The sequence below is a fragment of the Micromonospora sp. NPDC005087 genome (assembly GCF_042872965.1).
Taxonomy (GTDB): domain Bacteria; phylum Actinomycetota; class Actinomycetes; order Mycobacteriales; family Micromonosporaceae; genus Micromonospora.
Window position 1 is genome coordinate 58673 of record NZ_JBIALB010000012.1, and the last position, 57096, is coordinate 115768.

Sequence of the window (57096 nt, forward strand, 5' to 3'; positions counted from 1 at the left end):
GGGGGGGCAGGACGCGCGGCGCGCACTGTGCCGGCGCGGCCCCCCCCCCCCCCGGGCGGCCCCGCCCCCCCCCCCCCGCCGCCCGGGGGGGGGCCCCCCCCCCCGCCCCCCCACGACCCACACCACGGTCGTCAGCCGCACCAGCCAAAGGGCGACGAGTACGAGCTGAGCGTCCCGGTCTTGTTCGGCCCGCTGTACGCGACGCCGGAGTAGCGGACGCACTCGCCCGGGGCGTAGAGATAGACGGGCCCGGCGTAGTAGCGGTAGTTGCCCGGGTCCTGGGCGACGCGCCCACCCCTCGTCTCCACCTTGGCGTTCATCCAGGTCGCGACGCCGACATAGCTGGACTTCTCCGCGACGACGCAGTTCATCTTCGTCTGCGCGCTGTACATCAGGTAGATGTGCCCGAAGTACTGGCCACCGCTGGTGAGCAGCACCTTGTCGTCGATTTCCTGGTAGCTGGATCCGCACTGCTCCCCGTACCCGGCTGCGGCGCTGGCCGGTGCCGGGCCAACGGCCGGAGCTCCCGCCGCGACGATCCCAGCCACGAGACAGGCCACCAACGAGCGTCGCATCGTGGACATCAGCCGCACCATCCCGACCTGTTGTCGCCGGCGTTGGAGTCCGTCGGCGGGTAGTAGATGTTGCCGATGACCCAGATGCACTTTCCGCTGGCGTAGGCGCTCACCGGACCGGCGTAGTACCTGTACGTGCCGTGGTCCCGGTCGTTCGCCGCCAGCAGTCGGCAGTTGCTGGTGCCGGATGAACAGACCCACAGCTCGACCGACATGACCTTGCTGACGCCCCAGGTGTTCGCACTCGACACGGTCCGCGCGCAGTTGTATCCGCCGCTGTAGTAGATCTCGACATACCCGTACTTCGTCGAACCGTTGATGGCCACGTCTCCGTACAGGTCGAAGCCACCGACCTTGGAGCCCGAACAGGTCCCGGTCGCGGCCTGCGCTGGCGGGCCGGCGAGGATCGCACTCCCGGTTGTGCTCAGGACAAGCGCGGCGAGTATCGCCATGATCCGCGATCGCAAGGTCGTCAATGGTGCCTCCGTACTCTCGGTGCCCCGCCGGGAGGCGGTTCAGGACCGGCACAGTCAACGTTTGTCCGCAACCGCCGGCCAAATGATTCGAACTGGTTCGAATCCCCGCTGGTCAGCGGCCGCTCGGGAGCCCGCGCACAGGTTGTCCGATGCCAGCCGGACGGAAGCTGGTTGCGTCTGCTTAACCAGCCGCAGTTCGCGCCCGCCGACCCGCTGAGGCAGCCGCCCGGAAGGAACAGGAACGCCGCTGATCAGGCCGGACTTGCGAGCAAGGGCGCCATGGCGCTGTGGCATGATGTCCGCCATGTCTGCCACGCCTAGTCCTGACCAGTCGGGCATAGACCCGCCGACGGTGCTGTTGAGGCTAACCGGCGGACAGGCAGAAGCTGGCCGTGACAAGACGCGCTGGTTCATGTGGGCTGCCGTTGCTGGTGCGCTGGTCGCGGTCGTCCTTGCCACCGTCATGGTCGTGTTTTCCAATGGCGATACCGAGCCATCCCGTTCCCCAGCGGCGGCTCCCATGGCTACGGACGCTGCGGTACCAGAGGCAGCCGAATCCGAGGTGGCCGGTGCGCCGTCGGCGTCCCCTTCCTCCTCGGCCTCGGCGAAGCCGTCCCCTCGTCCTAGCCTGCGCCCGGTCGACCTCATCGCGGGACTGCACACCACGGTCCTCGGGCTCGTTCAGGACGGGGAGTTGAAGCCGGATGCTGGTGAGGAACTGACGAAGCGGCTGAGGGAAGCCGCGGAGAAGCTCGCGGATGGTAAGGCCGACAAGGCCCGGGACAAGCTTGCCGAGTTTGGCCAGAAGGTGGCCAAGCTACGGGAGGAGGACAAGCTCTCCAGCAGCGGCTACCAGTCTCTTGCCGCCGGACTGAGGCAACTCGTGGCGCTGCTGCCCACCCGCTGATTGGTTCGGCGGCTCCACCGCCTTCGCGCCGATCGCCAACAATGCGACAAATAGGTCACGGTTAGTCTCAACTCGGCTCACCACACCGATTTAACAAGGCCAACGCCATCCCGTCTGCCGCCGACCCGCCCTCCTGGGGAGCCGGCCACCGCCCGGCCTGCCACGTCAAGCGGACCTTGACGCACGTTCGGACGCTGGCGGGCCGGGCTGTGGTCTGCTCGGCTCGCCCGGGTCGTCGGCTGGCGGGATGGCGCTGCGCAACCACCCGCGGACCGCGACCCGCCGACGGACCCCTGGCCATCTCGGAGTCGTTGCGCCCCCGCCGGAGGCGCGGTAACCACGACCGGTAGGCCGCCGCAACCCGCCGCGCGGACCCGGCGTGCCCTTCCCTGCGCCGCGCCGCTCGGGCGCGGCCCGGCCGCCTGCCGGCCCACGAACCTCAACCACCCTCGGCGCTACCGTCTGCGGCGGCCCCCGGGCTTCCCGCTTTCCGCGCCAGCCGACGGTCGTTCTGCGTGGCCGGCGTGGAGCGACAGCGGAGCGTCGGACGCGCGCCCAGGCGGCGGCGCGTGCGGCCCGTCTCGGGCCGCCTTGAAGACGTACAGAAAGTTTGAACCAATTCGCCGGCAGCGCGTGTGTCCTCCGTCGACTGATGCGCGACACTCATCCGCCAACTGATCTGCGACACCTTCGCGCGCTGATCGCCAGATCCGCGCACCCGACTGATGCGGGATCACCTTGACGAGCCTCACCAGGGCGCATCATCACGGAGATCTCCGTCGAACTTAAGGGTACGGATCTACTGCGGACTAACGCGGCAGGACGGTCGCGCCGGCCCTCGCCACGATCTCCTGCAACGCGACGACATGCTGGTCGAACGCGGCCCGTCCGACGCTGGTGAGCCTGCCTGACGTGCGTGGGCGCTTCCCGACGAAGCCCTTGCGGATCTCGACGTAGCCGGCCTCTTCGAGCGTCGTCAACTGCTTCGAGAGGGCGGAGTCGGACAGGCCGATGCTGTCGCGGATGAACTTGAAGTCGGCCCATTCCGTGGCCGCGAGCAGTGACACGATCGAGAGCCGGGTGGGGGCGTGGATGAGTTCGTCGAATCGTGGCTTAATCATTTCGGGCCGCCGGCGCGATCGTCGAGCATGAGGCGACCCAGGTACCGCATCAGCAATGGCCCGCCGACGACCATGAATAGGCCGGCCAGGAGAATGCCCGCGGTCGCGGGATAGCGGACCCCGGCGGCCTTCAGCGCGAACGACGTCGGCAACGAGACGGCCAGGATGCCCGCGACGAAACCGAGAATAGCCAGGACGCCGGTCGGCCGGAGCAGGTCGTTGCGCGGCTGGGCGCGCCCGACGATGCCGAGCACGAGCCGGCCCGTCACGATGAGGGTGCCGAACACGAACGCGGCCGTTGCGATGCCGATCACCAGTGGCCGCCGGGTCTCGACGGCGACCGAGAAGCCAACCATGAGAACCGCGGTGGCCCACCAGAACCAGGTGGGGATGATCGTCAAGGTGACCACTTGCTCCCGGCGTCGGGCGATCTCCGTCAGCGCCCCGGCGGCCTCGTCGGGGCGTACCTCGTTGGCCATGACCCACCTCCATGCCTGTGCGGACAGTACTTTCTCACGTGGAACGTAGCATTCACTTTCCCGCCCGGCAAGTAGTTGCTCGATCCGCGCGCCGACCGCAGGCGTCTGCGGAGCAGAGCGCTGACCTGCGCCATGACGGAGCTTGCTCCGCTGCCTGATAGTCCCAAGGTCGGACAATCGTCGTCGCGCATAACGCCCGACCATCGGCAGATCCGCACGTCCCGAGGCGCACTGATGGGCCCCTAGCTTCATCGCGCGGTTGCGCATCACGTGGCGGAGATGTGTCGCGCATCAGTTGTCGGATCACACGCGGCAGCGCGTGTCCGACTCCGCTTGATGCGTTACACGGTGGCTTCACTTGATGGGTGACACTCCGCCGAGTGCTGGTGGAGTTGAGCGTGACGGAGCAGCGTTACCGGGCAGTACTGGAAGTCGAAGCTGGCTTGTCGGTGACGGAGGTCGCCGAACGGTTCGGCGTCTCGCGTCAGGCGGTGCATCGCTGGTTGGGCTGGTATCGCGATCACGGCTTGGACGGTCTGGCCGACGGATCGCACCGACCGCATGCGCACCCCGCCCAGACTCCTGATGAGGTGGAGGCGCTGATTTGCGAACTGCGACTCCACCATCCCCGCTGGGGCCAGCGGCGGTTGCACTACGAGCTGGGCCGCCGCGGTTGCCCGGGCCCGGTGCCATCGTTGAGCACCATCTACCGGTACTGATGCGACACGGCCTGATCGACCCGACACCTCGTCGGCGCCGGCGAGAGGACTACCGGCGGTGGGAACGCGGCAGGCCGATGGAGTTGTGGCAGCTCGACATTGTCGGCGGTATCCAGCTCGCTGACGGCGGCGAGGCAAAGGTCGTCACCGGCGTGGACGACCACTCCCGATTCTGCGTTATCGCCCAGGTGGTCCGTCGCGCCACCGGCCGGGCCGTCTGTCACGCCTTCGCCGGGGCCCTGCAACGGTTCGGGATTCCGGACGAGGTGCTGACCGACAACGGCAAGCAGTTCACTGCCCGCTTCGGCCGCGGTGGCGGCGAGGTGATGTTCGACCGGATCTGCCGAGAGAATGGCATCACCCACCGGCTGACCAAGCCCCGCTCACCCACCACCACTGGCAAGGTCGAGCGATTCCACCAGACCCTGCAACGGGAACTCCTCGACGATGTCGAGGTCTGGGCCAACCCGCAAGCAGCCCAGGCCGCCATCGACGCCTTCCGGCACGAATACAACACCGAACGGCCCCACCAGTCCCTCGCGATGGCGTTCCCGGCGGACCGGTTCGCCGCCCAGCCGACCGAGGAGCAGCTGCCGCTGCGACTACCTCCGTTGCTGTCCAGCACCATTCCCGCACCCCGCCGACCGCTGCCGACCCCAGCACCGACGCCTCCGCCATCCGTGGGGCACACCGTCGCTCCAGCAGTGCCAGTGGCTGTCGGCGACAGCGTCCGCCTAGCCGTGGAGGTCGCCCGCGTGATTCCCGCCTCGGGCAACCTCGCCGTCTGCGGGCAGCAGTTCTGGCTCGGCCCCGCCCATGCCGGGCGCACCATCACGCTCTGGGCCGACACCACCGTCATCCACCTGCTGCTGAACGGCGCCCGCCTCAAGTCCGTCCCGTCCCGGCTCACCCTCGACCACCTGCGGCAGCTACTCGCCGAGGACGGCCAGCCTGCCGGGCCCTCACCCATCGCCGCCGGCCCGGCCGAGTCTGGCGGCCCGATCGAGGTTGACCGGATCGTTACCGCCAACGGGCTCATCGCCCTTGCCGGCAGGCAACACCCGATCGGCTACCACCTCGCCGGGCGGCGGATCACCGCCCGCCTCGATTACGGCGTCCTGCAGATTCTCGACACCGGCCGGACCCTGCTGCGCAGCCTGCCCAACCCACTCACCAAGGCCGACCTGGCCCGCCTCCGCGATGCCCGTCCCGCCGGACCACCACCAGCCCCGGCCCGCGACGCTCAACGCGTCGAGCGGCGGGTCAGCAGCCGCGGCAGCCTCGTCATCGCCGGTCAACGCATTCACCCCGGCATCGCCCACGCCGGTCGCATCGTCACTGTCGAAGCCACCGACGCCACCTTCCGCGTCTACGACGGCGACCAGCTCCTCATCGAGGTCGCCTGCACCACCACCAAGCCCATCGCCCGGTTCAAAGCCCGTAAGCCGGAACCACCACGGCAGACGACGATCGGCAAGCGAGGCGGACAATGACCCTCTACCGTCTCGGCGACCGATGCCATACTCCTCGAATGCCAGACGGAGCCACAGCGACTCGACTGGTCACAGCGGTGGCACGCCAGCATCTGCAGCCGCTTGGACTGCATCGGCGAGGCGCATCACGCGTCTGGATCGATGACCGAGGCTGGTGGCTGATCGTCGTTGAGTTCCAGCCTTCCCGCTCGGAAGGCACCTATCTCAACGTTGGCGCGATGTGGCTGTGGCACGAGCGCGACCACTGGTCATTCGACGACGGCAGCCGCATCTACTGGCGCAACGACGCCGCCTTCGTCACACAGCCGCCGGTCGGCGAGGTCGGCTGGACGAGCTTTCTGAACTTCGTCAACGCCGAACAGTTCACCCGCGACATCACCACGGTCGCCGGTGTCGCCGCACAACGGGTCGACCAGCTGCGCAGCCAGTTCCCCGACCCCGCAGCCGCCGCTCGCCAGCTGGCCTCCCGCACGACCAGGCACGGCGAGTCGCCCTGGTGGCACGCCTACCACACCGGGGGCGCAGCAGCGCTAGCTGGCGACCCCGACACCGCACGACAAGCGTTCCACCGCATCACCGTCGGCAACCTAGACCCGGACTGGGCCCACGACCTCGCCCAGCGCGCAAAACAGCTAGCCGACCTCGCCGACGACCCACCTGCTTTGCAGCAGCGCGTCATCGAAGTCATCCACGCAACCCGCCAGCGACTCAAACTACCGCCGGCCACGCCCCATCCCATGCCCACACCGCCGGCGGCCTAGCCATCGAAGCGAGAACATCAGCGGTGGAGCAAGCTCGCGGACTACCCTGACCACGAAGATCGTCTAGCCGGACGTGTCACCCGTCATTCGACACCGATCCGTAACGCATCAAGTGGAGCCCGACATCGCCGACAGCCGGTTGTCGTGTCTCAGGACCTGGGTGACAGATCGGTATCAGGACCTGGGTAACACTCCGCCACTTGTGGCATTGGCCCGACGCCTGGCCAAGGTCGACGAGCTGATCAGAACTGGCGGCGACGGCTTGTAGGAACTGACGGCCTCTACCGTCGCCCCCACGGGCGAGGCCGTTCGACCCCTGGCCGCAGCAGCACATCCACATCCCCCAGCGCTGTCGGGTGGTACGACTGGTCAGAGCTGACAGAAGCGGCAGAAACGGGGCGAACCGATGACGAGTGGCGCAGCCCGGCTGATGCGGAGACCGGAGGAGCAGCGGACGACGTTCCTGGACCTGTTCCTCGACCTGGTGTTTGTCTTCGCGCTCTTCCGACTCTCGCTAGGGCTGCGACTGCATCTGGACTGGATCGACGCCTTCCAGACGCTGCTGCTGCTGCTCGCCATGTGGTGGGTGTGGGCCGCGACGGCGGGGGTGGTCTACAGGTTCGAGCCGCGACGGCCGGCGATACAGGTGCTGGTCATCGGGTGCATGTTCGGCAGCTTGGTGCTGTCGGCCGCAGTGCCTGAGGCGTTCGGCGGGCATGGCTTGGTCTTCGCCGGCGCGTACGTCGCCGTCCAGGTCGGTCGCAGCCTGTTTCTCGTGATCGTTACCCGTGGCGACAAGCGGCAGCGTCCCGAGATGCGGGTGCTGCTCTGGTTCGGCGTGTCGGCGGTGCCGTGGATCGCGGGCGCAATTGTGCAGGGTTGGCCGCGTGGGGTGCTGTGGGCGCTAGCGGTGGCCGTGGACTACACGGCGGCCAGTCTCGGCTGGCCCGCGCCGAGGCTGGGCCGCGGCAATGCGGCGGAGTTTGGGATCACGGGCGAGTTCCTGGCCGAGCGCTATCGGCAGTTCTTCATCATCGCGCTCGGCGAGTTGATTCTGGTGACGGGGCTGGGGCTCAGCGAGCACACCTTCGAGGCTGACCGCAGCGCGGCGGTCGTGGTGGCGTTCACGACCACGGTGCTGCTGTGGCGGATCTACATCCACCTCGCTGGGGAGGTGTTGGGCGGGGCCGTCGCCGCGGCCAATGATCCGCTCCGCGTTACCGTTTTGGCGACAAACGCTCACCTGGTCATGGTCGCCGGCATCGTCCCGATCTCTGTCGGCGTCGAGCTCATCATCGAGCACCCATCCGGGCACACACAGCCGACGTGGATCGCCGTGATCCTCGGCGGACCCGCACTGTTCCTCGCCGGACGGGCCATCTTCGAGTACGCGGTGTTCGGCCGGGTGTCCCGAAACCGCGTGGCCGGGGTCCTCATGCTCGCCGCCATCTCGCCGGCAACGATCTTCCTGCCGCCGGTGCTCGTCGCCGGCGCCGCTGCTCTCGTCCTGGCCGGCATCGCCGTATCCGACACAGCCCGTGCCCGAGGACGTCCACCCGAGCCGCCCTCACCACCCGGCTAGCCAGAAGTGTCACCCACGTCCCGAGACTGTTCTGTCACGGACGTCCTGAGACTCGACATCGCCGGCAGCCGGTCGGGCGGGCTCCCCCTCACCTGCGGTGCGTTGAACGTCTCACGCACGGTGGAGAATGGTGGTGCGACGACGGATGCGGGAAGGGACGCCGAGTGGTGGACGACCTCGGATGTCGCCGCCTACCTCGGAGTCCAGGTCTCGACGGTCACGAACTACCGAAAGCGTGGGCACGTGCCCGAACCTGACATGACTGTTGGCCGTACACACATGTGGCGGCCGGCCCGGATCAGATCATGGCAGCAGGGTCGTCCTCGGCCTGGCGTCGGTGGTCGACGGGCAGACCAGTCCGAGTCCAAGTCCGACTAGCTGCAAGTCCCTACGCCGCGAGGGTTCGAACTTCTTCCAGGTACGACGAGACTTCCGGCTGATCCGGATAGCGCTGGGCCAGGAGGCTAGTCAGCTCACGAGAGCACATCAGCAGGGACGGCGGCGACTTCCGGTCACCTTGCAGGGCTTGGCGGCCGTGCGCGATCGCTGACTCCACGTCGCCTGTGCGAGCAGCGGTCACGCCGAGCGTTACCCGAGCTTCCGCTATCCGCATTGGCTTACGTTCCTGCCCGTTCGGGTCGGTCGATGACTTCAGGACCTCTCGGGCGTACATCTCGGCAAGCCGATCCTCGCCCGCGATGCGGTAGCAATCCATGGCGTAGAAGTCGAACTTGGCGGGGTCGACCACGAATCGGTGATCGGTGTCCTCCGGGTAAGGCAGGGATTCCAACAATCGGTGTCCACGGTCGAGAGAAGTCTCTACCTGGCGACGGTCGCCGAGTCGCGCCCAAGCCTTCGCCTGCTGGGCGGCGAGCTGCATCGCCGCTCCATCGTTCGCTGCGGTCGCCTCAACAGCCTCGGCAGCTGCGATGACGCCTCGATAGTCTCCCTGCGTCAACGCGTACCAAGCGCGCATCGTTTCAGAATGCGCAAGTGGCTGCCGCTGCTGACGGTCTGCCTGGGTACGTTCATGCTCCTGGTCGACGTCACGATCGTGATCGTCGCCCTGCCCGACATGGTCGACGACCTGGGCGCGTCCTTCCGGGCGTTGCAGTGGGTCATCGACGCCTACGCCCTCGTGCTGGGCGCACTGGTGCTCGGCGCCGGCTCGATCGCCGACCGGGTGGGGCACCGCCGGGCGTACGTCGTCGGGCTGGCGGTCTTCGCGGTGTCGTCGCTGCTGTGCGGTCTCGCGCCGAACCCGGGCGTGCTGATCGCCGCGCGCGCCGTACAGGGCGTCGGGGCGGCGGCTATGTTCGCGACCACGTTCGCCCTGCTCAACAGCGCCTACGTCGGGCGTGACCGGGGAAGCGCGTACGGCATCTGGGGCGCGGTGTCGGGCGCCTCGGCCGCCGTGGGCCCGATCCTCGGCGGGCTGCTCACCGAGGGCGCGTCGTGGCGCTGGATCTTCCTCGTCAACCTGCCGGTCAGTGCCGTGGCCATCCTGCTGTGCGCCACGACGCTCACCGTCGCCCACGCGACCGTCCGGGGCCGGATCGACGTCGCCGGTATGGTGAGCTTCACCGCCGCCGCGGGGTGCGCGACCTATGCACTCATCCGGGCGAACGAGGACGGCTGGTCGGCAGCCGCCGTCTGGTGACTGCTGGTGGTGGCCGCGCTCCTGCTGGCCGGGTTCGTCACGATCGAGGCACGCACCCGGAACGCCATGTTCGACCTCGCCCTCCTGCGCGACCGCTCGTTCGTCGCGGTCCTGCTCGCCGGGCTGCTGCTGACGTTCGCGGCCTTCACCACCCTCACCTACACCTCGATCTGGTTGCAGTCGTGCTGGGACTGAGTCCGCTCGCGGCGGGGCTCACCGGCCTGCCGATGTCCGTCACCGCGTTCGCTGTCTCGGCGGCGCCGGGTCGGGTGCTGCACGGCCGCAGACCAGACCTGGTGATCGGCGCCGGTCTGCTGTTCGTCGGCCTCGGCAGCCTGCTCACCGCGGCGCTCATGCACGGTTCGGCCAGTTGGCCGGCGCTGCTGCCGGGGCTCGCCCTGATCGGTGTCGGCGTCGGCCTCGCGACGCCCGTCCTCGGCTCGGTCTCCATGTCCCTGGTGCCCGCCGAGCGCGGCGGCATGGCCGCCGGAGCCGTCAACACCACCCGCCAGCTGGGCTTCGCGTTCGGCGTCGCCGCGCTGGGCAGCGTCTTCACCGCCCAGGCGCAGACCATCCTGGCCGGGCGTGGCATTGCGGACCCGGCACACGTCGCGCACGCCATCGCCGGCGGGCAGACACCCGGTCTGCTGCGCGCCACGCCGGCAGCCGGGCGGCACCTGCTGGACAGCGCGGCGCATGCCGCCGGGGTGGCGGGTGTCCAGGCGACCTTCGCCGTGGCCGGAGCCGTCGGCGTCCTCGCCAGCTTGCTCGTCATCGTCCTCATGCGACCCGGCCGGCCGCGAACCGCCGCCTCGACCGCGCGTCCGCCCGTCGCGGAGGGCGCGGGACGCTGACGGCGCCCCCGAACGCGAACCTGCCGGGCCGAGCGGCGAGGCGCGGGCAGGCATGGTCGCGGCCGTAACGGGAATCGGAGGGCCGCCAGCAGCACGCACGGAGGAGGCGCAATGACGGACCCCGGGTCGAATCGTGCCCGCCTGCCGGGATCGCCGCTGCCGGACGTGGCGTCCGCGGACGGCGGCTTCGCCGTCGTGGAGATGTTCACCTCCCAGGGCTGTTCGAGCTGTCCTCCGGCCGAGGAGGTGCTGACCGAGATCGAGCGTGACGCGCGCGCCCAGGGGCAGCCGGTCTTCGCGCTCGGGTTCCACGTCGACTACTGGGATGATCTGGGCTGGCCCGACCGGTTCGCCGACGCGGCGTACACCGCGCGGCAGGAGGCGTACGCGCGGGCCTTCGGCACCGGCCGCCTGTACACCCCCCAGATGGTCGTCAACGGCACCGTCGAGTTCGTCGGCTCCGACCGTCGACGGGCGGCGACCGCGATCGCGTCCGCCCTCACGTCGGCAACCACCACACCGTTCACACTGTCGGTCCAGGACTACGCCGGAGGTGCGGGCGCCGGGCAGCGGGTCGTCCTGGGCTTCGAGACCGAGCGGCCCACGGAGCGTGCGGTGCTGAACGTGGCGATCGTCGAACGCGGCCTGGAGAGCGAGGTCGCCCGGGGCGAGAACGCCGGGCGGACGCTGCGGCAGGACAACGTGGTGCGCGCCTTCACCTCGCTGGGTCTGGACGCCGAGCGCGGGCAGGTGGAGCTGGAGGCGCCGCCAGATCTCGATCCTCGGCAGGCCACTCTGGTGGGTTACGTGCAGAACAAAGGTGACCGGGCGATCGTCGCCGCCGCCGCGGTCGACCTGTCCGCCGTCGCGCGATGAGAGTGGGCTGATTGCGGTGCGTGAGCGGGCATCGCGTCACCATGGCGCTCTGGCCGAGGCGGCCTCGCCAAGCTAAGGTCCGGGAGCATGTCAGGACGGTGGAGGCGGGCACTCGGAATTCTGGCGGTCGGGCTGTTCCTGCTCGGGTGCTACGGCTGCTTCACCCGGAGATTGCCGGTCTGGCAGATCGTTGCCCTGGGCACCATCGCAACATTCGGCGCGGTGGCGTGGACGGCGCTGACGGTGACGAAGGCGGTTCGGGACCGCGGTCCCGCCCAGGCGACCGCCACGGCGTACCTGGACGCGCTCGTCGCGGCCGAGTTCACGGTCGCGTACGAGTTGCTCGCCGAGCAGCGTCGGCAGGCCAGCGACCTGCCGACCTTTTCCGAGCTGCACTCCGGTGGCCAGCGGCTCACCGGCTATTCGGTCGAGGGGACAACGATAGTCGGCCCTGGACAACCTCGTGCCGAGGTACTGACGCAGGCCCGCTTCGTCGATGGCGAGGTCGCGCCGCTGAAGCTGCTGCTGATCCGGCAGGCCGACGACCACTGGCGGGTCGCCGACTGGCACGCCGGCGAGCGGTGGTAGTTCAAATCGCGACATCAGCACGCAACCCGTGGGACACATTGACGGGAGTCATAGCCCTCGATTACCGTGCCGACTGAGAGAGCGCTCTCTCACCGCATCTTCTCCTCAATTCAGACAACGTGTCGGAGCCGGCAGGCCGGCATCCCGACACGCGATGGAGGCACCGTGAAACCTCCCGTCCCCCACCGCCGTTGGGTCCTGGCCGCCACCACCGCTCTGGCCCTGGTCGTCGGCGGCCTCACGATTTCCCTCACCCGTCCCGCCGAGGCCGCCCCCGTCGGCGCCGGCAGCTACACCACCACCCCGGTCGGCCCGCTCCCCACCGGCTGCGGCCCGATGTCGAGCAACCCCCGACAGTTCGCCACCGCCAACGCGCCAGCCGGTGCGGTACCCACCAACGACTGGTGGTCCTCACTGCTCTGGAAGCGCACCGACTGCGCCTTCAGCGAACCCCTGCACGCCCACCCGCTCTCCTACGACACGTTCACCGACGGCCTCGGCTTCTCCGCCAACTCCACGCCCGCCATCAGCGGCACCTCGACCGGGGTCGGCGAGTACCACTACCCGTACGTCCAGGACATCCGGGTCGGCGTCGCCGGGCTAGGAGCGCCCGTGGTCAAGGTCGACGGCTGGACCGACTGGACGGTCAGCCCACACTGGAGCGACGGAGCGCGGACCATGCGCGCCACCATCGGCCACGGTCTGCCCTTCGCGTACTTCCAGACCACCGGTGGGGACGCGGTGATCAGCGCGACGGGCACCGCGGACGTCTGGTCCAACAGCGGCGCCACGGTCGGCTTCCGGGTCAACGGCCACGACTACGTCGGGTACGCCCCCAGCGGCGCCACCTGGACCGTCAGCGGCGGCCGGATCTCCTCCACCCTGGCCGGCCGGGGCTACTTCTCCGTCGCCCTCCTGCCGCCGTCGACGTCGGCGGCCGAGCGCGCCGACCTGGCCTCCACCTACGGCCGGTACGCGCACGCCCACGTCACCGGCACCCAGGTCTCGTACGCCTACAACCCGGCCACCAGCGGACTGACCACCACGTACGCGTTCACCACGACCGCCCGGGAGGGAACCGCCACGCAGACCGTGGTCAGCCTCTACCCGCACCAGTGGAAGTCGCTGACCGGCTCCACCCCCATCACCCCGACCTACCCGTCGGCGCGTGGCCGGATGAAGGTGCTCACCGGCGTCAACCAGTTCCGTACCGCCATGAAGTTCCAGGGGGTCCTGCCGGAACTGCCGGCCGTCGCCGACGGCAGCGGCGCCGACCTGACGACGCTCACCAACCACCTGGCCGCCGCCCGCGCGAACCCGATGGACCAGCGCGGCGGCGACACGTACTGGACCGGCAAGGGACTCGGCCGGGCCGCCCGGCTCGCCGAGGTGGCCGACCTGGTCAACGACACCGCGACGCGGGACAGCGCGCTGAACGCGATCCGCAGCACGCTCACCGACTGGTTCACCGCGTCGAGCGGCAAGACCGGAAGGGTCTTCTACTACGACGGCAACTGGGGCACGTTGATCGGCTACCCAGCCTCGTACGGCTCGGACCAGGAACTCAACGACCACCACTTCCACTACGGCTACTACATCGCCGCCGCGGCGACGCTGGCGAAGTTCGACCCGGCGTGGGCCGCCGCGAGCCGCTACGGCGGCATGGTGGACCTGCTGATCCGGGACGCCAACAACTACCGCCGCGACGACACCCGCTTCCCCTACCTGCGCGACTTCGACATCTACGCCGGCCACGACTGGGCGTCCGGGCACGGCTCATTCGGCTCCGGCAACAACCAGGAATCGTCGTCGGAGGGGATGAACTTCGCCAACGCCCTGATCCAGTGGGGACAGGTGACCGGCGACACCGCCGTCCGCGACGCCGGCATCTTCCTCTACACCACCCAGGCCGCGGCCATCCAGGAGTACTGGTTCGACGTCAGCGACCAGAACTTCCCCGCCGCCTTCGGGCACTCGACGGTCGGCATGGTCTGGGGCGACGGCGGCGCGTACGCCACCTGGTTCAGCGCCGAGCCGGAGATGATCCAGGGCATCAACCTGCTGCCGGTCACCGGCGGACACCTCTACCTCGGCAACAACCCGGCGTACGTACGGACCAACTACGCCGAACTGGTGCGCAACAACGGTGGGCAGCCGACGGTCTGGCAGGACATCCTCTGGCAGTTCCAGGCCCTCGGTGACGGCGACGCGGCGCTGGCGAACCTCCGCGCGAACCCCAACTACACGGTCGAGGAGGGCGAGAGTCGGGCACACACCTTCCACCGGATCCGCAACCTCGCGGCGCTGGGCACCGTCGACACGACGGTGACCGCCAACCATCCACTGTCGGCGGTGTTCTCGCGCAACGGGGCGCGCACCTACGTGGCGTCGAACCCGACCGCGACGGCGATCACGGTGAACTTCTCCAACGGCACGACGCTCGCCGTACCGGCCGGACGGACGGCCACCACCGGGGCGTACACCTGGAGCGGCGGCAACGCGGCCGGCGGCGTACCCCCGGGGACCCCGCCGCCCACCACACCCCCTCCGACGGATCCGCCCCCGAACCCGGGCTCTCCGACCCGGTACCTGCTGCCCGGTGGCGGGCTCGGCGCGGCCGGCGGCGCGGCCACGACCACGGTCGCGGCCGCCAACGGAAACCACGATGGTACGCCGACCAACCCGCAGGTCTTCACGGCGACCGGCCTCAACCTCGCCTACTCCGGCGGGCAGACCACCTTCGACCTGTTCCTGGACGCCGGCACGGCGGTCGGCAACGGCGTGCAGGTGCGGATCTCGTACGACCTGACGGGCAACGGCAGCTGGGAGCGGGTGGAGACGTCGCGCTACTTCGCCACCGACCCTGTCCCCGGCTACGAGCACTACACCCAGAACGCCGGCCTGGCTTCGGCCACCGGCACGTTGGGCACCCTCAGCAACGGCACGGTCCGGGTCGAGGTGTGGTCGGCGATCGGCAACAACCCGAGCACGGTGGGCATCGGCAACCAGTCGGTGCTCCGGCTTCCGTACTCCTGATCCACCCGTCCGCGCCGCCGCCGGTTCGGTATGGCCGGCGGCGGCGCGGCGCAGGGTCATCGGGGAGTCGGGCCGACCTCCACCCGGTGGCTCTCGTTGTCGGAGAGGAACGACGCCAGCTCCCGCCCCTGCTCGACGACGGCGGTGCGGTCGGCTCGGGAGAGGCGACGCAGCGGAATGACCGTCACGGCGCCGGCCTCGACGTTCCAGGTCGCGGCGACCCGACCGTCGACCAGCACCACGCGCTCGCCGGCGACCGACAGACCACGGTGCGCATCGTCGATGATCCGGCTCCGGTCCTGGTATCCGAGTATCGCGTTGTCAAAGGCCGGCAGGAACCGCACCGGGGCGGGTGTGTCGGGGTCGGGGCGCGGCGCGTCGGGAAGGTCCAGCAGCTCACGGCCACGATCGTCGCGGAACGTGATCAACTCGCCGCGCATCGCGGCCACCGCGGCCGGCAGTCCGGCGAGGCCGCACCAGGCGCGCAGGTCGGCCGTGGCCGCGGGACCGTACGCGGCCAGGTAGCGGCGTACCAGCGCCTGGCCGACCGGATCGGTGTCCTCCAGGGCCGGCGGGTCGATCTCCCGACCGAGCCAGGAGGAGAGCAGGACGTTGCGCACTCCGGCCCTCGTGCGCCACAGTCCGCGCGGCGGCAGTTGCACCATCGGGACGAGGGCGGCGATCACCATCTCGCCCAGTGCCCGCGTCCCCGGCGTCGGCCAGCGCTCGGCGAGCGCCCGCGCCAGCTCGGTCATCGAGCGCGGCTCGTCGTCGGCCATCACGGCCCGGCCGGCCGCGGCGAGTTCGTCGAGGTCCACCCCGTCCAGCTCGCGGCGGTAGGTCCCGAGCACCCGTTGGCGCAGCATCGCATCGTGTCGGGCGCGCCAGGTCAGTGCGTCGTCCGCGGTGAGGAGGTGGACGGTGCGGCGCATGAGGTGTGTCCGCACCAGGCTTCGCTGGATCAGCAGGTCCGAGAGCACCGCCGAGTCGAACGCGCGCAGCCTCGACCAGAGCCCGACGAACGGTTCCTGCGGTTCCTGCGCCTGCAGACCGCCGATGTGGGCGACGGCGTCGGGGACCGGTACGTCCGCGCGGTCGAGCAGCAACTGCCGGGCGAGCGTCGCGCGGTTGAGCGCGCGGTTGTCGAGCACCGTCATCGGGCAACAGTCGCAGGTGAAGCGGCCAGGGTCTGGCCGCTTCTCATGGCAGTATCGGGACCCATGCTGAAGACCTCGGCGCGGCTGCTGTCGTTGCTCTCGCTGCTCCAGGCACGCCGGGACTGGCCGGGGGCGCTGCTGGCCGAACGGCTGGACATCAGCCCGCGCACCGTGCGCCGCGACGTCGACCGCCTGCGTGAGCTCGGCTATCCCATCCTGGCCACCAAGGGTCCCGACGGGGGCTACCGGCTCGACGCGGGCGCGGAACTGCCGCCTCTGCTGTTCGATGACGAGCAGGCCGTCGCCCTCGCCGTGGCACTCCAGATCGCCACGACCTCCGGCGCCGGCATCGAGGAAGCCGCGGCGCGCGCGCTGCAGACCGTCCGGCAGGTCATGCCCGCACGGCTGCGCCGTCGCATCGACACCATCCAGGTCACCGCCGTCGAGCGGCCGGCGACCCGATCGAGCCCACAGGCCGACAGCGGCGTGCTCATGGCGCTCAGTGCCGCCGTCCACGCCCGCGAGGTGCTGCGTTTCGACTACGGCCCCGCATTCCCGCCAGCGGCCAACGACGATCAGGCCGACAGTGCGCCGCGCCGGGTCCAGCCCCACCACGTCGTCACCTGGGGAGGGCGCTGGTACCTCGTCGCCTGGGACCTCGACCGGGAGGACTGGCGCACCTTCCGCGCTGACCGGATCACGCCCCGCACCCCCACGGGGCCTCGCTTCACCCCACGGCAACTACCCGGTGGGGACGTGGCGGCCTTCGTGGTCAGCAGGTTCCACGGCCCCGAAGGCTGGCCTTGCCGGGGCGAGGTGATCCTGGACCTCCCCGCCGAGGTCGCAGCCCGTTACACCAGCGACGGACTCGTCGAGGCCCTCGGCCCGGACCGCTGCCGGCTCATCGTCGGCTCGTGGTCATGGCCGGGCCTGGCCTCCGCCATCGGTCGGTTCGACGCCGACATCGAGGTCGTCGGGCCGACCGAGCTCAGAGAGGCCTTCGCGCGGCTGGCCGACCGCTATGCCGACGCCGCGGCCGGCGCACCCCCCACACCACCTCGACCGGTCCGGACGGGCCGATAACCCGCTTGCGCCCGTCGCGGCTTGTCGACAGGGTCGGGAGCCATGAGCGACATGTGGGTGGACCCCACCGACGATCCACGGACCTACGGCAACCCGAAGGGCGAGAAGGCGACACTGCAGGAGTACCTGCGGAACTACCGGTTGACCCTGGACATGAAGTGCGCCGGTCTCGACGCCGAGCAGCTCGCCCGCCGCTCTGTGCCACCGAGCACCATGAGCCTGCTCGGCCTGATCCGGCACCTTGCCAAGGTGGAGAACCAGTGGTTCCAGCGGGTGCTGCGCGGCAGGACCGACCAGCCGCGCCTGTTCAGCCGGGACGACGACAGGGACGCGGACTTCACCGACGCGGTCGCCGACCCCGCGGTCGTCGAGGAGGCGTTCGCCACGTGGAAGGCGGAGATCGCGGCGGCCGATGAGTGGCTCGACGCGCTCGACGAGGACGACCTCGGGCGGGAGGTGCCGATCGGCGACGACACGGTCAGCGTCCGCGACGTCCTCGTTCACATGATCGAGGAGTACGCCCGGCACGTCGGCCACGCCGACCTGCTCCGCGAGTGCGTCGACGGCCGCACCGGCCAGTGAGTCGGGGGAACGACCAGGGCCGCTCGAGTCGGCCGGCATCCGCGTGAGCGGGTGAGCGGCGGGGGTGTGCCTCCCCCGCCGCGAACCCGATCACTCGCTGCGTGCCGTCTCCGGGCCGGTGATCCTTTCCAGCAACGGCAGGGTGGACGCGATGATGCCGAGGCATGCGGCCAGGCCGACGATCACGATCGCGTAGAACCCGAGGCCCGGCGCGGTGAGGGTGTAGTCCAGCTGTGCCTTGAGGAACAGTTGGGCGGACACGAAACCCATGCCGATCGCGACCACGGCGACGGCCAGCATCGGTACGGCGCTTTCCAGAGCGACCACACGGCGCAGGACCCGCACCGGCGCCCCACTGAGGCGGAGCAGGCTGAACGGGCGCCTGCGTTCACTCAGACCGCCGACCACGCTGACCGCCAGGCTGCAGCCGGCGAGGCCGAGGCTGGCGACGATGATGACGTTGGCCAGCTGCTTCCAACCACGCAGCTGATCGGTGAAGGACGACTCGAACTCACCGGGAACGGTCGGTGCCACCCAGAAGTCCGGGAAGGCCAGCGAGAGGGCCGTGCGCGCCCGTTCCAGCGGGGCTGTCGAACCGTCCGTGCCGACGACGATCGACGCCACCGGCAACCGCTGGAGGTCGTCGAGGGAAACGGATGCGGCGGGCCACACCCGGGAGGCGGACGCCGACTCGTCGAACGGGATGAAGTTGTGGGCCACCGCCGCCACGGTGGCGCCGTCGGCGCATCGGCCGTACGCCTCGGGAATGTCGGTGCACGCGAGCACGCCGGGATCGGCCATCCGGTCCGGGTTCCGGTGGACCACCGTCGCGCTCCGCACGCCCGGGATCGAGCGCAGCTCGACCAGCAGTGAGTCGGGCACCGAGAGCTCGTCGTCAGAGAAGCCGGTGGAGAGGGTGGCGGCATCCGTCGACTCGATCCGGGCGGGGCCACGGTTGGCGACGATCGTGGTGATCACACCGATGGCCACACTCGTGACGAAGAGCGCGAGCATGATGCCGCTGATGGCCCGGAAGCCGGCCTTCGGGTTGTCGGCGAGGCGCCGCGCCGCGATGAGTGCCGCGGGCCGCCGGGCGCGGCTGGCCATGACACGGGCGCCGACCATGGTGAGCCAGGGTCCGGCGAGGACCAGACCGGTCATGATGAGCAGGAGACCAGGCAGGAACGCGGCGGTCTGGCCATCCGACGTCTCGGGCCTGCGGCCGATGAAGTAGGCCAGCTCGGCCACCCCCAGCGCGAGTGGGATCAGCCGGTAGGCGCGGGGTGGACGGGGGGTGACCTGCCGCGTGACGCCGAGCGGGGAGATCCGGACGCGTCGTAGCGACACCCAGGCCGCCAGCGCCGCTCCGGCCGGCACGCCGAGCGCGACCACCAGGATGTCCAGCGGTCTCAGGACCATGTCGTCGGGGAAGAACCGCATGCCGGTGAACGGGATGGCGGCGAGCTGGCCGCGGAACGCGAAGAACAGCGCGAAGCCGAGAGCCGTGCCCGCGAGCGCCGCCACGGCCGCTTCGGTCGCCGCGATCACCGAGATCTGCCGGGGCGTCGCGCCGACCAGCCGCATCGCCGCGAACCGCTGCTCCCGGCGGGCGGCGCTGAGCCGGGTGGCCGTGCCGATGAAGATCAGCACCGGAAACAGCAGCCCACCGGCTATGACACCGACGATGAGGTCCACGACCGTCTCCGGCAGCGCGTGGGTGTCGTCGCCGACGCTCGTGAGCTGGCGGACATTTGGCAGCGTCGTGGCCTCGTTCACGGTGTGGCCGACGATGACGAGGAGGGCGTCCGGTGACGGCAGCGCGGCCGAACCGATCGTGCCGAGGTTTCGCCCGGGGTAGCGATCGGCGAGTTCGGCGGCAGGGGTCGCTGCCAGCAGCGTGCTGAACTCCGGTGAGACGTAGTACTCCCCCGGCCCCGGGGTCTCCGGAATGCCGACCGGCGTCGGCGAGCCCGGGCCCGAGGCGGCGACGTCGATCCGTACGATCTGCTCGCCGCGGAAGTAGTCCTCCCGCGTGGACCACCACAGTGGATCGCCGCCACCGTCCGCCGACGGGCTGGGATACAGCGACGCGTACCGTGTGAGCTGCGCGTTCACGGCGTTGAGGCCCGCGAGGGTGACCAGCAGCAGACCGGCGCCGACCGCCACGGCGGTGGCGATGATGATGAGGCGGGTGAGTGCCTCCCGCCCGCCGGCCACGGCGAGGCGGAGCCCGAAGCGGATCATGATGCGATCCGGTCCGGCGCGTTCACGCGGCCGTCGCGCACGATGACCTCGCGATCGGCGTACGCGGCGACCCGTGGTTCGTGGGTGACCAGGATGACCGTCGTGCCCTGCTCACGAGCCGCGGTGACCAGCAGGTCCATGACCTGCTCGCCGGTGAGCGAGTCGAGCGCGCCGGTCGGCTCGTCGGCGAAGAGCACCTCCGGCCCGGCGACCAGGCCCCGGGCGAGGGCGACCCGCTGGGCCTGCCCTCCGGAAAGCTCACCTGATCGGCGCTGCTCCAGCCCTTCCAGGCCGAGCCGCTCGAACCAGCCGTACGCCTTGCGCAGCGCCTCGGTCCTGCGTGTGCCGTTCAACAGCAGCGGCAGGGCCACGTTCTCCGCGGTGGTCAACTCGGGGACGAGCTGCCCGAACTGGAACACGAACCCGAAGCGGTCCCGGCGCAGGCTGCTGCGGCGGGCCTCGGTCATGGAGTCGACCCGAGCCCCGTCGAACAGGACCTCGCCGGAATCCGGAACCAGGATGCCGGCCAGGCAGTGCAGCAACGTCGACTTACCCGACCCGCTGGCCCCCATGATCGCGACGATCTCCCCCGAGTCGACGGCGATGCTGGCGCCGCGGAGCGCAGGTGTCTGGCCGAAGGAGAATTCGACGTTCCTCGCTTCGATCGCGATGGTCATTGCCGTACCGCCTTCGTGAGGGCGTCCAACCGGGCGCCGGTCATCTCGATCCACCTCAGGTCCGCCTCCAGGTGGTACAGACCGTGATCGGCGAGCAGCGCGTCGACGAGACTGCCGGTGCGCTTGATCTCGGTGAGCTCACGCATCCGCTGCAGGTGCGCGCCGCGTTGGGTGTCGAGGTATTCGCCGGCGGGGCGGTCCAGCATCAGCGCGAGCACGACCTTGGCGAAGAGGACGGTCTGCAGGTGCGGTTCCGGTTCGACCGGCTGGGTCAGCCACTGCTCGACCTCGGTCGCGCCGAGGTCGGTGATGATGTAGCGCTTGCGGTCGGGCCCTTCGCCGGGGCCGACCTCGCTGATCACCACCTTGCCGTCGCGCGCCAGGCGGCTGAGGGTCGAGTAGACCTGCCCGAACGGCAGCGGCTTACCGCGGCCGAAGTAGGTGTCGTACTCGCGCTTCAGGTCGTACCCGTGGCTGGGTTCCCGATCGAGCAGGCCGAGGAGGGTGAGTGGAACGCTCATGCCAGCACCATACACCGGGGGTATACACCGCGTATATACGCCCGGGTTCTACGTCCGGGGCCGCCGTGGCCTCATGCATGTACGACGGTCCCGTGGCGTAGCGCGTCGAGCCTTCCTGTCCTGGCGACCCGAGCGAAGGCATGGGCGCTCGGTTTCGGGGTTCTGCGCAGGTCGTGGTCGTGGTCGACCGCGATCAGTCCGAACTTGGGGCGGTATCCCTCGGCCCATTCGAAGTTGTCGAAGGCGGACCAGTGCAGGTAACCGCGAACGTCGACTCCTTCCGATCGGGCCTGCGCCAGTGCGGCGAGATGCGTTTCGAGGTAGTCGACCCGCTCGTGATCGTCTTCGGTGGCGATGCCGTTCTCGGTGACGTACAGCGGGAGCCCGGCGGCGGCAGCACGGTGCAGCTGTTGGCGCAGTCCGTCCGGATGGACCTCCCAGCCCATCTGGGTCAGTTGGGCGCCGGCCGGCGGTTCGGCGAACAGTGTCGGCACGGCGGGATCGACCCATTGCCGGCGGTAGTACTGGACGCCGAGGAAGTCTCCAGGGTCGGGTCCGGTGAGCCCGTCGAGGTACAGGTCGACGATCTCGGTCCGCAGAGCGCGGCAGAACGCGACGCAGCTGTCGTCGTCACGAGCCGGGGTCAGCAGCGGCAGCTGCACGGCGAGGCCCGCCCTGGACCGGGCTCCTCCATCGCGGATGGCCCGTACCGCGGCGTGGTGCGCCTCCAGGAGCACCCTGCCCACCCGTTTCCACAGGATCGGGTTGGTCATCCCCGGCGGGTGGTAGCCCTCCAGATAGCCGTGCAGGGCGATCATCTGTGGTTCGTTGATAGTGCAGACGAAGGGCATCAGGTCGCCCAGCTCCGCGACGACCCGGTCGCAGTATCGGCTGAACAGCTCGACCGCATCAGGAGCGAGCCAACCACCCCTCGCGGCGAACCAGCGCGGCAACGTGAAGTGGTGCAGGGTGACGAATCCGGTCATGCCGGCGTTGGCGAGCGCGGTCAGGACCCGGCGGTAGTGGGTGAGGGCGCTGCGGCTGAACTCCCCCGGTGCGGGTTCGATACGGGACCACTCCAGCGACAGGCGGTGGGCGTTGTGGCCCAGTGACTTCAGCAGCGCGAAGTCGTCGGCATACCGGTGCAGGTGGTCGATGCCGTCGTGGGACGACTGTTGCGCGGCCGTACCGGGGGCGTGTTCGAAGTCCCACCAGTCGTTGTTGACGTTGCCGCCCTCAACCTGGTGCGCGGCTGTCGCGGCACCCCAGAGGAAGTTCGCCGGAAAGTCGGATCCCAACGGAGCCGGCGCACTGCGACCGTCGGCGACGTCTCGGGTGCTGGTCACGGCTGCTCCTCATCGGTGCGCGGGTTACGGGCCCGGTCGCCACTCGTGGACTGAGCGGCGACCGGGCCCGTCGGATCAGTTACCCGTCCGCGGTGCCAGGAACGTGAACGAGCCGGAGGGAACGCTGTAGACGGCATAGTCTCCGTCGACACGCAGGAACGTGGCCCGGGCCGGAGGCGCGTCGAGCCGTCGTCCTCCCGCCGGCACCCACACCTGTGCGCTGGTGTTGGTGGGGACGTCGACCGTCAGCTTGAATCGTCGATCCGACGTGCTCCACTCGGACCGCGCAACGCCGTGTGGTGTCTGGTAGCTGCCCTTCACCGAGGTCAGGTCCCCGACCACCTTGGGCTGGATGACAAGGCGTCGGTAGGCGGTCGAGTCGTCGGCCTCGCGGATGCCGACCAGACTCCCCTGGAACCACTCCTCGATCTGGGCGAGGATCATGTGGTTCTTGGAGTCACCACGGTTCCACCGTTCGCCGATGGTGGTCATGCCGTTCGGGTTCGCGACCGTGGGTTCCATGAAGAACCCGTAACTCGGTTGGTCGTTCTCCTGGAGCAGGTCCCACAGGACGTCGTCCCTGCCGCCGTCGGCGAGTGCCCGGACGGTCGGTGCCATCCCGATGGTGCCGCCGCTGAAGTGTGGACCGTCGCCGACCGGGTGGAACGCGTACACGAGCTCGACGAGCGCGTCGAGGACGGCGTTACGTTCGGTGTCCGGGACGAGCCCGGCGTCGAGGGCGAGTGCCTGCGCTGTCTGCGTTGCGCCCGTGGTCCCGGCGTTGCCGTCCGCGGTGTACCGGCGTAGTTGCTGGTTGTAGAAGTGCGCGTTGAACGCCTGCTTGATCTCGTCCGCGAGCGTCCGGTACCGAGCGGCGTCGTCGACGTGGCCGGTCAGCTGCGCCATCGTGGCCAACTTGCTGATCATCGTGTAGTAGCCCCAGGTACCGGTGATTCGGCCGGATGTCTGGTCGGCGGCGACCCAGTCGGCGAGGGCGGCGTCGACGATGTGCGCGTCGGCTCCGGTCCCCACCTTCTGGCGCTGGATGTAGTCGGCGAAGGCGACCATCTGGTTGTAGTACCGCGCCATCGTCGCGGTGTCGCCGTACAGTTCGTACAGCATCGACGGGACGAGGATGATCGCGTTGCCCCAGTTGATCTCGTCGCCGAAGCGTCCGCTGTAGCCCCAGTCGTAGACCGGGGTCTTCAGCGCGACGTTCCCGGCCATCGGTGTGTCAGCCAGAGACTGCCCCTCGACGAGGTGTCGCATGGTGGTCCGTAGGTAGGCGCCGAGTTCGTAGTTGCGGTGGATGGCACCCATCGGCATCGTGTAGTCGGCCGGGTACGACAGCTTCTCGCGGCCGGGGCAGTCGGTGAACACCGACATGATGTTCGCCGCGAAGGAGTACCTGGCCATCTTGTGGACGCGGTTGACGCGCGCGTTCGAGGTGGTGAAGTCGCTGGCCGACGGGGTGGCGGCCTGCAACCGGAGCCCCTTGATGAGGTCCTTCGTCGGGACGTACCCCTCGGGCAGGCCGCTGACCTGGACCCACTGCATGCCGAAGTAGTTGAAGTCGGGATGCCAGGTCTCCCCGCCGCGTAGTCCGGCGGTGGTGTACGTGTTGAACAGGTCGCGTCCCCGGCTGCCGCCGCCGCCCATGAGCGAGGCCTGGTCCACGGTGCCGTCCGCGGCCAGCGACTCGGCGGGTGACATCCGGATGGTGACGCCGCTCGGCACGGTCCCCTTGAGGCGCAGCTGGGGCCAGCCGACGATGTTCTGGCCGAAGTCGAACACCCAGGTTCCCGGTGCCGGGTTGGTCATCGAGACCGGTGTGAACGTTTCGACGACCTTCACCGGTTCGGCGGTGCGGGCGACGAGCCTGGTGGCGAGGTTCGGGGGTGGCGCGATGCCGGCGTCGACCCAGGCCATGGCGGAGCCGTCACGTCGCTTGGCGGCGGCCGTCAGGTTGGCCCCAGCCGCGTCCCAGCCCACCTGCTCGCGGCGCGCGTCGTGGTCCGCCCCGGAGTACCACGCGTCGGTGACCAGGGCGCCGAGTGCGGTCCGCCATCTGCGGTCGGAGACGACGACGTCGGTCGAGCCGTTGGTGTAGGAGATTTCCAGCCGCGCGATCATGCGGGGGGTCACCGCGGCGCCGGCGCTCGCATCGCTGGCGGCGACGTTGTTGCCCGATCCGGTCACCGCCACGCCGGCGGTGTGCGGCTTGGACAGGCCAGGGGTGAACGAGATCCCGGTTCCGTCCGCGCCAGCGGTGCCGATCGCGGTGATCGTGCGGGATTCGAGGCTGTCGCCACCGTTGCCGGTGTCGATGTTGATCGTGCCGCCAACATGGTAGTTGGCGACGCTGTCCAGCTGCACGGTCGTGGCATCGGGTGCGGCGTCGGCGGCCAGAATGCCGTTGCCCTTGAGCTGGCTCTGCCACCACGAGTACGGCGCCGTCCGGCCGACGGCGGGGTTGGTGACGCTTCGCCGTACGTAGGCGGGGCCGTTGCCGAGCCGAACACCGAGCGTGTTGGCTCCGGTGCGCAGGTCGCCGCTGACGTCGTACGTGCGGTACTCACTGGAGAGCTGGTAGTTGGAGTTACCCGGTGCCAGAACCTCGTCGCTGAGGGATCGGCCGTTGAGGGACGGCAGGTGCAGCCCGACGCCGGAGAGGTAGAGGCGGGCGCTGGCCACGCGCTTGTTGCGATCGATGTCGAACTGGCGAGCGAAGATCGGCATCGGCTGGGATTCCGTGCGACCGGGGTACTCGATCCACCGGGCCGATCCCCAGTCGCTCTGCTGGAGCAGGCCCGTCTCCCACGTGGATGGCTCGCTCCAGTCCGATGGCTTCCGGTCGGCGTCCCAGACCCGGACCTGCCAGAAGACCCTCTCGCGGGAGGTGAGGGTCCGACCGGCGTACCGGATGCCGGACTGGTGGTCGGACTGCACCCTGCCGGAGTCCCAGGTCAGCCTTCCGCCGGTGAGGTTCCGCGCGCTCGTCGCGGTGCGGATCTGGTAGGCGGTCTGCTTGTCGCCCGGGCAGGCCAACCGTGCACCGGGTCGGCGGCAGGGATGGGCGGCGGCCCGTTTCGTTTCGGTGATCCGCCAGCCCAGGGATGGGTGGGCGTCGTCGATGCCGAGCGGTTCATCGTGTCGGTCGTTCACCCGAAGGTCGACGACGCTGACGGCGGCCGCCTGGCGGCTGGCGATGGACGGCGTGGCGTTGAGCGTCTGCGACGCGACGAGTGTGACCGCCACTCCCATCACCACGAGCAGGCGTGTCCGTCTCCTGGATTTCTGCACAGGTCACTCCTTTCCTGGCCGGCGTGATGAGCCGGCAGGTCCTTGGCCCGGTGTTGACGTAGGTGCTGCTGGTGCGGTGCGGAGCCTGGTCCGCGACCGCAGGGAAGATCGGTCAGGCGCCGGCTTTGTAGTCGGCGTCCATCGCCGCGAGGACCTTGTCGGGGGTGGACTGCCCGCTGAAAACCTCCTGGAGGCCGCTGAGCATGGTCTGCTGCACCTTGGCGTTCGGCCAGAGCTGATCCATGAACGGCACGGTTCGGTTGTCGTTGATGAACGTCGACAGCTCGGTCAGCGAGGGGTCGACGGCGTAGCCCGTGTCGGCGAGGGCTGGCAGGCCGCCCTGCTTCTTGACGTAGAGGTTCATGCCCTCGGGGGACATCACGAAGTTGACGAACTTCAGTGCGAGTTCCTTGTTCTTGGCCTTGGCGTTGATCCCGTACCCGGCACCGGCCGCGGCGGGCATCAGGGCCGTGGCCGGCTCATCGGTGGCCGGTAGCGCCTTGAGCGTGAACGTGCCGTTCGGGTTCTTCCCCTTGAGCAGGGCGATGACCCAGTTGCCCTGCACGATGCCGAGCGTCTTTCCGGTGGCGGCGAGTTCCTGGCTGGCCTCGTAGCTGGTGCCGAGCGGGTTCTTCTGGAAACATCCGGCCTGGTTCATCTCCAGGTACTTGGCCAGGGCCGTCTTCCAGAGTGAGCCGGCGAAGGTCGCCTGGCCGGCCTGCATCTTCGTGTCGAAGTCCGGGTCCTTGGCGTAGACGGTCGGTGCGACCAGCCCGTACAGCACCAGCTGGGTCACCCAGTTGTCCTGGATGCCCAGTGCGAAGGCCGGCGTTCCCTTCGTCGCGGCGGCCCGGCAGAAGGCCAGCAGGTCGGTCCATGTGCCCGGTGGGGTCAGTGCGGCCTTGTCCATGGCTTGCTGGTTGTAGACCGCACCGATCCCGTTGAGCCCGAAGATCGCGTTGTAGGTCTTCCCCTCGTACTGGGCCACGCTCTTGACGGCGTCCGGCAGCTTGGCGGCCCACGGCTGGTCGGACAGATCGAGCAGGTACCCCGGTTTGGCCAGCACGTAGGTGGCTCCAGGGTTGCCGTTACCCGGCCAGACGGACATCACGTCGGGTGCCGTACCTGACGAGAGCTGGGTCCGGATCTGCTGCTGGTACTGGTCGGCGCCGCTGGTGGTGAAGTTGACCTTGACGCCCGGGTTGGCGGCTTCGAACGCCTTGACGACGTCCTCCACGGAGCCCTGGTCGACCGAGGCGAGGGTGAGGGTGGTGGAGCTGGTTTCGGCGTTGGTGCCACCGCTGCAAGCGGCCAGCACGGCGAGGGCTGTCATTGAAGCCAGCAGGGTCGGCAGTCTGCGCGTGTTCATGATGTCTCCCGCTAGGACGGTGCGGTGGTCATGACTGATCGGTGGGCCCAGCACCGGGTGCGAGGGCGCTGACGGTGTAGCGGCCAGACGCCAGCCGCAGGGTTGCCCCGGCGGTTGACGGCTGGACCCCGAGTACCCCCGGCTGGCCCGCAGCGGGTGCGCCGCTCTCGCGCACGCTGCCCGGGTCGGACGTGGGGACCTCCAGTACGGCGGTGCTGCCGGGTGGCACCGTGACGGTCACGGTGATCCGGCCGTCGGTGCGGGACCAGCCGCAGGCCACCCGTCCCCGGGCGGTCTCCTGCTCAGCCTTCGCCCAGGTGAGCCGACCGCCCGGTAGCGGCCGTAGCAGCAGCTCGCGGTAGGCCACCGACGTGGGCGTCTGGTCGATGCCGGCGACCCGGCCGAACAGCCAGTCGCCGACGCTGCCGAGGCTGTAGTGGTTGAACGAGTTCATCGCGGCGGACTGGAACCCGCCGTGGTCGGTCCAGCCGTCCCAGCGCTCCCAGATGGTGGTGGCGCCGTGCCGGATGGAGTACCCCCAGGACGGGAACTCCTCCTGGTGCAGCAACGCGTACGCAAGGTCGGCACGGCCATGGTCTGCCAGGACCGGGCAGAGCAACGCGACGCCCACGAACCCGGTCGTGAGTCGGTTGTTCCGCTTCTCGATGTCGGTGGCGAGGTGTTCAACCGCCGCCGGCACCAGGGCCTCGGGGACGAGGCCGAAGCCGAGGGCCAGCAGGTAGGCGGTCTGGGTGCCGCCCTCGACGGTGCCGTCGGCGCCGACGTACGAGTCGATGAACGCCCCTCGGATCGCGGCGTACAGTTCCCGGTGCTCGTTCGCCTCCCGGTGTCGCCCCAGCACCTCGGCGGCATCCGCCACGGTCTGGGCGCTACGCGCGAAGTACGCGGTCGACAAAACGTCGCGTGGGGTGGTGGCCTCGACCTGCAGCCAGTCGCCGTATGAGTTGCCGGTACGGTGCCGCCAGCGCAGGTCGGGATTGTGTCGTCGTACGTAGCGGACCCAGGCGACCATCGCGTCGAACGACCGCCGCAGCACCTCGCGGTCGCCGTACGTGCGCCACAGGTGCCACGGGATGAGCACCCCGGCATCGCCCCACGCCGGCGCCGCCGCGCGGTGCATGGTCATGACCGGGGCGACGTCGCGGAAGGCGCCCTCGGCGTCCTGTCCGTCCACCACGTCGCGCATCCAGCGGGCGAAGAACGCCGCGACGTCCGCGTTGCGGCTCGCGGTCGGGGCGAAGATCTGCGCGTCGGCCAACCAGCCGAGGCGCTCGTCCCGCTGCGGGCAGTCGGTGGGGATCGCGACGAAATTCCCCCGCTGCCCCCAGGTGATGTTCGACTGCAGCTGGTTCACCATCGGGTCCGAGCACTCGAAATGCCCGGTCCAGGGTGTGTCGCTGTGCACCACCCGGGCCACCACGTCGGTGGGGGCCAGCTGGCCGGGGTGGTTGTCGACCTCGAGGTACCGGAAGCCGTGCAGGGTGAACTGTGGCTCGAAGACCTCGGTGTCGTCGCCGGCGGTGGTGTAGCTGTCGGTGGCCTGGGCGCGGCGCAGGTTGTCCACGTACAGCTCGCCGTCGGCGAGGATCTCAGCGTGCCTCAGTACGATCCGCCGACCCGCGGCGGCGCCGCGGACGGTCAGTCGCACGCGGCCGACGAGGTTCTGCCCGAAGTCGACGAGGAAGCGACCAGGAGCCCGCTGGTGCACGACGACCGCGGGCAGCTCGCGGGTGACCCGGACCGGGTGGTCGGGTTCGGCGACGATCGGACCCGGCTCGGTGTGGAGGACCGCGACCGGCTGGAATCCGTCATCGGACGGGCTGGGCGAGTCCCAGCCGGGCACGTGCTGGCGGGCGTCGACGTGTTGCCCCATCAGCAGGTCGGCGGCCCGGATCGCGCCGGGCCGTTCGGCCCAGCTCGGATCGGTGGCGACCACCTGCCGGGAGCCGTCGATGAAATCGATCACGAGCTGCGCGAAGAAGGCCGGGCAGTCACCGTAGTGCTGCGCGGCGCGGCGGGCGTCGAACCCGACGTGCCCGCACCACCAGCCGTCGGCGACGACGGCGCCGAGCATGTTGCCGCCCTCGCGCACCAGCTCGGTGACGTCGTAGGTCTGATACTGGAGCCGGCGGTGGTATTCCGTCCAACCCGGTGCCAGCTCGGTGTCGCCCACCCGTGAGCCGTTGAGTCGGACTTCGTAGACGCCGCGCGCGGTGGCGTAAAGCCGGGCCCGCCTCGGTCGACGCCGCACCTCGAACGGCCGGCGGAGGTACAGCGGCGGCGGCTGGAGCTCGCTAGCTGAGCCAGGGTCGCGGTCCTGCGGCGGATCCACATGGGGAACGCGAAGCGGGTCGCGCCCCACCCACACCGCGGTCCAGTCGCGGCGGTGCAGAAGGCCCGTTTCGAACCAGGTCTGCGCCGGTGCGCCCGCGGCGCCCGTCTGGTCCCAGACCTCGACCCGCCAGTGGTAGCGCGTGGCCGAGCGCAGGGTTGGGCCGTCCCAGGGCACGAGCAGCGTGTCGTCGGACTCCCGCCGGCCGCTGTCCCACAGCAGGCGACCGGGATCGTCGAGGTCCGCGGGCCGTTCGGCGGCGGTGATCCGGTACGCGCTCTGCGCGGCACCTCGCCGCTCACTGTCCAATTTCCACGACAGCCGGGGACACGACTCCCCCAACCCGAGCGGCTCATGGCGCTGCTCGGTCTGCAACCCGTAGGGGCGCAGCAGCCAACGATCCGAGACGTGCGTCATCCCTTGAGCCCTCCGGCGAAGCCATTGATGATGCTGCGCTGCAGCGCGAAGTACACGGCCAGGATCGGCACGATGCTCATCACCAGCGCGGCGAAGATGAGGTTCCAGTCGGCGGCGTACTGGCCGACGAAGCCGGCTATGGCGACGGGCATGGTCTGCTGGGTACTGCCGCTCAGATACAGCAGCGGCGTGAAGAAGTCGTTCCACACGGACACCGCGTTGAGCACCAGAGCCGTCACCGTGACCGGCTTGAGCATCGGGAACACGACGTACCGGAACGTCTGCAGGGGTGAGCAGCCGTCAATGAAGGCGGCATCCTCGAACTCACGCGGCAGGGCCCGCAGGAAGCCGATGTAGAGGAACGTCGTGAACGGCACCTGAAGGCCCGAGTAGAAGAGGATCAGCGCCCACGGCGTACCGAGCAGGCCAAGATCGCGCATCGTCTGATACAGCGGCAACGCGGCCAGCTGGAAGGGCAGCATCAGACCCAACATGATCAGCAGGAACACCCCCCGCGACCAGCGTGCGGTGGCGCGCGCCAGGGGGTACGCGGCCAGCGACGAGACGGCCAGGACGATGGCGACGCTCGTCGCGGTCACGAGCACGCTGTTGACCAGCGCACCGCCGAGTCCGCCCTGCTGCCATGCCTGGGTGAAGTTGTCCAGCGTCGGCGAGGTGGTCGGGCGGATCGGTGAGGAGGTGTCCGATGGCGCCCGCAGGGCAAGGTTGATCAGGACGTACACCGGGAAGCCGACCACGACGGCGGCGGCGATCATCGCCAGTTCCACCATGAACGTGCGCCCGCGATAGCGGTTCACGAGGCGGCCCTCTCATTGCGGGACAGCACGAGGTACTGCCCGGTCGAGACCACCGCCACGATGATCGTGAGCACGACCGCGAGCGCGATGCTGTATCCGAACTCCCCCAACGTGAAGGCGTCCTTGTAGATCAGCGTCGACAGCGTGTCGGTGGCGTGTCCCGGCCCGCCGCCGGTCAACGCGTACACCTGGTCGAAGAGCTTGATCCCGCCGATGATCGACAACATCAGGTTGATGGTGATCGCGGGAGCGAGCAGCGGCCGGGTGACCGACCAGAAGCGCCGCACCGGCCCGGCGCCGTCCATGTCCGCCGCCTCATTGATCTCCTTCGGTACGGACTGCAGTCCCGCCAGGAAAATGACCATGGAGTAGCCGGCGAACTGCCACACGATCACGGCCACGATCGACCAGAGGGCCAACTGGGGGTCGCCCAGCCAGTCCTGCCGCCAGGAGTCCAGCCCGACCAGACGCAGGAGACTGTTGACCGCGCCGTCCGGGCCGAGCAGGTTGCGCCAGAGGTAAGCGGTCACGATCGGGGTGATCACGGCCGGGGCGAACAGGAACACCCGCAGCACATGCCGTGACTTGATCATGGTGTTGACCCCGAGTGCCAACAGCAGCCCGATCCCGTTCTGGATGATCGTGATCGACACGGCGATCAGCAGGGTGTGCCAGAGCGCCTGTACCGCGTCGGGATCGCGGGTCATGTCCGCGAAGTTGCCCAGGCCGATGAAGGAGAGGTTCGGGTCGAGGCCGTCCCAGTCGGTGAAGGCGTAGTACAGGCCACGGGCGCTCGGCACCAGGACGATGAAGGCGAAGAGCACGATCGCCGGCAGCGTGAACCACCAGGGCGGGGTCATCCGGGTACCACCAGGGCGGACAGTGGTCCGCTCGGGAGACTGACGGGGAGGGGCAAGGGGCGGTGGCTCGACTGCTCTCGTCACTGGCGATGTCACTTTCCTGAAACGTTTCAACCTGCCGCCTGGGTCGGCCTCTTCAACCCGACCCAGGTCCGCCCCCTGCGACCCGGAGTGATCCGGAGTCGCACCTGCGCGCCGAACGACGGTCCAGCGATCAGTGTGGGTAACGTTGCCCAAATGTTTCGCCCGACCCTAGGAGTTGACCCGATCGACGTCAATAGGTGACCACGCCTCGCCGGGCATTTCTCCTCTGCGGCCACCACCGCGGGCGGTGGCGCCGAAGGCGAAGAGCCCGCCTACACTCGTGGGGAACGTTCCCCACTTGCCGGAGGCAACATGAGGTCGCGGTCGGCGCCGCCCCGACGAGTCACCATCGTTGACGTCGCGCAGCACGCCGAGGTGTCAACGACAGCCGTGTCCAAGGTGCTGCGCAACGCGTACGGGACCAGCCCAGCGATGCGGGCGAAGGTGCGCAAGGCGGTCGCCGAACTCGGCTACCGGCCGTCCGCCGCAGCGAGGGGCATGCGCGGCCAGACGTACACCATCGGCGTGATGCTGCCCGACATCCGCAATCCGTTCTTCGCCGAGATCCTCGACGGGGTCACCGAGTGGCTGTCCGATACGGAGTACCAGGTCCTGCTCGGCCCCGGCTGCAACGGCGAGGCGGCGGAAGCCCGGGTCACCGAGACGATGATCGACCACAGCATGGACGGCGTCATACTGATCGCCCCCATCTCGTCGAGGTCACGCCTCCAGCATGTCGCCAGCACCGTGCCGACGGTGGTCGTCGGCCGACACTCCCACTCCACCGCGTACGACTCGGTGGCGGACGACGACATCGCGGGCGCCGCACTCGTCGTCGACCACCTCGCCGACCTCGGACACCGCCGGATCGCCCACATCGAGCACCTCGAAACCGACCCTGCCCGTATCGCGGAGATGCCCAACGCGATACGCGCAGAGGGCTACCGCCAGGCCATGCAGGCCCGTGGGCTCGCGGACGGCATCGACATCGTCTCCACCACGTACACCCAGCAGGGTGGATACCTCGGCGCACAGCAGCTGCTCGCCCGACCCCGTCGGCCCACAGCCATCTTCGCTGGCGCGGACATCGTCGCCATGGGCGTGCTCGAGGCGATCGCTCAGGCCGGTCTCACCGTCCCCGGCGACATGTCCGTCGCGGGATACGACAACACCACGTTCGCCGACTTCGAACCGATCTCGCTCACGAGCGTCGACCAAGCGGGCCGCGAGATCGGACGCAGTGCCGCCCGACTCGTGCTGGACCGGATCGCCCACCTGGACAAGCCGGCCGCCCACATCCGGCTCTCGCCGACGCTCGTAACCCGCCGCAGCACGGCAGCCCCGCCCAGGTGACCTCGGCCCTGGATCCGCCCGGGTCGCCGGACGTCAGACGCGCAGCCCCGCCGCCAGCTCGCCGACCGCCCGCGCCGCGTACCGCTGCATCCCCGGACCGAAGGTGATCCGGCTGGCGCCCAGCCGTCCGAGCTCGGCCACGGACGCCTTGTCGTCCGGCTCGGCGGCCATGTTGATCGGGCCCTCGATGCCCTCCCGCAGCAGCGGGAGCACCTCGGGCGGTGCCATGAGCGGGTATACGCAGTCGGCGCCGGCGGCCACGTACAGCCGGGCGCGGGCCACCGCGTCGGCCGGCTCACCCGTCCCTACCAGGAAGGTGTCGACGCGCGCGTTGATGAAGAGCGCGTCACCCGCCTCCGAGCGAACCTCGGCCAGCCAGTCCGCGTGCCGCTGAGGATCCTTGAGCGTGCCGTGGCCCTCGGAATCCTCCAGATTGCAGCCGACGGCGCCCGTCTCCAGGAGCCGCCCGACCAGCTCCCGGGGGGCGAGGCCGTAACCGCCCTCGATGTCGGCGGACACGGGCACGGAGACGGCCCGGACGATCCTCGCCACCGCGGCGAACATCTCGTCGGGCGGGGTGGCGCCGTCCTCGTAGCCGAGCGATGCGGCGACCCCGGCGCTCGGTGTGGCGAGCGCGGGGAAGCCGGCGTCGGCGAGGGCCCGGGCGCTGGCCGCGTCCCACGGCCCCGGCAGGACGAGCGGGTCGCCGGCGGTGCGGCCGTGGTGCAGGGCGCGGAAGGTGGCGGCAGTCATTTGACGTCTCCCCAGGGTGCAAAGGTGTTCAGCACAGACGAGCGACAACGTTACGCGCCCGGTGGCACTGGCTTATCGTCGCTTTCCACGACGGATTCCCGAGCCAGTTCGCCAGCAGACCGGAGTTCAGGATCGAGCTGGAGCATGCGGCGATGCAGGCGTACCGCCTCCTCCGGGTCGGCGACCTGGCGCAGTGCGAGCCAGGCGGCCCCGACAGCCGGGTGGCGACGGTGACGAACGGCCATGTCATCTACTACATCGACGGCGTGCAGGTGGGCGACCACTCGGGGAAGTTCTACCCCCGGCAGACGATGACGATCAACTGGAACCTCTGGTTCATCGACACGGCGGCCCACTCGGGCGGGCTGAGCACCTACATCCAGCAGGTCGACTGGGTGCTGTTCGCGAAGAACCAGGCACTCACCCCGACGCAGGTGACGGCGAAGACGGCGGCGTACCGCTCGGCCGGCAGCACGTTCGCCGACACGGTGGACTCGACGGGCGGCTGCTCGACCCCGACGAACCCGCCGACGACACCCCCCACGACGCCTCCCACCACACCGCCGCCCGCCGCCAACTGTTCCACCGCACCGGAGTGGGCCTTCGGCACGGCTTACACCGGGGGCCAGACGGTGAAGCACGAGAAGAGCAGGTACGGCGACCCGAGTGGTCCAGCGTCGGGTGACGGCAAGCACCTGTGGCGGGCACGGTACTGGACACAGGGGTCCGAGCCGGGCTGGACCCAGCAGTGGAGGATCTCGGCCGCTGCTGAGGCGGACGGCGTACAGCACGGCAAGGCACGGGCGGGCGCTCGCGAGTCACGGGCGAGCACCCGCCCGTGTTCTGACCCGGAACCGGGTCATGCCTGGAGATGAGCCCTTTCGGGTGTCCGAGCATGTCCTGTTTTGTAGGTTCGAGGCTGGCAGAAGATGTCCAGGTCGCCGGCGCCGCCGCGTCCGGTCTGGCGTCCCTAGGAGGCAGACGCCGTGACGTCGAGTCCGCTACCCCGGATTCTTCGCCGACGCGGCGAGCCCGAGTTTCCGACGTTCCTGGAACTCTTCTTCGACCTGATCTACATTTTCATGTTCTCCCGGCTCTCCGCAGGGCTGGTAAACGACCTCAGCGTCCGTAACGCGGCGCAGACCGCGGTCCTGCTGCTCGCCGCGTGGTGGGTCTGGGTGCTGACCGCGTGGCTCACCGACCTGTTCAACCCGCGGTTGCCGCTGATCCAGGCCACTGTTCTCGTGGTCATGTTCGGCACCCTGTTGATGGCCATCGCGATCCCGAGGGCATTCGGCGCGCACGGGTGGATCTTCGTGGCGGCGTACTTCGGCATCCACCTGGTCCGGGACTCGGTTCTCATTCCCGCCACCCGTGTGAACCGGCCGATCCAGGCGAGAAGCATCCGCGTCTTCTTCTGGCTCGGCGTCACCGCCGGACCATGGGTGGCCGGGGCCCTCGTGGACGGCACGGCCAGGCTGGTGCTCTGGTCCATCGCGGTGGCGGTCGACCTCGGGTCGGCCCGGATCGGCTGGCCGACACCGAGGCTCGGTCGGACCGAACTCGCCAGTCAGATCTTCACCGGCGCCCACCTGTCCGAACGGCACCGGCAGATCTTCATCATCTCCCTCGGCGAGCTGATCCTGACCGTCGGGATGGGATTGGCCGCCAGTGACTTCGAGGCCGGCCGGGTGGCGGCGTGCGCGGTCGCGTTCGTCAACGCGCTGATGCTGTTCCAGATGTACTTCCACCGGATCCGACAGCTACTGGCGCCGACCGCCGTCTCGACGGTGGAGCGGGTCCGCTCCGGCACCGCCACCTCGTACACCCACCTGGTCATGGTGGCGGGGGTGGTGGTCATCTCGGCCAGCGACACGCTCGTCATCGACCGTCCGTTCGGGGAGACGCCGTCAGGCTGGATCGTCGCCATCCTGGGTGGGCCCGCCCTGTTCCTGCTCGGCGGCTGTCTGTTCGACTTCGTGGTCACCGGTCGGATCCTCTGGCCACGGGTGCTGGGGATCATCGTGCTGGGCGCTGTCGGACCCGCGATGCCGCTGCTGGCACCGCTCGGCATCATGGTCGTGGCGAACCTGGTCCTGCTGCTCACGCTGATCGTCGAGACGGTGGCCCCCCGCTCGCGACTGACCAGCGCTCCGCTACCCACGGGGTGAGCCGAAGCACCGGTCCCGACCCGACCTGTCAGCGCAGCGCAGGTGCCGCCGTTCGGGGGTGCCTCCGGGTGCTCAGCAGGTTCACCACGGCGACCAGGGCCAGAACGATCATGGCGAGGAGTGCCACCACGAGCGGCGGCAGCAGGTGCGTCGCCGGCGCCACCCCACCCAGCAGGACCAGACCGGCCAGCCGCGACCTGGACACCCGACCGAACACGGTGTAGTCGAGCAACCCACGGCCCAGCAGGAAGAGAGCCGGCCCACCGAGGATGACCGCCGCCCAGGACGGTGGGGTCTCGCCGAACGGCCGATCGACGACGAGCCTGCTGGTGACCGCCGCACCGCCGATACCGGCCACCATGATCAGGTGAGTGACCGCGGCGGACTGGCCGAGCAGGGAGGGTCTCGTCGACTTGGCGATCGCGTCGGTGAGCAGTTCCCCGGCGCGGTAGATGTAGATCCGCCACATGAGCACCACGATCAGGAAGACGACCACGAGCGCCCAGACCCGCGCGGCCGTGTAGTCGCTCTGGCTGAAGGTCTCCGCTGTCGTGAACAGCGACACGCCGAGCGCGATGATGACGAACTGGCGGTACCGCTCGGAGAGTCTCTCACCGGTCAGCCGCCACTCCTCGGAGTGCGAACGCCCCAGCCCTGGCACGGGCCAGCCGAGCGCGGCCGCGGCGTACTCGATCCCGACGGTCACCGCCCAGAGCACCAGGCGAGCCGTGTCGCCGAGCAGTGCCCCACCGATCCACCCGAATCCGGCGATGGCCTCCCAGAACAGGATCCGGCTGCTCCTGCCACGCTGGGACGGGTCCCGCAGGACCAGCAGGAAGTAGGAGCTGGAGCCGAGGTGGATCGCCAGGTACGTGATCGCGAACAGCAACCCACGGCTGCCGTACGCGTCGGGAACAGTGGCGGCCAGCAGCAGGCTTGCCGCCATCGTCCCGATGAACTTCACCCGGAGCGCTGACCGGGCCTGGTCGAGCGTGTCACCCGCCCACGCGGTCAACGCCCAGATGAACGTAAACGCGAGCAGCAGCACCAGGGTCTCGGCGGCGCCCGACCAGGTGAGCTCGGTGGCGAGCTTCTCCGCCAGGGAGATCAGCGCGAAGACGTAGACCAGGTCGAAGAACAACTCCAGGAGTGCCGGATGCGCTGGACTCTTCCGGTCGGGGTCCGTCGACCGCGCGTCGCTCTCCGCAGTCATCGATCACCCCGTCGCACCCGTCCACGGCCACCGCATGACGACACTACGGGTTACGAGTCGACGACAGAGGGCAGTTGCGCAGGCCGACGGACCGATAGATCAGCGCAGCCGCCGAGCGGTGAACCTGGTTGGCGGCTCGGCGATCGCGTCCTGGGCCGAGATCAGTTGGAGCTCCCGGGTGCCCGCCGCGAGGGTTGCCTCCAGGACGGCGAAGACGGAGGCGATGGTGCGTTCCAGCGCGGTCGCCGGCGAGCCCGTCGTGCACAGATGCGCGAGGTACAGCGCCGCGGTGATGTCGCCGCCGCCGTTCGGGTTGATCGGCAGCAGCGGCGTGGTGACCGCCCAGGCGCCTTCGTCCGAGACGGCCACCACCTCCAGTGACCCCGCCGGCACATCGCCGTGCAGGACGCTGGTGACCAGGACGTGCCGCGGCCCCGTCTCGCGTACCACGTCGACCGCCGCCAGCACCTCCGTCAGGGAGTTCGTCGTACGACCGGCGAGGAAGTCCAGCTCGAAATGGTTCGGGGTGACGATGTCGGCGCGCGGAACGACGGTGTCCCGCAGGTACTCCGGGATGCCCGGCCGGACGAACATCCCGCGGCCGGTGTCGCCCATCACCGGGTCACAGCAGTACACCGCGGCCGGGTTGGCCTCCTTGACCTTGTCCACCGCGTCGAGGATCACCGCGCCCATCGCCGGGTCGCCCTGGTAGCCCGACAGCACCGCGTCGGCGCTGCCGAGGACCCCACGGTCCGCGATGCCGTTGATCACCTCGGCCACCTGGGCCGGCTCCAGCAGCGGCCCGCGCCACGCGCCGTACCCGGTGTGGTTGGAGAAGTGGACCGTCAGTACCGGCCAGACCTCGTGCCCGAGCCGCTGGAGGGGGAAGGCGGCGGCCGAGTTGCCGACGTAGCCGTAGGCGACCGAGGACTGGATGGACAGGATCTTCACCGCACCATCATGGCGGCTCCCGCCGGTGGGCCCACGAAGCGCCCGCCGTTTCTGTCGGGTGGCCCACTCCGGGCGAGCCCTACCCGGGCTGGGAAATCGACGCGCGGTTGATGTAGGCGACCTGGGCGGCGAAGGCCAGCAGGGCCAACACGGCGCCGACGCCGATCGCGAACCCGGACGACAGCCCCGCCAGTCCGGTCAGCAGCGTGACCGAGAGCCCCGCCAGCAGCGCGTTCACCGCACCCACCATCGCCGCCGTGGTCAGCAGCAGTTGCGCCCGCCCGGGGGCGTTGCCGACCGCCGCCCAGCTCGCCCGCATGATGCCCTCGCCCTGCACCGCATCGGCGAAGAAGTCGTGGTCGCCGGCCAGCCGGTGCTGGTAGTACGCCCTGATGCGCTGAATCCGCGCGAGATCCAGCTCGTTCTCCACCATGTTCTGCACCAGCCGCAGGAACGTGAGCAGCCCGGTGATCATCAGCGTGGGCAGCACCGCCCCGAGGTACGGCCCGACGAACGCGGCGTTGCTGGCGACGAAACCGAGCCCGATCAGAGCGGCGGAGAGCATGGAGAGGAAGACCGTCGCCCGGCCCACCGACTCGGTGACGGTGGCGCTGCGGGAGGTCTGGAGCACGAAATGCTCGGTGGTCAGGGCGGTGAGCAACGCCTGCTCGCGTTCACCGTCGTCCATCCACCTCACCGTCCGCGCCGACCAGGGGTCATCGTCACGATACGAGGTCCGAGGGCGCGGGTCCGGAAAACCGACGGTCGCGAACGGGCTCGCTCCCGACCTGCGGTCAGGTCCCGTCCAGGCCGCGACCGTCGTGGTGACCGCGCCGGTCATCCCCGTCGCCGGGATCCCCGCCGTGCGCCCCGTCACCGCTGTCATCGCGGCGGCTGAGGCGATGGCCCCAGGTCGGTGCCGCAAGCACGAGCAGTGCGATCGCAAGTATCGGCACGAGCGCCAGCAGCGGTGCCGTTACCAAGCCGGGCGAGGATTCGTGGCCCAGCGCCACCGCACCCGCTACCTGAATCCGGATCCCCGGTTCAAGAAACGCAGCCTGATCATTGAACGAGTGCGTCTCAGCCACGGCAACTGGCCGAAGCGGCGCCACAGCCGCCAGGTTGGCGTCGATGACGGCAGCGGTCAGCAGCAGGGCCCCCAGCATGGCCGGGACGCCGAACCGCCGCTGCCGCCCGGCGGCCACCACGAGCACTGTCAGCCCGGCGGCAACCGCCAGCAGGGTCGGCAACCGGACGGCGAGCGTGACCAGCACGCGAATCGGGTCCCCTCCGCCGAGGGGGGTGAGCACGACGACGGCCAGCCCGGCGACGGCGGCCCACGCGACCCAACGGATCCACCGTGTGTCGGTCCGCGCCCGATCGGTCAACGTCACCACCGATCCGCCGCAGATCAGCGCAAGGCCCAGCAGTGCGGGCCAGTGCTGGGTGACCTGCGCCGCCAACGCCTCACCCAGCCACGCGAGATCCTCGCTGACGGACGGTGGTGGAGCGTTCAGCGGCGCATAGAACGGCGACAGGTACTTCGGCCCGTCCGAGCCCTTCGCCGCCACCACGGCGTCGATGGCGAGCACGCCGACACCAACAGCCACGGCGACGCGGCCCCGCCCGGCACCGAGCAACACGATCACCGCGAGGCCGGTCAGTGCCACCCCGGTCGCCTGCCCCGCGAGGACCGACGCGTCCGACAGCGCGCCAACCACATGCACCACCGCCGCGCCCGCTACAACGGACCAACACACCGGTTCAGGGAACAACCGCACGGCGCACATCCAACCACGGGTCCGGTCGCCTCGTCGCCCCCGACGCCCACCACCACACGACGCAGACCGGTGATCCTTATCGTTCAGGCGACAGGCTTTCGGCGAACGCGGGAATCTCGGGGTGCCCGAACATTCCGGGAAGCCCGCCCGTGTGGATGAAGACTGTTGTCTGGCCCGGTCCGATCTCGCCTCGCCGAATCGCCGCGATGAGACCCGCCATCGCGCGCCCGGTGTACGTCGGGTCGAGGATGATCCCCTCGTACCGGGCGACGAGTGTCAGCGCCTCCCTGACCGTCGGGGTCAGGCTTGCGTAGCCGCTGCCAACGTGATCACGGTCGACGCGCAGGTCGTCGGCGTGCACGTCCGGCGAGAGCGGGGTGATGAACGTCGCGACCCGCTGCCGGGGGTCGTCCAGCGCCCCCACATCGACACCGAGCGTGCGGTCCGGGCCCAGGCTCGCGACGAGCCCGGCCATCGTGGCGCCGGAGCCGAGCGCGACCACAGCGGTACGCAGGTCGGGCACCTGGGACAGCAACTCGTCACCGCACTGTGCGTAACCGCGGGCCGCCAACACGGTGGACCCGCCGAACGGGATGAGGGCGGGGCGTGCGCCTTCGGAACGCAGCCGGTCGCATACCCGCGTGGCGGCGTCTGCGAGCGCCTGCTGACCCGTCACACCGGTGAAGACGACGTCGGCGCCGAGGAACGCGTCCAGAACGAGGTTGCCGGTTCGAGCCGCCACCGGTTCGCCCGGGAACACCAGCACGGCGCGCAGACCGAGGCGCGCGGCGGCCGCGGCGGTGAGCCGCGCGTGGTTGCTCTGTGGCGCTCCCGTGGTGACCAGCGTGTCGGCGTCGTTCGCGAGAGCTTCGGCGACCGTCCATTCCAACTTGCGAACCTTGTTGCCACCGCCGCCGAGGCCGGTGAGGTCGTCCCTCTTGACGAGAAGGTCGTCGCGGCCGAGCCCGAGAGCGGTCGCCAGGCGGGGCATCGGCTCCACCGGTGTGGGCCACGTGCCGAGCGTGAGCGGAACGATCGGTCCGGGCATGCTGGTGACTCCTTGCCGTCGGGTGGGCAGCGTGACGATATAGGCCTGCGACGCCCATCCGGCACCCGCCGCTCGTCACCGCCCTACGTCAGGAAATCCAGCAGTTGCCGTGTGGTCTCCTCGGGAGCCTCTTCCGGAATGAAGTGCCCAACCGGGACCGGGCCGCCACGAACGTCGTCGGACCATTGTCTCCAGATGCCGAGCGGGTCGTCATAGAGCCTCGCGACCTGACCCCGTTGACTCCAGAGAAACAGAACCGGGCAGGCGATCTTGCGGTTGCCTCGGTCCGCCTCGTCCTGCTGGTAGTCCACCGTCGCGGCGGCGCGGAACTCCTCGCAGATCGCGTGGACGGTGGCGGGATCGCTGAACTGCCTGACGTAGGCGGCTCGCACCTCGCCCGGGAACGCGTCCTTCACCTCGGGCCACGTGTCCAGCATGAAATCCACGAGGACGGCGGGCGCCGCGGCGATGAACCGCTCGGGCACCGGCGCCGGCGCCGCCAGGAAGGACCAGACCCAGTACGAGAGGCTGAACGCCATGTCGGCCCGGTCGTACACGTCGCCGACCGGGACGACGTCCAGGACGGCGAGCCGGGTGACGACGTCCGGTTCGTCGAGCGCGAGCCGGTAGGCGCACCGTGCGCCGCGATCGTGCCCGACGAGCCCGAACCGCTCATGGCCCAGACTGCGCATGACCTCGACCTGGTCGCGGGCGATCGCTCGCATGCTGTACGGCTCATGATCGGCGCTGCTCGGCGGTGTGCTGCTGTCGCCCCAGCCGCGCAGGTCGGTGACAACCACGGTGTACTTCTCGGCGAGCCGCGGCGCCACGCGATGCCACATGAGGTGCGTCTCGGGGATGCCGTGCAGGAGCAGGACCGGAGGCCCGCTTCCGCCACGGCGTCCGTGGATCGTCGCCCCCGACGTGGGGATGTCGAACTCCTCGAAGCCCTCGAACATGGCCCCGGACCCCCCGCGACTCGTGCGGACCGTCGTCGCACGGTCTGCTCAGGCGGCACCCGCGACGGTCGGCTGATGGCTCAGGCGGCGTGGACCGCTGACGGAAGCTCCCCGGGCAAAAACGACGCTAGCAGGAGAAGAGGCGATGGTCGGACCACCGGCGAAATTCCCCCGTCACCCCTCGGCGGCCAGTGCGAGGACGTCTCGCGCCGTGGGCAGTGCGGCCTCGCGGTGCGCCGGAACGAGACCGATGCGGGTGCGCCGGTCGAGCAGGTCGTCGACGGTGAGGGCGAGTTCGTGCCGGGCGGCCCAGAGCAGTTCCGCGCCGGTGACCGGGATGTCGGGACCGATCGGCTGCCGGAGTTCGGTGGGCGCCTCGGCCAGGACGTCGACGGCCTCGGTGCCGTACCGGTGGACGAGCCGGCGTGGCGCGGGGACCCGGGCCAGCCGTGTTCTGCTCGCCGCGCCGGGCAGCGGGAGGCGGCGGGTGCGGCAGGGGCCGGCCGCGAGGCGGCGCTGACGGATGGCGGTGTCGACGGCGTCCTGAGCCATCCGGCGGTACGTGGTGAGCTTGCCGCCGATCACGCTGATGATCCCGTCGGGGTCGTCGATGACGGCGTGCCGGCGGGAGAGGTCGGCGGTTCGGCTGTCACCGGCGTCCAACAGAGGTCGCAGCCCGGCGTACGCGCCCAGGACGTCGGTGGGTCGCAGCGGCTGGTCGAGGACGCTGTTGAGGACGTCGAGCAGGAACGCGATGTCGGCGTCGGTGGGTCGCGGCACGTCGGGGACCGGTCCGTTCACCGGCTCGTCGGTGAGTCCGGCGTACACCAGGCCGTCGGTCTGGGGCAGGGCGAAGACGTAGCGGGTGAACTCGCCGGGGACGGGGATGGTCAGGCCGGCCCAGAGTCCGCCCAGACGGGCGGCGGACAGGACGATGTGGGTTCCCCGTGACGGGCGCAGGCGTACGTGTGGGGTCAGGCTGCTGGCCCACACGCCCGTGGCGTTGATGACCGCGCGGGCGGCGACGTGCATGCGCGTGCCGGTGCGGGTGTCCTCGATGGTGGCGCCCTCCCGGTGCAGGCTGATCGCCCGGCAGCGGGTCAGGATGCGGGCGGAGTGCTCCGCGGCGGCGCGCGCGAGGCCGACGACGAGTCGAGCGTCGTCGCAGAGCTGGCCGTCCCAGGACAGGTGTGCTCCGCGGAGACCGGCCGGACGCAGGGCGGGTGCCATCGCGCCCGCTTCGGCCGAGCCGAGCCTGCGCGTTCCGGGAAGGGTCCGTCGGGAGGTCCCGGCGCAGGCACGCAGCAGGTCTCCGGCGTGCAGGCCGGCCGCCGCGGCGCCCGCCTGCCATCGGCTGGTGTACGCGGTCGCCGGGAGCAGCATCGGCAACGGGCGCGTCAGGTGCGGCGCGGTGCGAGTCAGCAGCAGGTGGCGCTCGGCGGCACTCTCGTAGGCGATGCCGATCTGGCCGTGCGCGAGATATCGAAGGCCGCCGTGGATCAGTTTCGAGCTCCAGCGGGAGGTGCCGTGGGCCAGGTCGTCGGCGTCGACGGCGACCACGGACAGTCCGCGGCTCGCGGCGTCGAGCGCCACTCCGGCGCCGGTGACGCCCAGCCCGACGACCAGGACGTCGACTGACGTGCCGGCGACCAGCTCGGCGAGGTCACGTTCCCGGCGGGAGACGGTCAGCGAGGTTTTCATACGCCTCCTTGCGATGCAGTGACGTTGGATGTCACTCTGTCACACATGAATATGGAAGGGGAAGCGTCGGCCGTCGGGTGGGCCCGTTGGGGCACCACGAGGAACGCGAAGGCGCTACCGGACTCCGCTTCGACGCTGCTGGCGCAGGTGCTCGAGCTGACACCCCCGCCGCCGGCCGTCCCGCTGGCCGAGGTGGCGGTGCCGGACTGCGAACTGGACGCCCGGGTCCTCGACGCGCTGCGACGGGCGTTGGGCGCCGAGCACGTGGTCACCGCCCACGACGCCCGGGCACGACACGCGTCGGGCATGTCGACACCCGACCTGCTACGCCATCGGCGGGGCCAGGTGCGGGTGGCCCCGCAGGCCGTTCTGCGTCCGGCCGACCACGCCGAGGTGGTGTCCATCCTCGATCTCTGCTCCCGGTACCGGCTGGCCGTGGTCCCGTTCGGCGGTGGCACATCCGTCGTGGGCGGGCTCACGCCGTCCGCGGCGCGGCACGTCGCCGTCGATCTGAGCCGGCTGAACGACGTCGTCGCCATCGATCCGTTGTCGCGGACCGCCACGCTGCAGGCCGGAATGCGCGCCCCACGGGCCGCCGAGCTGCTCGCCGAGCACGGGTTCACCCTCGGCCACGTCCCGCAGTCCTACGAGTACGCCACCATCGGTGGATTCGCCGCCACCCGGTCGTCCGGCCAGGCGTCGGCCGGCTACGGCCGCTTCGACGACATGGTCATGGCGCTGACGGTCGCCACCCCGCAGGGCACCGTCCGGACGGGCCGCGCTCCCGCCTCGGCCGCCGGTCCCGATCTGCGACAGATCTTCCTCGGCAGCGAGGGGGCACTTGGCGTCATCACCGACGTGACCGTCCGGATCCGGCCCCTGCCGGCGCAGTCACACTACGAGGGCTGGCGGTTCGAGTCGTTCGCCGACGGCCTGCACGCCGTACGGCGGCTGGCGCAGGACGGGCCGCGACCCACGGTGCTGCGGCTGTCCGACGAGGTCGAGACCATGATCGGGGCGACCGGATCCGGACGCGCCGACGGCGGCTGCCAGCTCATCGCCGGGTACGAGGGCGCGGACGTCCTTGCCACCGTCGACGCGGCCGCCGATGTGCTGGCTCCGCACGGCGGCGTGCCGCTGGGCGACGAGCCGGGTCAGCAGTGGGCGCGACACCGCTTCGACGCCCCGTATCTGCGGGACGCGCTGCTGGACGCCGGGGCGTTCGCGGAGACCCTGGAGACCGCGGCGTACTGGTCGGCGCTGCCGGACGTGCACCACCGGGTCCGGCAGGCGATCCTCGAGGCGTTGCCGGACGGCACCCTGGTGCTGGCGCACGTGTCCCATGTCTACGAGACCGGTGCGTCGCTGTACTTCACGGTGATCTGCTCTCCCGGCGCGAATCCGGTCGACCGCTGGCGGAAGGCGAAAGCGGCGGCCAGCGACGCGATCGCTGCCGCGGGTGCCACCATCAGCCACCATCACGGTGTCGGCGCGGATCATCGGGCCTGGTACGCCGCGGAGATCGGAGACGTCGCCGTGGACCTGCTGCGGGCGGTCAAACAGCAGCTGGACCCGGCCGGCATCCTCAATCCCGGCATCCTGGTGCCGTGAGGTGCGGTCCTTCGCAGTGATCCTCGGGCCCACCGCACGCCGAGGATTGTCCCGCCTGATGCCGGTGGCCCATCTGCTGCGCGCCGCCGGCGCCCGGATACGGGTCGAATACACGCAGACTGCGGAGCAGGCCGGCCGGTGCGCCACGGCGGCGCTGCAGGGCGGTGAGGTCGTCGTCGCCGCCGGGGGCGACGGCACGATCCGGCTGCTCGCCGGCGTGGTCGCCGACACCGACGGTCTGCTCGGCGTCATACCCGCCGGTCGGGGCAACGACTTCGCCCGCCAGCTCGGGTTGCCGCACTCCCCGGACGCGATCGCGGACCTGTTGCTGCACGGACGGCCGCGGCACCTCGACGTCCTCCGCGTCGCTGGACGAACCATCGTCGGCAGCGTCTACGTCGGCGTCGACGCGGCGGCCAACGAGCTGGCGAACCGGTCGCGTCTGCCCGCGCCGCTGGTGTATCCCACCGCCGGCCTGCGGGCGCTGATGCGCTGGCCGCGCACCCGGTACACGATCACGGTGGACGGCCGGACCGAGCAGACGTACGCCTACACGGTGGTGGTCGCCAACTGCGGTTACTACGGCGGTGGCCTGCACGTCGCCCCGGCGGCGCAGCCCGACGACGGGACGATGGACGTCGTGGTGATCGGACAGGCACCGAAGGTGCTGTTCCCGATCGCGCTGCGACAGATGCGCACCGGCCGGCACGTGCGGCGCGGGCACGTCTTCTCCTACCGAGGCACGTCGGTCACCGTGTGCGCCGACCGTCCAATGACCGTGTACGGCGACGGTGATCCCGTCGGCCGGACCGACGAGCTGCACGTCGAGGTCCGCCCGCGGGCACTGCGCGTCATCGCCGGCTAGCCTGGTCACAGGTAGCCGTCGACCAGCAGCGCCAGCTCCCGGTCGAACTCGGCGACCGGCACGTCGTCGGCGACCGTGCGGACAGACAACACGAAGGACTGCGTGGTCAGAAAGACCGCGCGGGCCATGACGTCGGGTCTCCCGGGCCGGATCGAGCCGTCCTCGTGACCGTCGGCCAGCGCCGCCGCGAGGAACTGGAGCATCTCGTCCTGGCCGCTGCCCCGCCGGTCGAGCAGGTACGGGAGCAGCACCTCCGGGTCGACGTCACGGATCTTGCACAGCAGCGGATGGTCCCGTAGCTGCCCCGCCACCGCGACCACCCGCGACACCAGACGGGACCGCGCCGAACCGCCGGTCTCGACGTCCGCGGCCGCCATCAGCACCTGATGCCACTCCCGGCTCATCAGGTCGCCGATCAGGGACTGCACGTCCGGCCAGCGCCGATAGACGGTCATCCGCGAGACGCTGGCGCGTCGCGCCACGTCCGTCATCGTCGTGCGACGGACGCCGTACGCCAGCACGCAGTCCCGGGCAGCGTCGAGAACCGTGTCGTCGACGCTGCGCTCGCCGGACTGGCTCACCTCCACCACGCCGACTGTCTATCACAGGGGCGAGGTGGCCCCGGACGCGGACGCGCGCGCCACGGATGACGCGGGCACCGGGAACTGGCGGTGGTCAGTAGGCGTCGACCAGCTGCGTGCGCAGCTTGGCGAGCGCGCGGGCGAGCAGGCGGGACACGTGCATCTGCGAGACACCAACCTGGTCGGCGATCTCGCTCTGCGTCTGGTTGCCGTAGAAGCGCAGGGTGAGGATCTTCTGCTCCCGCTCGTCGAGCGTGGCCAGCGCCGGGCCGAGAGCCACCCGCAGCTCGGCCAGGGCGAACTCGCCGTCCTCGCCGCCCAGCATCTCGCCGAGTTCGGTGCCGCGCTCACCGTCACCGACCGGGGTGGACAGCGACACAGCGTTGTACGCCCGTGCGCCCTCCAGCCCTTCCAGCACCTGCTCCTCGGTGAGCCCGAGGTGGGCGGCGATGTCGGCGACCGTCGGCGACCGACCCAACGTCTGCAGAAGGGTGCTGTTGGCGTCCGAGATCGCCAGCCGCATCTCCTGCAGCCGGCGGGGCACCCGGATGTCCCACGTGCGGTCCCGGAAGTGGCGCTTGAGTTCCCCGACGATCGTGGGGATCGCGTAACCGGCGAAGTCGACACCACGGGAGGGGTCGAACTTGTCCACCGCCTTGATCAGCCCCAGTGCCGCGGTCTGCGTCAGGTCGCCGGTCGGCTCGCCCCGCCCGCTGTAGCGCCGAGCGAGGTGGTTGGCCAGCGGCAGCCATGCCTCGATCGCCCGGTCCCGCAGCGCGGCGCGCGACGGGTGGTCGGCGGGCAACGCCGCCATCGCGAGAAGAAGCTCGGTGGCGGGTGAGTCGGCGGAGGCGTCGTGGTCGGTGCGGGTGCTCGTCGTCGCGGGCCGGTCGGTGGTCGTGATCATGCTGGCTCCTCCGCATCACACCGGCCGCATTTCCGCCTGTCGGCGCCAACCGTATGAGCAGAGACTAGACCAAAGGTCAGGTGAAACCTAACCGAAAGGATGATGTGGCGCTGCCAGTCGCCACGCTTCACGTGCCGTCACCGCAGGCGGCGGCGTCGATGGCCACCCAGCTCCCGCGAGGGCGCTGTGGCTCCTCAGCGCACCGCGACGTCGGTTCGCGGGTCGGGGTTGCCGACCTCCCGCAGATGGCGCAGCCCCTCCGCCCAGGAGCGGCCCAGACTGGTTTCGTGGTAGTCGATGTCGTGCTTGGCGCAGAACCGCTGGACCAATGGCCCGGCGCGACGCAGGTTGGGGCACGGCATGTTCGGGAACAGGTGATGTTCGATCTGGTAGTTCAGGCCGCCGAACACGGTGTCCAGGAACCTTCCGCCGCGGACGTTGCGCGAGGTGACGACCTGCCGCCGCAGGTAGTCGAGGTTGTCCTCGGCGCCGAGGATCGGCATGCCCTTGTGGTTGGGGGCGAAGGAGCAGCCGAGGTAGAGGCCCAGCACGCCCTGGTTGACGAGGATGAACGCGACCGCCTGCGCGGGACTCAGGACCAGGAACACGGCGGCGAGGTAGCCGCCCAGATGCAGGACCAGCAGCCCCGCCTCTGCGGGTCGACGCGCCAGGCGGCGCGGGCCGAGGACAACCCGCAGGCTGATGGCGTGCAGGTGCAGGCCCTCCAGCAGAAGTAGTGGAAAGAAGAGGTACGCCTGATGACGGACGAACAGTGCGCCAAGGCCGCGCCGTCGCCGGACCTGGTCGGTGGTGAATGACAGGGGCGCCACGCTGATGTCGGGGTCCATGCCTTCGGTGTTCGGGTGGGCGTGGTGCCGGTTGTGTTTGTCCACCCACCAGCCGTAGCTGATCCCGGTCAGGAGGTTGCCGTGCACGATGCCGATCAGGTCGTTCGCCCGGCGCGAGCGGCCTATCTGCCGGTGCCCGGCATCGTGACCGATGAACCCGGCCTGGGCGATCACCACCGCGAGGGCCACCGCCACCCCAAGCTGCCACCACGACTGACCGAGTCGCCCGAACAGCGTCCACAGCCCCACGAAGGAACCGACGACAAGACTGATACGCACGGCGTAGTGGCCTCGCCGCCGCTCGAGCAGACCCGCTGCGCGGACCTGCCGGGACAGGTCGGCGTAGTCACTGCCTCGTTGGCGGTCGACGCCGAGACTGGTGTCGCTCATGAACACAGCTCCGCTGGCCCCTGGTCCGCCAGGTTTCTCAACGGCGGCCGGTCAGGCGGGCCATGAGCTGTTGAAGCTTCTGTTGCGTGCTGGGCTTGGCCGCCTGGCGGCGACCCCTCTGCATCAGGTCACGCCCGCGTGGGCTGTTGAGCAGGCCCTTGATTCGTTGGCTCATCGATCCTGATGTCACGGCGCGCTCCCCTCGGGCCGGCCCCGCCGGCTGGCTTCCCGTACTGCCAGTTTCGCCTGACGAGCCTGCCGGTCGGAAGGGATTGGGCGGATTGCGCCAGAGAGGGCCGTGACGAGGTGGAAGCAACAGGTCGGAAAATCCCTTGTGCGCCAGCCGACGACGCGGTTACCTCACGCTGTGTCGATGACCACTGCCGATCGAGTTGATTCCTACTTAATCTGCGGTACCCCGCGCACCGGCAGTTCGCTGCTCCTGGGGTTACTGGAGTCCACGGGCGTCGCCGGCCACCCGCAGGCATACTTTCGCGCTCCGGACGAGGCGTTGTGGGCCGAGCGGTGGCTGCTTCCCCGCACCGCTGACGGCGGCTTCGACTACGCCGCCTACGTACGCGCGGCACGTGACGCCGGACGTACCGACAACGGTGTGTTCGGCGCGAAGCTGATGTGGGGCACGCTCGACGAGGTGGTCGACAAGCTCGGCATGGTCCACCCCGACCTCGCCGGCCAGGATGTCGCGTTGCTGGAGCGGGCATTCGGGCGTACCCGGTTCGTGTATCTGCGGCGTGACGACGTGCTGGCGCAGGCGGTGTCCTGGCTGCGGGCCGAGCAGACCCAGGTCTGGTACATCGACGGCAACAGCGAGATCAGTGGTGGCGACCGCACCGGAAAGGAGCCGACTTTCGATAGGGAAGGAATCGACGGCCTCATCCAGACGATCGACGATCACAACGCCGAATGGCAGGCGTGGTTCTCCGCGACCGGCGTGCGGCCCCACGTCGTCCGCTACGAGGACCTCGATGAGGACATGGTCGCCGTCACGCGCGGGATCCTGCATTTCCTCGGCCTGGACATGCCGGCCGGACGCGCTGTCGTGCCCCAACACCAGCGTCAGGCCGACGACCTCAACCGTGAGTGGATCCACCGATACCGGGCCCGGTCGGGTGTCGGGCAGGTCAGCTGACCAGCGTGGTTGGATGGGCCGGTGCAGTTCACCGTGACAGACGCGCCGACGCGGGAGCGATTCGAGGCGCGCGACGAGGCGGGCGTGGTCGCCGGGGTGGTCACCTACCAGCTGACCGGCACCATCATCGTCTACACCCACACCGAGGTCGACCCGGAGTTCGAGGGCAGGGGCGTCGGGTCGACCCTGGCGCGTGCGGTGATGGACGACGCGCGGGCCAAGGGCCGGACCGTCGTTCCGCTCTGCCCGTTCCTCAGCGAATGGCTGGTCAAGCACCCCGAGTACGAGGGCATCGTGGCCCGATCGACTCGGAAGGTCAAATAGCGGTTCACCAGCCTGACCGGTCGACCAGTCCAGGCGGTAAGCCGTGCCCGGGGCGTCGTCACGCCACGGGCGGGACTGTTTCGCCGTTCACCGTCGGGGTGCCCGCCGGTGCCGTCATCATGACCGCGTAGCCGCTTCGGTTGCCAGGCGGGCGCCGGTGGTGGAGGGGGTGCGGCGAACGTGCGGGAGATGTCGGTAGCGCCGATGGTCACGGGGGCCGCCTCGCCGGGCCTGGCGGACATGGTGTGGGACAACGCGCGTCAGGATCCCCACGCGGTGCAGTTCCTGCGCACGGCCCCGGTCTCCCCGGCCTGGCCGGCGGAGCCATCGGCATACGGCGACGTGCCCGTGACGTGCGCGCAGTTCCGCGGTGACGTGCTTGCTCTCGCCCGCGGGTTCATCGACGCCGGGATCGGGCACGGTGACCGGGTGGGGTTGATGAGTCGCACCCGCTACGAGTGGACGCTCGTCGACTACGCGCTGTGGTCCATCGGGGCCGTCACCGTCCCGATCTACGACACGTCCAGCCCGGAGCAGATGGAATGGATTCTGTCCGACTCCGGCGCGGTGGGGTGTGTGGTCGAGGCCAACAGGCACGCCGCCATTCTCGCCGGCCTGCGCGACAACCTGCCCACCGTGCGTCAGGTGTGGCGGATCGACGCCGGTGACCTGATCGCGCTGGCCGGTCAGGGTGAAACCGTCGACGACGCCCAGGTCGACGTCCGCCGTACGGCGGTCACGGGCAGCGACATGGCGACGATCGTCTACACCAGCGGCACGACCGGCCGGCCGAAGGGCTGCGTGCTGACGCACCGCAACATCTACTGCGACATCGGCAACGCCACCGCGGTGCTGCCGGAGCTGCTGCATCCGGGAGCGTCGACGGTGCTGTTCCTGCCGTTGGCGCACGCGTTCGCCCGCCTGATCCAGGTCGGCATGGTGCTGACCCGCGCCACCCTGGTGCACAGCTCCGAGATGACCGGCGTACTCGCGCAACTACAGCAGCACCGCCCCACCTTCATCCTCGCCGTGCCGAGGGTGTTCGAGAAGATGCACACCCAGACGCGGCAGAAAGCCGCTGACGCACGCCAGGAATGGCTGTTCAGCATCGCGGACGCCGTCGCGGTGCGCTACAGCCACGCCATGGACACGCCAGGGGGCCCCGGAGGACTGCTGCGGCTGGCGCGCACGGTGTTCGACGTGATCGTCTATCGGAAACTGCGTGCCGCGCTGGGCGGCCGCTGCCGCACCGCGATCGTCGGCGGCGCCCCGCTCGGGGAGCGACTCGGGCACTTCTTCCGCGGCGCCGGCCTGACAGCGCTCGAAGGGTACGGGCTGACCGAGACGTCACCGGCGTTGACGCTGAACCTGCCGTCCTCGGTGCGGATCGGCACGGTCGGTCGCCCGATACCCGGCGTGGAGATCCGCATCGCCGACGACGCGGAGGTCATCACGCGCGGTGAGATGGTGTTCCCCGGCTACTGGAACAATCCCGACGCGACCCGGGCCACCTTCACCGCGGACGGGTGGTTGCGAACCGGGGACCAGGGCAGCCTCGACGACGACGGCTACCTGCGCATCACCGGCCGTACGAAAGAGATCATCGTGACGGCGGCGGGAACGAATCTCGCCCCCGCCCCGGTCGAGGAACGCATCCGCGCCCATCCCCTGGTCAGTCAGTGCGTCCTGATCGGTGATGACCGGCCGTACGTCGCGGCGCTGATCACCATCGACCAACATGAGTGGAGGCGGTGGGCAGCCGGCCACGGCCATTCCGGCGCGTCGGTAGCGGAGCTACGAGACAGCCCCGAGCTGTGCAGGGAGATCCAGGTGGCCGTCGATGAGGCCAACGGGACGGTGTCCCGGGCCGAGAGGATCAAAACGTTCCGCATCCTGCCCCGCGACCTCACCGAAGACGACGGCGAACTCACCCCCACCCTCAAGATCAAGCGTGCGGTGGTCGAGTCACACTTCGCCGCCGATGTCGACGCCCTCTACCACGGCCACTGACCCCGCGACCCGCCCCGAAGCGCCGGGGCGGCGGGCTCTCCGGCCCGCCGCGCCGGCGAGGATCAGGGTGAGTCCAGATCAATGCGTACCGTCAGCGGGCTCGCGTTCATCGCCTTCGAGGTGCGCACGCAGAGCCGGCGCACGAAGCTGCTCCTCCCGAGCATCCGCTGGCGCTCACGAGGGTCATCGTCCTCGACCATCCGCGCCGTCCCGGCCCGCCAGCGTGCGCGTGGTCCGCCGCCGACCTTCACCCGGACGCGGGGATCGGCCTCGACGTTTCGCACCCAGTCGGCACGGCGTCCCCGCTGCGAGACCAGCCAGAAGATGTCACCGTCCAGGCCATCACACACCGGGGTGTACCGCGGCCGGCCCGTACGCCGTCCGGTCGTCTCCAGCAGGGCATCGCCGGGGATCGGGAGTTTCCAGTTCCACGCGCGCCGGACGATCGGATTGATCAGGCGCTGCTGGAGCGCGCGAGGCATCCCGGCCAGCCAGGACACGTCAGGACCCGCCCTCAGCCCTGCCGGGCCTTCTGACGCCGGTCGGCCTTGTTGATCACGAAAGTCCTGCCTCGACGGCGTACCACGATCGAGTTCATCTTGTTCTTCAACCCGCGCAGTGAGTTCCTGACCTTCATCGCAGTCACCCTCCCCTGGTCGTATCCGGGTTCCGGCCGACGATCCGGTACCAGCGGGGCGATTCACCCGAGATGCGACACTCGCCCCTTCGCGGCTTCGGTCCGCCACGGTCGTTCTGCCATCGCTCCGCTCGCGTACCCGACGGGTCGTCGCTCATTCGTCGCGTCGGTGCCGGTTCGCCTCCGGCACGTCGGCGGCCGCCAGCACCGGTGGTGGGGGCGGGTACGGCTCATGGCGTCACCGGCCGTCGGTAGACCGACACGTGGTCGCGACTGCCGTCGGTGAAGGGCCGGCCCGCCCAGTCCTCCCACCGGTGTTCCCGGGCCATGCCCGACAGTTCGGCCATCAGGTCGAGTTCGGCGGGCCAGGCGTAACGGTGGTTCGCGGGAAGCAGGTCGACCCCGGTCCCGGTGAGCCGGATCTTGGTGGTGGTCATCCGCTGCTCCGCCGGGTGCAGCAGAGCGGCCTCCAGCATGACGGTGTCCTGCGCGACCCGGACCGGCCGCAGTGCCGCGCCGGCCCGGAACGCGGCCAGGTCCGGCACCCATGCCTCGACGACGAAGCGACCACCGGGACGCAGGTGCGCGGCGGCGTTGCGGAAGCACGCGACCTGCGCGGCCTGGTCCGGCAGCGCGAAGATCGTGTTGAACGCGAGGAACACCAGAGCGAACTCACCCGGCGCCCGGGTCGCGGCGAAGTCGCCGATGGCCACCTCGATCCGTTCCCCACCCGGCTTCTCCCGCAGTCGAGCGGCCATCGCCGGGGACCCTTCCACACCGGCGACGGTCAGACCGCGTTCCTGCAGTGGCAGTGCCAGCCGACCGGTGCCCACCCCGAACTCGCAGACCGGACCACCGTCCGCGAGTTCCACGAGCCGCTCGACCGCCGCCGTCGGATCCAGGTGCGCGAAGGCCTCGTCGTAGACGTCGGCCGGCACGTGCCGGCCGTACTCGCTCGCGTCGAACGGCAAACCGTGCCTCCTCAATCGCGGTGGCGAGCTCAGTGGCGGGCGGGCGCCCGCAGCACGTGCCCGTGTTCCGGCCGATCAAACCGCAGCTCCGTCGACCAGGCCGACCTGACGCACGCGTCCCGGCCCGGAGCATTCTCCCTACTCTCAGTCATCACGCGGACACGATGCGGCGTGAATGCCATCACCGCCGAGGGTCTCCGCCCTGATGCCGCGTGGCAGCCAAAAACTTTTGGTGGTTTCCTACAAATGAGGGGCGGGTGGTTCGGTGATTGCGTCATGGCGCTGCCAGCCGTCAGACGGAAGGGTGATCACTGCGGGGGCCGTCGTCTCTCCGCGAGCAGATCATGGTCTACCAAAGGGGTCAGTCGGGTGTTCAACCGTGTCGCCATCGTCAACCGTGGTGAGGCAGCCATGCGCCTCATCCACGCGGTCCGAGAGCTGGCCGCGGAGACCGGCGTCCGGATCGAGACGGTCGCCCTGTACACCGACGTCGACCGTACCGCCACCTTCGTGCGCGAGGCGGACATCGCCTACGACCTCGGTCCGGCGTCCACCCGCCCGTACCTCAATCTCGCGGTGCTGGAGCGCGCCCTGACCGAGACCGGCGCCGACGCGGCGTGGGTCGGCTGGGGCTTCGTCGCCGAGGACCCGGCGTTCGCCGAGCTGTGCGAGAAGATCGGCGTCACGTTCGTCGGGCCGAGCGCGGAAGCCATGCGCCAGCTCGGTGACAAGATCGGCTCGAAGCTGATCGCCGAGGAGGTCGGTGTGCCGGTCGCGCCGTGGAGCCGCGGCGCCGTCGAGACGCTGGCCGCCGCGCGGGCGGCGGCGGCCGAGATCGGTTACCCGTTGATGCTGAAGGCGACCGCGGGCGGCGGCGGGCGCGGAATCCGGGTGATCACCAGCGAGGCGGAGCTCGACGACGCGTACGAGCGCACCAGCCAGGAGGCGGCGCGGGCGTTCGGCAGCGGCATCGTGTTCCTGGAGCGCCTGGTCACCGGGGCCCGGCACGTCGAGGTCCAGGTGATCGCCGACGGGCAGGGCACCGCCTGGGCGCTCGGGGTCCGCGACTGCTCGGTCCAGCGACGCAACCAGAAGGTCATCGAGGAGTCGGCGTCGCCGGTGCTCAGCCCGGCGCAGGCGGCCGAGCTCAAGACGTCGGCCGAGCGGCTCGCCCTGGCGGTCGGTTACCGCGGCGCGGCCACCGTCGAGTTCCTGTACCACCCCGGCGATCAACTGTTCGCGTTCCTCGAGGTCAACACCCGGCTTCAGGTCGAGCACCCGATCACCGAGCTGACCACCGGGTTCGATCTGGTCAAGGCGCAGCTGCACGTCGCCTCGGGCGGCCGGCTCGACGGCGAGCCACCGGTGGAACGCGGGCACGCCATCGAGGCCCGGCTCAACGCCGAGGACCCGGACCGCGACTTCGCGCCGTCGCCGGGCCGCATCGCCCGGCTGGACCTGCCCAGCGGCCCGGGCATCCGGGTGGACACCGGCGTCAGCGAGGGTGACACCATCCCGGCCGACTTCGACTCGATGATCGCGAAGATCATCGCGTACGGCCGCGACCGTGCCGAGGCGCTCGGCAAGCTGCGCCGGGCGATGGCGAACACCACGGTGATCATCGAGGGCGGCGCGACGAACAAGAGCTTCGTGCTCGACCTGCTCGACCAGCCCGAGGTGATCGACGCCAGCGCGGACACCGGCTGGATCGACCGTGTCCGCGGCGAGGGCCGACTCGTCGCGCACCGGCACTCCGGAGTCGCGTTGGCGGCCGCCGCCATCGAGGCGTACGAGGAGGAGGAGAGCGTCGAGCGGCAGCGCCTGCTGTCGACGGCGTCCGGTGGGCGCCCCCAGGTGCAGCACCAGAGCGGCCGGCCGCTGGACCTCAAGCTGCGCGGGGTCACCTACCGCATGCGCGTGGCACGGGTCGGCGCGCACCGGTTCCGCGTCGGCATCGAGGTGGGCGCCGCGGTGCGCACCGCCGACGTCGAACTCGACCGGTTCGACCGCCACACCGGCCAGATCGTCGTCAACGGCGCCCGGTACCGCCTGCTGACCGGCACGCACGGGCCGACCCACCTGGTCGAGGTGGACGGCGTGACGCACCGGGTCAGCCGCGACGAGGGCGGCGTCGTCCGGTCCCCCATGCCCGCGCTGGTCGTCGCCACGCCGCTGGAGGTGGGCGCCGAGGTCGAGGCGGGCGCGCCGGTGCTGGTGCTGGAAGCCATGAAGATGGAGACGGTGCTGCGGGCGCCGTTCAAGGCGCGGCTGAAGGAGTGCGCGGTCTCCGTGGGCAGCCAGGTGGAGGCCGGCGCGCCCCTGCTGCGGCTGGAGCCCCTCGCCGACGACGCCGACGAGACCACGGACGACCCGACGGCCGGCTCCGTCGAGCTGGACCTTCCCGCCACCGCCGAGGAGGTTCCGGCGTACCTGCGTAGCCGGCGCGGCCAGGAGGACCTGCGCGGCCTGCTGCTCGGCTTCGACGTCGACCCGCACGACGACCGTCGCGTGCTCGACGACTACCTCACCGCGCGGCGGGAGGCCACCGAGGCGGGCCACCGGCCACTGGCCGAGGAACTCGACCTCGTCGACGTGTTCGCCGACCTCACCGAGCTGAGCCGCAACCGGCCGACGGGTGAGGACGGCGGCGCCCACGTCCGCAGCGCCCGCGAGTACTTGCACACCTACCTGCAGAGCCTCGACGTCGAGCGGGCCGCTCTGCCCGATTCCTTCCAGGGCAAGCTCGCGAAGGCGCTCGGGCACTACGGCGTCACCGACCTGGAGCGCTCGCCCCAGCTCGAAGCCGCCGTGTTCCGGATCTTCCTCGCCCAGCAACGCGCGACCGCCGACGCCGCGGTCGTCGCGGCGCTGCTGCGCTCCTGGCTGCGGGAGACCCCGCCGGACGAGACGCTGCGCGAGCCCGCCGGTCTC

At 70.0% G+C, this 57096-nt stretch carries 50 protein-coding genes and 2 pseudogenes (1 of these 52 running past the window's edge); 22 read left to right on the top strand and 30 right to left on the bottom strand.

From position 1 onward, the window contains the following. Positions 1-131: 131 nt before the first annotated feature. Positions 132-584: a hypothetical protein gene (locus ACFYPS_RS25095; protein ID WP_354968067.1), complete on the bottom strand. Its 453-nt coding sequence runs from the start codon at positions 582-584 to the stop codon at positions 132-134. Next, positions 584-1051 (bottom strand): hypothetical protein, encoded by a 468-nt coding sequence (locus ACFYPS_RS25100; RefSeq protein WP_354968066.1) that lies wholly within the window; start codon positions 1049-1051, stop codon positions 584-586. Before ACFYPS_RS25100 ends, ACFYPS_RS25095 begins: the two co-directional genes overlap by 1 nt. Before the next feature lie 123 nt (positions 1052-1174). Between ACFYPS_RS25100 and ACFYPS_RS25105 the strand changes: the two are divergent. Together ACFYPS_RS25105 and ACFYPS_RS25110 are read left to right on the top strand one after the other, a co-directional pair. After that, positions 1175-1249: pseudogene (locus ACFYPS_RS25105) on the top strand (DUF4440 domain-containing protein); the annotation flags it as partial. 106 nt (positions 1250-1355) lie between these two features. Next, the gene (locus ACFYPS_RS25110) at positions 1356-1958 is read left to right on the top strand and encodes an FIMAH domain-containing protein (protein ID WP_387327332.1); all 603 of its coding nucleotides are present in this window, start codon (positions 1356-1358) and stop codon (positions 1956-1958) included. A gap of 809 nt (positions 1959-2767) precedes the next feature. Here ACFYPS_RS25110 and ACFYPS_RS25115 read toward each other — a convergent pair. Both ACFYPS_RS25115 and ACFYPS_RS25120 read right to left on the bottom strand, forming a co-directional pair. Then, the gene (locus ACFYPS_RS25115) at positions 2768-3079 is read right to left on the bottom strand and encodes a transcriptional regulator (RefSeq protein WP_354968064.1); all 312 of its coding nucleotides are present in this window, start codon (positions 3077-3079) and stop codon (positions 2768-2770) included. Next, positions 3076-3558, bottom strand: a complete 483-nt coding sequence (locus ACFYPS_RS25120) for a hypothetical protein (protein WP_387327335.1) — start codon at positions 3556-3558, stop codon at positions 3076-3078. Before ACFYPS_RS25120 ends, ACFYPS_RS25115 begins: the two co-directional genes overlap by 4 nt. Positions 3559-3938: 380 nt before the next feature. Here ACFYPS_RS25120 and ACFYPS_RS25125 point away from each other — a divergent pair. The 3 genes and pseudogenes from ACFYPS_RS25125 to ACFYPS_RS25135 all read left to right on the top strand — a co-directional run bounded on the left by ACFYPS_RS25125 (position 3939) and on the right by ACFYPS_RS25135 (position 8113). Continuing rightward, a pseudogene (locus tag ACFYPS_RS25125) lies at positions 3939-5770 on the top strand (IS481 family transposase). Positions 5771-5847: 77 nt separating this feature from the next. Further along, complete coding sequence (locus ACFYPS_RS25130) at positions 5848-6531, top strand: hypothetical protein (RefSeq protein ID WP_354968838.1); 684 nt, start codon at positions 5848-5850, stop codon at positions 6529-6531. A gap of 406 nt (positions 6532-6937) precedes the next feature. Further along, complete coding sequence (locus tag ACFYPS_RS25135) at positions 6938-8113, top strand: low temperature requirement protein A (protein ID WP_387327338.1); 1176 nt, start codon at positions 6938-6940, stop codon at positions 8111-8113. 388 nt (positions 8114-8501) lie between these two features. Here ACFYPS_RS25135 and ACFYPS_RS25140 read toward each other — a convergent pair whose 3' ends face one another. Continuing rightward, positions 8502-9089 (bottom strand): hypothetical protein, encoded by a 588-nt coding sequence (locus ACFYPS_RS25140; protein WP_387327341.1) that lies wholly within the window; start codon positions 9087-9089, stop codon positions 8502-8504. Between the two features lie 9 nt (positions 9090-9098). Here ACFYPS_RS25140 and ACFYPS_RS25145 point away from each other — a divergent pair, with 9 nt between their 5' ends. From ACFYPS_RS25145 to ACFYPS_RS25170, 6 genes are all read left to right on the top strand, one after another. Further along, positions 9099-9773: an MFS transporter gene (locus ACFYPS_RS25145; protein ID WP_387327344.1), complete on the top strand. Its 675-nt coding sequence runs from the start codon at positions 9099-9101 to the stop codon at positions 9771-9773. A gap of 6 nt (positions 9774-9779) precedes the next feature. Next, the gene (locus ACFYPS_RS25150; RefSeq protein ID WP_387327347.1) at positions 9780-9968 is read left to right on the top strand and encodes a hypothetical protein; all 189 of its coding nucleotides are present in this window, start codon (positions 9780-9782) and stop codon (positions 9966-9968) included. Next, on the top strand, positions 9956-10627 hold the full coding sequence (locus tag ACFYPS_RS25155; protein WP_387327350.1) for a hypothetical protein: 672 nt from the start codon (positions 9956-9958) through the stop codon (positions 10625-10627). Before ACFYPS_RS25150 ends, ACFYPS_RS25155 begins: the two co-directional genes overlap by 13 nt. Positions 10628-10738: 111 nt before the next feature. Beyond that, positions 10739-11503 (top strand): DUF1223 domain-containing protein, encoded by a 765-nt coding sequence (locus ACFYPS_RS25160; protein WP_387327353.1) that lies wholly within the window; start codon positions 10739-10741, stop codon positions 11501-11503. An 87-nt stretch (positions 11504-11590) separates the two neighbouring features. Further along, positions 11591-12091 (top strand): hypothetical protein, encoded by a 501-nt coding sequence (locus ACFYPS_RS25165; protein ID WP_387327356.1) that lies wholly within the window; start codon positions 11591-11593, stop codon positions 12089-12091. 165 nt (positions 12092-12256) lie between these two features. Then, the gene (locus ACFYPS_RS25170) at positions 12257-15127 is read left to right on the top strand and encodes a glycosyl hydrolase (RefSeq protein WP_387327359.1); all 2871 of its coding nucleotides are present in this window, start codon (positions 12257-12259) and stop codon (positions 15125-15127) included. A 56-nt stretch (positions 15128-15183) separates the two neighbouring features. On the opposite strand, the gene ACFYPS_RS25175 is transcribed toward ACFYPS_RS25170, so the two are convergent. Next, a complete protein-coding gene (locus tag ACFYPS_RS25175; RefSeq protein ID WP_387327362.1) occupies positions 15184-16284 on the bottom strand; it encodes a winged helix DNA-binding domain-containing protein in 1101 nt (366 codons plus the stop codon). 63 nt (positions 16285-16347) lie between these two features. Between ACFYPS_RS25175 and ACFYPS_RS25180 the strand changes: the two genes are divergently transcribed. Together ACFYPS_RS25180 and ACFYPS_RS25185 are read left to right on the top strand one after the other, a co-directional pair. Beyond that, positions 16348-17367, top strand: a complete 1020-nt coding sequence (locus ACFYPS_RS25180) for a helix-turn-helix transcriptional regulator (protein ID WP_387327365.1) — start codon at positions 16348-16350, stop codon at positions 17365-17367. A gap of 42 nt (positions 17368-17409) precedes the next feature. Further along, positions 17410-17949 carry a DinB family protein gene (locus ACFYPS_RS25185; RefSeq protein WP_354965670.1) on the top strand — a complete coding sequence of 180 codons (540 nt, stop codon included), beginning with the start codon at positions 17410-17412 and terminating at the stop codon, positions 17947-17949. Between the two features lie 90 nt (positions 17950-18039). On the opposite strand, the gene ACFYPS_RS25190 is transcribed toward ACFYPS_RS25185, so the two are convergent. The 9 genes from ACFYPS_RS25190 to ACFYPS_RS25230 form a co-directional block, all read right to left on the bottom strand. Further along, the gene (locus tag ACFYPS_RS25190) at positions 18040-20193 is read right to left on the bottom strand and encodes an FtsX-like permease family protein (protein WP_387327367.1); all 2154 of its coding nucleotides are present in this window, start codon (positions 20191-20193) and stop codon (positions 18040-18042) included. Continuing rightward, positions 20190-20870, bottom strand: a complete 681-nt coding sequence (locus ACFYPS_RS25195) for an ABC transporter ATP-binding protein (protein ID WP_387327370.1) — start codon at positions 20868-20870, stop codon at positions 20190-20192. The genes ACFYPS_RS25190 and ACFYPS_RS25195 overlap by 4 nt, the downstream gene beginning before the upstream one ends. After that, on the bottom strand, positions 20867-21391 hold the full coding sequence (locus ACFYPS_RS25200; protein ID WP_387327373.1) for a PadR family transcriptional regulator: 525 nt from the start codon (positions 21389-21391) through the stop codon (positions 20867-20869). The genes ACFYPS_RS25195 and ACFYPS_RS25200 overlap by 4 nt, the downstream gene beginning before the upstream one ends. Positions 21392-21462: 71 nt before the next feature. Continuing rightward, complete coding sequence (locus tag ACFYPS_RS25205; protein ID WP_387327376.1) at positions 21463-22737, bottom strand: glycoside hydrolase family 1 protein; 1275 nt, start codon at positions 22735-22737, stop codon at positions 21463-21465. 75 nt (positions 22738-22812) lie between these two features. After that, positions 22813-26040 carry a family 78 glycoside hydrolase catalytic domain gene (locus ACFYPS_RS25210; protein WP_387327378.1) on the bottom strand — a complete coding sequence of 1076 codons (3228 nt, stop codon included), beginning with the start codon at positions 26038-26040 and terminating at the stop codon, positions 22813-22815. A 112-nt stretch (positions 26041-26152) separates the two neighbouring features. Beyond that, positions 26153-27409 carry an ABC transporter substrate-binding protein gene (locus ACFYPS_RS25215; protein WP_387327381.1) on the bottom strand — a complete coding sequence of 419 codons (1257 nt, stop codon included), beginning with the start codon at positions 27407-27409 and terminating at the stop codon, positions 26153-26155. Between the two features lie 28 nt (positions 27410-27437). Next, positions 27438-30179: a family 78 glycoside hydrolase catalytic domain gene (locus ACFYPS_RS25220; RefSeq protein WP_387327383.1), complete on the bottom strand. Its 2742-nt coding sequence runs from the start codon at positions 30177-30179 to the stop codon at positions 27438-27440. Continuing rightward, positions 30176-30997: a carbohydrate ABC transporter permease gene (locus ACFYPS_RS25225; protein WP_354965678.1), complete on the bottom strand. Its 822-nt coding sequence runs from the start codon at positions 30995-30997 to the stop codon at positions 30176-30178. The genes ACFYPS_RS25220 and ACFYPS_RS25225 overlap by 4 nt, the downstream gene beginning before the upstream one ends. After that, positions 30994-31857 carry a carbohydrate ABC transporter permease gene (locus ACFYPS_RS25230; RefSeq protein ID WP_387327386.1) on the bottom strand — a complete coding sequence of 288 codons (864 nt, stop codon included), beginning with the start codon at positions 31855-31857 and terminating at the stop codon, positions 30994-30996. The genes ACFYPS_RS25225 and ACFYPS_RS25230 overlap by 4 nt, the downstream gene beginning before the upstream one ends. Before the next feature lie 396 nt (positions 31858-32253). Here ACFYPS_RS25230 and ACFYPS_RS25235 point away from each other — a divergent pair, with 396 nt between their 5' ends. After that, entirely contained in the window at positions 32254-33294 is a 1041-nt protein-coding gene (locus ACFYPS_RS25235; RefSeq protein ID WP_387327389.1) for a LacI family DNA-binding transcriptional regulator, read from the top strand. 33 nt (positions 33295-33327) lie between these two features. Here ACFYPS_RS25235 and ACFYPS_RS25240 read toward each other — a convergent pair whose 3' ends face one another. After that, entirely contained in the window at positions 33328-34047 is a 720-nt protein-coding gene (locus ACFYPS_RS25240) for an isocitrate lyase/phosphoenolpyruvate mutase family protein (RefSeq protein ID WP_387327392.1), read from the bottom strand. 152 nt (positions 34048-34199) lie between these two features. Between ACFYPS_RS25240 and ACFYPS_RS25245 the strand changes: the two genes are divergently transcribed. Beyond that, positions 34200-34922, top strand: coding sequence for a hypothetical protein (locus tag ACFYPS_RS25245; RefSeq protein ID WP_387327395.1), 723 nt, complete (start codon positions 34200-34202; stop codon positions 34920-34922). 111 nt (positions 34923-35033) lie between these two features. Further along, a complete protein-coding gene (locus ACFYPS_RS25250) occupies positions 35034-36218 on the top strand; it encodes a low temperature requirement protein A (RefSeq protein WP_387327398.1) in 1185 nt (394 codons plus the stop codon). A gap of 28 nt (positions 36219-36246) precedes the next feature. Here the strand turns inward: ACFYPS_RS25250 and ACFYPS_RS25255 are convergent, their stop codons facing one another. From ACFYPS_RS25255 to ACFYPS_RS25285, 7 genes are all read right to left on the bottom strand, one after another. After that, positions 36247-37431, bottom strand: coding sequence for a low temperature requirement protein A (locus ACFYPS_RS25255; RefSeq protein WP_387327401.1), 1185 nt, complete (start codon positions 37429-37431; stop codon positions 36247-36249). A 99-nt stretch (positions 37432-37530) separates the two neighbouring features. Next, positions 37531-38382 carry a pyridoxal kinase PdxY gene (gene pdxY, locus ACFYPS_RS25260; protein WP_387327404.1) on the bottom strand — a complete coding sequence of 284 codons (852 nt, stop codon included), beginning with the start codon at positions 38380-38382 and terminating at the stop codon, positions 37531-37533. Positions 38383-38461: 79 nt separating this feature from the next. After that, on the bottom strand, positions 38462-39070 hold the full coding sequence (locus ACFYPS_RS25265; RefSeq protein WP_387327407.1) for a hypothetical protein: 609 nt from the start codon (positions 39068-39070) through the stop codon (positions 38462-38464). 106 nt (positions 39071-39176) lie between these two features. After that, positions 39177-40163 carry a hypothetical protein gene (locus tag ACFYPS_RS25270; RefSeq protein WP_387327410.1) on the bottom strand — a complete coding sequence of 329 codons (987 nt, stop codon included), beginning with the start codon at positions 40161-40163 and terminating at the stop codon, positions 39177-39179. Between the two features lie 76 nt (positions 40164-40239). Next, positions 40240-41211 (bottom strand): pyridoxal-phosphate dependent enzyme, encoded by a 972-nt coding sequence (locus tag ACFYPS_RS25275; protein WP_387327413.1) that lies wholly within the window; start codon positions 41209-41211, stop codon positions 40240-40242. Positions 41212-41294: 83 nt separating this feature from the next. After that, positions 41295-42170, bottom strand: coding sequence for an alpha/beta fold hydrolase (locus ACFYPS_RS25280; protein WP_387327416.1), 876 nt, complete (start codon positions 42168-42170; stop codon positions 41295-41297). A 174-nt stretch (positions 42171-42344) separates the two neighbouring features. Further along, positions 42345-43871 carry a glycerol-3-phosphate dehydrogenase/oxidase gene (locus tag ACFYPS_RS25285; protein ID WP_387327419.1) on the bottom strand — a complete coding sequence of 509 codons (1527 nt, stop codon included), beginning with the start codon at positions 43869-43871 and terminating at the stop codon, positions 42345-42347. Positions 43872-43916: 45 nt separating this feature from the next. Between ACFYPS_RS25285 and ACFYPS_RS25290 the strand changes: the two genes are divergently transcribed. After that, entirely contained in the window at positions 43917-45482 is a 1566-nt protein-coding gene (locus ACFYPS_RS25290) for an FAD-binding oxidoreductase (RefSeq protein WP_387327422.1), read from the top strand. 1 nt (position 45483) lies between these two features. Beyond that, a complete protein-coding gene (locus tag ACFYPS_RS25295) occupies positions 45484-46347 on the top strand; it encodes a diacylglycerol/lipid kinase family protein (protein WP_387327423.1) in 864 nt (287 codons plus the stop codon). A 5-nt stretch (positions 46348-46352) separates the two neighbouring features. Here the strand turns inward: ACFYPS_RS25295 and ACFYPS_RS25300 are convergent, their stop codons facing one another. The 4 genes from ACFYPS_RS25300 to ACFYPS_RS25315 all read right to left on the bottom strand — a co-directional run bounded on the left by ACFYPS_RS25300 (position 46353) and on the right by ACFYPS_RS25315 (position 49248). Beyond that, the gene (locus ACFYPS_RS25300) at positions 46353-46937 is read right to left on the bottom strand and encodes a TetR/AcrR family transcriptional regulator (protein ID WP_387327426.1); all 585 of its coding nucleotides are present in this window, start codon (positions 46935-46937) and stop codon (positions 46353-46355) included. 85 nt (positions 46938-47022) lie between these two features. Continuing rightward, positions 47023-47835: an RNA polymerase sigma factor SigF gene (locus tag ACFYPS_RS25305; protein ID WP_387327429.1), complete on the bottom strand. Its 813-nt coding sequence runs from the start codon at positions 47833-47835 to the stop codon at positions 47023-47025. A gap of 194 nt (positions 47836-48029) precedes the next feature. Continuing rightward, positions 48030-49073, bottom strand: coding sequence for a fatty acid desaturase family protein (locus tag ACFYPS_RS25310; RefSeq protein WP_387327432.1), 1044 nt, complete (start codon positions 49071-49073; stop codon positions 48030-48032). 37 nt (positions 49074-49110) lie between these two features. Then, positions 49111-49248 (bottom strand): hypothetical protein, encoded by a 138-nt coding sequence (locus tag ACFYPS_RS25315; RefSeq protein ID WP_354965695.1) that lies wholly within the window; start codon positions 49246-49248, stop codon positions 49111-49113. A gap of 198 nt (positions 49249-49446) precedes the next feature. Between ACFYPS_RS25315 and ACFYPS_RS25320 the strand changes: the two genes are divergently transcribed. The 3 genes from ACFYPS_RS25320 to ACFYPS_RS25330 all read left to right on the top strand — a co-directional run bounded on the left by ACFYPS_RS25320 (position 49447) and on the right by ACFYPS_RS25330 (position 52557). Then, entirely contained in the window at positions 49447-50223 is a 777-nt protein-coding gene (locus ACFYPS_RS25320; RefSeq protein ID WP_387327436.1) for a Stf0 family sulfotransferase, read from the top strand. 21 nt (positions 50224-50244) lie between these two features. Then, entirely contained in the window at positions 50245-50547 is a 303-nt protein-coding gene (locus ACFYPS_RS25325; protein ID WP_354965697.1) for a GNAT family N-acetyltransferase, read from the top strand. 180 nt (positions 50548-50727) lie between these two features. After that, positions 50728-52557 carry an AMP-dependent synthetase/ligase gene (locus ACFYPS_RS25330; RefSeq protein ID WP_387327439.1) on the top strand — a complete coding sequence of 610 codons (1830 nt, stop codon included), beginning with the start codon at positions 50728-50730 and terminating at the stop codon, positions 52555-52557. A 62-nt stretch (positions 52558-52619) separates the two neighbouring features. Here the strand turns inward: ACFYPS_RS25330 and ACFYPS_RS25335 are convergent, their stop codons facing one another. The 3 genes from ACFYPS_RS25335 to ACFYPS_RS25345 form a co-directional block, all read right to left on the bottom strand. Beyond that, positions 52620-53039, bottom strand: coding sequence for a nitroreductase/quinone reductase family protein (locus ACFYPS_RS25335; protein ID WP_387327442.1), 420 nt, complete (start codon positions 53037-53039; stop codon positions 52620-52622). A gap of 32 nt (positions 53040-53071) precedes the next feature. Then, complete coding sequence (locus ACFYPS_RS25340) at positions 53072-53194, bottom strand: ribosomal protein bL36 (protein ID WP_089020301.1); 123 nt, start codon at positions 53192-53194, stop codon at positions 53072-53074. Positions 53195-53424: 230 nt separating this feature from the next. Continuing rightward, positions 53425-54165, bottom strand: a complete 741-nt coding sequence (locus ACFYPS_RS25345) for a class I SAM-dependent DNA methyltransferase (protein WP_387327447.1) — start codon at positions 54163-54165, stop codon at positions 53425-53427. A gap of 369 nt (positions 54166-54534) precedes the next feature. Here ACFYPS_RS25345 and ACFYPS_RS25350 point away from each other — a divergent pair, with 369 nt between their 5' ends. Next, positions 54535-57096, top strand: partial view of a carboxyl transferase domain-containing protein gene (locus tag ACFYPS_RS25350; protein ID WP_387327450.1) — the 5' end (the start) only. 2898 nt of this gene lie beyond the right edge of the window; 2562 of the gene's 5460 nt are visible here — the first part of the coding sequence; the start codon lies at positions 54535-54537; its stop codon lies beyond the right edge, outside the window.

Excerpts from the sequence above, each read along its gene's own strand:
- ACFYPS_RS25095 (WP_354968067.1), bottom strand. The coding sequence starts at position 584 with ATGTCCACGATGCGACGCTCGTTGGTGGCCTGTCTCGTGGCTGGGATC.
- ACFYPS_RS25110 (WP_387327332.1), top strand. The coding sequence starts at position 1,356 with ATGTCTGCCACGCCTAGTCCTGACCAGTCGGGCATAGACCCGCCGACG.
- ACFYPS_RS25115 (WP_354968064.1), bottom strand. The coding sequence starts at position 3,079 with ATGATTAAGCCACGATTCGACGAACTCATCCACGCCCCCACCCGGCTC.
- ACFYPS_RS25120 (WP_387327335.1), bottom strand. The coding sequence starts at position 3,558 with ATGGCCAACGAGGTACGCCCCGACGAGGCCGCCGGGGCGCTGACGGAG.
- ACFYPS_RS25135 (WP_387327338.1), top strand. The coding sequence starts at position 6,938 with ATGACGAGTGGCGCAGCCCGGCTGATGCGGAGACCGGAGGAGCAGCGG.
- ACFYPS_RS25140 (WP_387327341.1), bottom strand. The coding sequence starts at position 9,089 with ATGCGCGCTTGGTACGCGTTGACGCAGGGAGACTATCGAGGCGTCATC.
- ACFYPS_RS25145 (WP_387327344.1), top strand. The coding sequence starts at position 9,099 with ATGCGCAAGTGGCTGCCGCTGCTGACGGTCTGCCTGGGTACGTTCATG.
- ACFYPS_RS25160 (WP_387327353.1), top strand. The coding sequence starts at position 10,739 with ATGACGGACCCCGGGTCGAATCGTGCCCGCCTGCCGGGATCGCCGCTG.
- ACFYPS_RS25165 (WP_387327356.1), top strand. The coding sequence starts at position 11,591 with ATGTCAGGACGGTGGAGGCGGGCACTCGGAATTCTGGCGGTCGGGCTG.
- ACFYPS_RS25175 (WP_387327362.1), bottom strand. The coding sequence starts at position 16,284 with ATGACGGTGCTCGACAACCGCGCGCTCAACCGCGCGACGCTCGCCCGG.
- ACFYPS_RS25180 (WP_387327365.1), top strand. The coding sequence starts at position 16,348 with ATGCTGAAGACCTCGGCGCGGCTGCTGTCGTTGCTCTCGCTGCTCCAG.
- ACFYPS_RS25185 (WP_354965670.1), top strand. The coding sequence starts at position 17,410 with ATGAGCGACATGTGGGTGGACCCCACCGACGATCCACGGACCTACGGC.
- ACFYPS_RS25190 (WP_387327367.1), bottom strand. The coding sequence starts at position 20,193 with ATGATCCGCTTCGGGCTCCGCCTCGCCGTGGCCGGCGGGCGGGAGGCA.
- ACFYPS_RS25195 (WP_387327370.1), bottom strand. The coding sequence starts at position 20,870 with ATGACCATCGCGATCGAAGCGAGGAACGTCGAATTCTCCTTCGGCCAG.
- ACFYPS_RS25200 (WP_387327373.1), bottom strand. The coding sequence starts at position 21,391 with ATGAGCGTTCCACTCACCCTCCTCGGCCTGCTCGATCGGGAACCCAGC.
- ACFYPS_RS25215 (WP_387327381.1), bottom strand. The coding sequence starts at position 27,409 with ATGAACACGCGCAGACTGCCGACCCTGCTGGCTTCAATGACAGCCCTC.
- ACFYPS_RS25220 (WP_387327383.1), bottom strand. The coding sequence starts at position 30,179 with ATGACGCACGTCTCGGATCGTTGGCTGCTGCGCCCCTACGGGTTGCAG.
- ACFYPS_RS25230 (WP_387327386.1), bottom strand. The coding sequence starts at position 31,857 with ATGACCCCGCCCTGGTGGTTCACGCTGCCGGCGATCGTGCTCTTCGCC.
- ACFYPS_RS25235 (WP_387327389.1), top strand. The coding sequence starts at position 32,254 with ATGAGGTCGCGGTCGGCGCCGCCCCGACGAGTCACCATCGTTGACGTC.
- ACFYPS_RS25240 (WP_387327392.1), bottom strand. The coding sequence starts at position 34,047 with ATGACTGCCGCCACCTTCCGCGCCCTGCACCACGGCCGCACCGCCGGC.
- ACFYPS_RS25245 (WP_387327395.1), top strand. The coding sequence starts at position 34,200 with ATGCAGGCGTACCGCCTCCTCCGGGTCGGCGACCTGGCGCAGTGCGAG.
- ACFYPS_RS25255 (WP_387327401.1), bottom strand. The coding sequence starts at position 37,431 with ATGACTGCGGAGAGCGACGCGCGGTCGACGGACCCCGACCGGAAGAGT.
- ACFYPS_RS25265 (WP_387327407.1), bottom strand. The coding sequence starts at position 39,070 with ATGGACGACGGTGAACGCGAGCAGGCGTTGCTCACCGCCCTGACCACC.
- ACFYPS_RS25275 (WP_387327413.1), bottom strand. The coding sequence starts at position 41,211 with ATGCCCGGACCGATCGTTCCGCTCACGCTCGGCACGTGGCCCACACCG.
- ACFYPS_RS25280 (WP_387327416.1), bottom strand. The coding sequence starts at position 42,170 with ATGTTCGAGGGCTTCGAGGAGTTCGACATCCCCACGTCGGGGGCGACG.
- ACFYPS_RS25285 (WP_387327419.1), bottom strand. The coding sequence starts at position 43,871 with ATGAAAACCTCGCTGACCGTCTCCCGCCGGGAACGTGACCTCGCCGAG.
- ACFYPS_RS25290 (WP_387327422.1), top strand. The coding sequence starts at position 43,917 with ATGAATATGGAAGGGGAAGCGTCGGCCGTCGGGTGGGCCCGTTGGGGC.
- ACFYPS_RS25305 (WP_387327429.1), bottom strand. The coding sequence starts at position 47,835 with ATGATCACGACCACCGACCGGCCCGCGACGACGAGCACCCGCACCGAC.
- ACFYPS_RS25310 (WP_387327432.1), bottom strand. The coding sequence starts at position 49,073 with ATGAGCGACACCAGTCTCGGCGTCGACCGCCAACGAGGCAGTGACTAC.
- ACFYPS_RS25315 (WP_354965695.1), bottom strand. The coding sequence starts at position 49,248 with ATGAGCCAACGAATCAAGGGCCTGCTCAACAGCCCACGCGGGCGTGAC.
- ACFYPS_RS25320 (WP_387327436.1), top strand. The coding sequence starts at position 49,447 with ATGACCACTGCCGATCGAGTTGATTCCTACTTAATCTGCGGTACCCCG.
- ACFYPS_RS25335 (WP_387327442.1), bottom strand. The coding sequence starts at position 53,039 with ATGCCTCGCGCGCTCCAGCAGCGCCTGATCAATCCGATCGTCCGGCGC.
- ACFYPS_RS25340 (WP_089020301.1), bottom strand. The coding sequence starts at position 53,194 with ATGAAGGTCAGGAACTCACTGCGCGGGTTGAAGAACAAGATGAACTCG.